This window comes from Pseudomonas sp. TCU-HL1, from assembly GCF_001708505.1.
In the GTDB taxonomy this organism is placed as follows: Bacteria; Pseudomonadota; Gammaproteobacteria; order Pseudomonadales; family Pseudomonadaceae; genus Metapseudomonas.
Map to the genome: position 1 here is coordinate 5,720,386 of NZ_CP015992.1, position 57,671 is coordinate 5,778,056.

The 57,671-nt window shown below is 63.6% G+C and carries 45 protein-coding genes and 1 pseudogene (2 of these 46 only partly in view); 25 read left to right on the plus strand and 21 right to left on the minus strand.

The genetic code is table 11. The features are described from left to right. The 3 genes in view from THL1_RS26200 to THL1_RS26210 are tightly spaced (at most 50 nt apart) and all read left to right on the plus strand, a layout consistent with a single transcriptional unit that may run on beyond the window. A protein-coding gene (locus tag THL1_RS26200) for a sensor domain-containing protein (protein WP_069086639.1) crosses the window boundary here: on the plus strand, positions 1 to 1,760 show its 3' portion. Its footprint begins 937 nt before the window's first position; only the last 1,760 of its 2,697 coding nucleotides appear in the window; its start codon lies off the left edge, out of view; its stop codon occupies positions 1,758 to 1,760. Between the two features lie 50 nt (positions 1,761 to 1,810). Next, entirely contained in the window at positions 1,811 to 2,497 is a 687-nt protein-coding gene (msrA, locus tag THL1_RS26205) for a peptide-methionine (S)-S-oxide reductase MsrA (protein ID WP_069085974.1), read from the plus strand. Between the two features lie 29 nt (positions 2,498 to 2,526). Beyond that, a complete protein-coding gene (locus THL1_RS26210; RefSeq protein WP_069085975.1) occupies positions 2,527 to 3,780 on the plus strand; it encodes an HD-GYP domain-containing protein in 1,254 nt (417 codons plus the stop codon). A gap of 21 nt (positions 3,781 to 3,801) precedes the next feature. Here THL1_RS26210 and THL1_RS26215 read toward each other — a convergent pair whose 3' ends face one another. After that, positions 3,802 to 4,641 carry a 23S rRNA (adenine(2030)-N(6))-methyltransferase RlmJ gene (locus THL1_RS26215; RefSeq protein ID WP_069085976.1) on the minus strand — a complete coding sequence of 280 codons (840 nt, stop codon included), beginning with the start codon at positions 4,639 to 4,641 and terminating at the stop codon, positions 3,802 to 3,804. A 136-nt stretch (positions 4,642 to 4,777) separates the two neighbouring features. Here THL1_RS26215 and THL1_RS26220 point away from each other — a divergent pair, with 136 nt between their 5' ends. The 4 genes from THL1_RS26220 to selO all read left to right on the plus strand — a co-directional run bounded on the left by THL1_RS26220 (position 4,778) and on the right by selO (position 13,562). Then, positions 4,778 to 6,580 carry an acyl-CoA dehydrogenase gene (locus tag THL1_RS26220; protein WP_069085977.1) on the plus strand — a complete coding sequence of 601 codons (1,803 nt, stop codon included), beginning with the start codon at positions 4,778 to 4,780 and terminating at the stop codon, positions 6,578 to 6,580. Between the two features lie 240 nt (positions 6,581 to 6,820). After that, positions 6,821 to 8,563 (plus strand): potassium/proton antiporter, encoded by a 1,743-nt coding sequence (locus THL1_RS26225; RefSeq protein ID WP_069085978.1) that lies wholly within the window; start codon positions 6,821 to 6,823, stop codon positions 8,561 to 8,563. A gap of 155 nt (positions 8,564 to 8,718) precedes the next feature. Continuing rightward, a complete protein-coding gene (gene mscK, locus THL1_RS26230; protein WP_083246013.1) occupies positions 8,719 to 12,048 on the plus strand; it encodes a mechanosensitive channel MscK in 3,330 nt (1,109 codons plus the stop codon). A gap of 53 nt (positions 12,049 to 12,101) precedes the next feature. Then, the gene (gene selO, locus THL1_RS26235; protein WP_069085979.1) at positions 12,102 to 13,562 is read left to right on the plus strand and encodes a protein adenylyltransferase SelO; all 1,461 of its coding nucleotides are present in this window, start codon (positions 12,102 to 12,104) and stop codon (positions 13,560 to 13,562) included. Between the two features lie 93 nt (positions 13,563 to 13,655). Here the strand turns inward: selO and THL1_RS26240 are convergent, their stop codons facing one another. Then, positions 13,656 to 14,354: an aspartate/glutamate racemase family protein gene (locus tag THL1_RS26240; protein WP_069085980.1), complete on the minus strand. Its 699-nt coding sequence runs from the start codon at positions 14,352 to 14,354 to the stop codon at positions 13,656 to 13,658. Between the two features lie 247 nt (positions 14,355 to 14,601). Here THL1_RS26240 and THL1_RS26245 point away from each other — a divergent pair, with 247 nt between their 5' ends. The 4 genes from THL1_RS26245 to THL1_RS26260 all read left to right on the plus strand — a co-directional run bounded on the left by THL1_RS26245 (position 14,602) and on the right by THL1_RS26260 (position 17,509). After that, positions 14,602 to 15,576: a sulfite exporter TauE/SafE family protein gene (locus tag THL1_RS26245; protein WP_069085981.1), complete on the plus strand. Its 975-nt coding sequence runs from the start codon at positions 14,602 to 14,604 to the stop codon at positions 15,574 to 15,576. A 67-nt stretch (positions 15,577 to 15,643) separates the two neighbouring features. Then, positions 15,644 to 16,078, plus strand: coding sequence for a thioredoxin TrxC (gene trxC, locus THL1_RS26250; RefSeq protein ID WP_069085982.1), 435 nt, complete (start codon positions 15,644 to 15,646; stop codon positions 16,076 to 16,078). Between the two features lie 89 nt (positions 16,079 to 16,167). After that, entirely contained in the window at positions 16,168 to 16,611 is a 444-nt protein-coding gene (locus THL1_RS26255; RefSeq protein WP_069085983.1) for a PaaI family thioesterase, read from the plus strand. Positions 16,612 to 16,684: 73 nt separating this feature from the next. Next, complete coding sequence (locus tag THL1_RS26260; protein ID WP_069085984.1) at positions 16,685 to 17,509, plus strand: universal stress protein; 825 nt, start codon at positions 16,685 to 16,687, stop codon at positions 17,507 to 17,509. Positions 17,510 to 17,563: 54 nt separating this feature from the next. Here THL1_RS26260 and THL1_RS26265 read toward each other — a convergent pair whose 3' ends face one another. The 12 genes from THL1_RS26265 to THL1_RS26320 all read right to left on the minus strand — a co-directional run bounded on the left by THL1_RS26265 (position 17,564) and on the right by THL1_RS26320 (position 34,113). After that, positions 17,564 to 18,328: a ParA family protein gene (locus tag THL1_RS26265; protein WP_069085985.1), complete on the minus strand. Its 765-nt coding sequence runs from the start codon at positions 18,326 to 18,328 to the stop codon at positions 17,564 to 17,566. A gap of 104 nt (positions 18,329 to 18,432) precedes the next feature. Continuing rightward, complete coding sequence (gene hemE / locus THL1_RS26270; RefSeq protein WP_069085986.1) at positions 18,433 to 19,500, minus strand: uroporphyrinogen decarboxylase; 1,068 nt, start codon at positions 19,498 to 19,500, stop codon at positions 18,433 to 18,435. Between the two features lie 125 nt (positions 19,501 to 19,625). Continuing rightward, the gene (locus tag THL1_RS26275; protein WP_069085987.1) at positions 19,626 to 21,044 is read right to left on the minus strand and encodes an FAD-dependent oxidoreductase; all 1,419 of its coding nucleotides are present in this window, start codon (positions 21,042 to 21,044) and stop codon (positions 19,626 to 19,628) included. A 36-nt stretch (positions 21,045 to 21,080) separates the two neighbouring features. Next, positions 21,081 to 25,526: a glutamate synthase large subunit gene (gene gltB / locus THL1_RS26280; protein WP_069085988.1), complete on the minus strand. Its 4,446-nt coding sequence runs from the start codon at positions 25,524 to 25,526 to the stop codon at positions 21,081 to 21,083. A gap of 253 nt (positions 25,527 to 25,779) precedes the next feature. Beyond that, positions 25,780 to 27,438, minus strand: a complete 1,659-nt coding sequence (locus tag THL1_RS26285) for an AAA family ATPase (protein ID WP_069085989.1) — start codon at positions 27,436 to 27,438, stop codon at positions 25,780 to 25,782. A gap of 9 nt (positions 27,439 to 27,447) precedes the next feature. Further along, positions 27,448 to 28,551, minus strand: a complete 1,104-nt coding sequence (aroB, locus tag THL1_RS26290; protein ID WP_069085990.1) for a 3-dehydroquinate synthase — start codon at positions 28,549 to 28,551, stop codon at positions 27,448 to 27,450. A 52-nt stretch (positions 28,552 to 28,603) separates the two neighbouring features. Then, positions 28,604 to 29,122 carry a shikimate kinase AroK gene (gene aroK, locus THL1_RS26295; protein WP_083246014.1) on the minus strand — a complete coding sequence of 173 codons (519 nt, stop codon included), beginning with the start codon at positions 29,120 to 29,122 and terminating at the stop codon, positions 28,604 to 28,606. A gap of 5 nt (positions 29,123 to 29,127) precedes the next feature. Then, entirely contained in the window at positions 29,128 to 31,230 is a 2,103-nt protein-coding gene (gene pilQ, locus THL1_RS26300) for a type IV pilus secretin PilQ (RefSeq protein WP_069085991.1), read from the minus strand. 54 nt (positions 31,231 to 31,284) lie between these two features. Next, positions 31,285 to 31,818, minus strand: coding sequence for a type 4a pilus biogenesis lipoprotein PilP (pilP, locus tag THL1_RS26305; protein WP_069085992.1), 534 nt, complete (start codon positions 31,816 to 31,818; stop codon positions 31,285 to 31,287). After that, a complete protein-coding gene (pilO, locus tag THL1_RS26310; RefSeq protein ID WP_069085993.1) occupies positions 31,815 to 32,438 on the minus strand; it encodes a type 4a pilus biogenesis protein PilO in 624 nt (207 codons plus the stop codon). Before pilO ends, pilP begins: the two co-directional genes overlap by 4 nt. After that, positions 32,435 to 33,049 carry a type 4a pilus biogenesis protein PilN gene (pilN, locus tag THL1_RS26315; protein ID WP_069085994.1) on the minus strand — a complete coding sequence of 205 codons (615 nt, stop codon included), beginning with the start codon at positions 33,047 to 33,049 and terminating at the stop codon, positions 32,435 to 32,437. Before pilN ends, pilO begins: the two co-directional genes overlap by 4 nt. Continuing rightward, positions 33,049 to 34,113, minus strand: a complete 1,065-nt coding sequence (locus tag THL1_RS26320; protein ID WP_069085995.1) for a pilus assembly protein PilM — start codon at positions 34,111 to 34,113, stop codon at positions 33,049 to 33,051. Before THL1_RS26320 ends, pilN begins: the two co-directional genes overlap by 1 nt. 184 nt (positions 34,114 to 34,297) lie before the next feature. Between THL1_RS26320 and THL1_RS26325 the strand changes: the two genes are divergently transcribed. Together THL1_RS26325 and THL1_RS26330 are read left to right on the plus strand one after the other, a co-directional pair. After that, on the plus strand, positions 34,298 to 36,733 hold the full coding sequence (locus THL1_RS26325) for a penicillin-binding protein 1A (RefSeq protein ID WP_162493739.1): 2,436 nt from the start codon (positions 34,298 to 34,300) through the stop codon (positions 36,731 to 36,733). Between the two features lie 110 nt (positions 36,734 to 36,843). After that, positions 36,844 to 37,655, plus strand: a pseudogene (locus THL1_RS26330) (transposase). Positions 37,656 to 37,781: 126 nt separating this feature from the next. Here THL1_RS26330 and THL1_RS26335 read toward each other — a convergent pair. The 4 genes from THL1_RS26335 to rpmE form a co-directional block, all read right to left on the minus strand. After that, the gene (locus THL1_RS26335) at positions 37,782 to 39,050 is read right to left on the minus strand and encodes a malic enzyme-like NAD(P)-binding protein (protein ID WP_069085997.1); all 1,269 of its coding nucleotides are present in this window, start codon (positions 39,048 to 39,050) and stop codon (positions 37,782 to 37,784) included. Positions 39,051 to 39,149: 99 nt separating this feature from the next. Next, positions 39,150 to 40,604 carry a M48 family metalloprotease gene (locus THL1_RS26340; RefSeq protein ID WP_069085998.1) on the minus strand — a complete coding sequence of 485 codons (1,455 nt, stop codon included), beginning with the start codon at positions 40,602 to 40,604 and terminating at the stop codon, positions 39,150 to 39,152. Beyond that, positions 40,601 to 41,401: a thermonuclease family protein gene (locus THL1_RS26345; RefSeq protein ID WP_069085999.1), complete on the minus strand. Its 801-nt coding sequence runs from the start codon at positions 41,399 to 41,401 to the stop codon at positions 40,601 to 40,603. Before THL1_RS26345 ends, THL1_RS26340 begins: the two co-directional genes overlap by 4 nt. A 26-nt stretch (positions 41,402 to 41,427) precedes the next feature. Then, a complete protein-coding gene (rpmE, locus tag THL1_RS26350; RefSeq protein ID WP_003453200.1) occupies positions 41,428 to 41,640 on the minus strand; it encodes a 50S ribosomal protein L31 in 213 nt (70 codons plus the stop codon). A gap of 130 nt (positions 41,641 to 41,770) precedes the next feature. On the opposite strand from rpmE, the gene THL1_RS26355 reads away from it, so the two are divergent. From THL1_RS26355 to THL1_RS26400, 10 genes are all read left to right on the plus strand, one after another. Further along, entirely contained in the window at positions 41,771 to 44,029 is a 2,259-nt protein-coding gene (locus THL1_RS26355) for a primosomal protein N' (RefSeq protein WP_162493740.1), read from the plus strand. A gap of 138 nt (positions 44,030 to 44,167) precedes the next feature. Next, positions 44,168 to 45,907 (plus strand): arginine--tRNA ligase, encoded by a 1,740-nt coding sequence (gene argS / locus THL1_RS26360; protein ID WP_069086001.1) that lies wholly within the window; start codon positions 44,168 to 44,170, stop codon positions 45,905 to 45,907. 6 nt (positions 45,908 to 45,913) lie between these two features. Continuing rightward, positions 45,914 to 46,630: an SPOR domain-containing protein gene (locus THL1_RS26365; protein WP_069086002.1), complete on the plus strand. Its 717-nt coding sequence runs from the start codon at positions 45,914 to 45,916 to the stop codon at positions 46,628 to 46,630. 240 nt (positions 46,631 to 46,870) lie between these two features. After that, positions 46,871 to 47,401, plus strand: a complete 531-nt coding sequence (hslV, locus tag THL1_RS26370; protein ID WP_069086003.1) for an ATP-dependent protease subunit HslV — start codon at positions 46,871 to 46,873, stop codon at positions 47,399 to 47,401. Between the two features lie 29 nt (positions 47,402 to 47,430). Next, positions 47,431 to 48,768 (plus strand): ATP-dependent protease ATPase subunit HslU, encoded by a 1,338-nt coding sequence (gene hslU / locus THL1_RS26375; RefSeq protein WP_069086004.1) that lies wholly within the window; start codon positions 47,431 to 47,433, stop codon positions 48,766 to 48,768. Positions 48,769 to 48,826: 58 nt separating this feature from the next. Next, the gene (locus THL1_RS26380) at positions 48,827 to 49,201 is read left to right on the plus strand and encodes a gamma-butyrobetaine hydroxylase-like domain-containing protein (RefSeq protein WP_069086005.1); all 375 of its coding nucleotides are present in this window, start codon (positions 48,827 to 48,829) and stop codon (positions 49,199 to 49,201) included. Positions 49,202 to 49,476: 275 nt separating this feature from the next. Next, complete coding sequence (phaC, locus tag THL1_RS26385) at positions 49,477 to 51,156, plus strand: class II poly(R)-hydroxyalkanoic acid synthase (RefSeq protein ID WP_069086006.1); 1,680 nt, start codon at positions 49,477 to 49,479, stop codon at positions 51,154 to 51,156. Between the two features lie 153 nt (positions 51,157 to 51,309). Then, positions 51,310 to 52,167, plus strand: a complete 858-nt coding sequence (gene phaZ, locus THL1_RS26390; RefSeq protein WP_069086007.1) for a poly(3-hydroxyalkanoate) depolymerase — start codon at positions 51,310 to 51,312, stop codon at positions 52,165 to 52,167. A 172-nt stretch (positions 52,168 to 52,339) separates the two neighbouring features. Further along, positions 52,340 to 54,022 carry a class II poly(R)-hydroxyalkanoic acid synthase gene (gene phaC, locus THL1_RS26395; protein WP_069086008.1) on the plus strand — a complete coding sequence of 561 codons (1,683 nt, stop codon included), beginning with the start codon at positions 52,340 to 52,342 and terminating at the stop codon, positions 54,020 to 54,022. A gap of 72 nt (positions 54,023 to 54,094) precedes the next feature. After that, positions 54,095 to 54,709 (plus strand): TetR/AcrR family transcriptional regulator, encoded by a 615-nt coding sequence (locus tag THL1_RS26400; protein ID WP_069086009.1) that lies wholly within the window; start codon positions 54,095 to 54,097, stop codon positions 54,707 to 54,709. A gap of 48 nt (positions 54,710 to 54,757) precedes the next feature. On the opposite strand, the gene THL1_RS26405 is transcribed toward THL1_RS26400, so the two are convergent. The 3 genes from THL1_RS26405 to THL1_RS26415 all read right to left on the minus strand — a co-directional run bounded on the left by THL1_RS26405 (position 54,758) and on the right by THL1_RS26415 (position 56,688). After that, a complete protein-coding gene (locus THL1_RS26405) occupies positions 54,758 to 55,612 on the minus strand; it encodes a phasin family protein (protein WP_069086010.1) in 855 nt (284 codons plus the stop codon). 10 nt (positions 55,613 to 55,622) lie between these two features. Continuing rightward, a complete protein-coding gene (locus THL1_RS26410) occupies positions 55,623 to 56,054 on the minus strand; it encodes a phasin family protein (RefSeq protein ID WP_069086011.1) in 432 nt (143 codons plus the stop codon). Positions 56,055 to 56,412: 358 nt separating this feature from the next. Continuing rightward, complete coding sequence (locus tag THL1_RS26415; protein ID WP_069086012.1) at positions 56,413 to 56,688, minus strand: polyhydroxyalkanoic acid system family protein; 276 nt, start codon at positions 56,686 to 56,688, stop codon at positions 56,413 to 56,415. A gap of 141 nt (positions 56,689 to 56,829) precedes the next feature. Between THL1_RS26415 and ubiE the strand changes: the two genes are divergently transcribed. Then, positions 56,830 to 57,600: a bifunctional demethylmenaquinone methyltransferase/2-methoxy-6-polyprenyl-1,4-benzoquinol methylase UbiE gene (ubiE, locus tag THL1_RS26420; RefSeq protein WP_069086013.1), complete on the plus strand. Its 771-nt coding sequence runs from the start codon at positions 56,830 to 56,832 to the stop codon at positions 57,598 to 57,600. Beyond that, positions 57,600 to 57,671 carry the start of a ubiquinone biosynthesis accessory factor UbiJ gene (locus THL1_RS26425; RefSeq protein WP_069086014.1) on the plus strand. 546 nt of this gene lie beyond the right edge of the window, so the window shows 72 of its 618 coding nt (coding positions 1–72); the start codon lies at positions 57,600 to 57,602; its stop codon lies beyond the right edge, outside the window. The genes ubiE and THL1_RS26425 overlap by 1 nt, the downstream gene beginning before the upstream one ends.

Sequence of the window (57,671 nt, forward strand, 5' to 3'; positions counted from 1 at the left end):
GGCAGAGCGATGAAATCGCCTTCGCCGGCGAACTGGCCGACCAGTTCGCCCAAGTCATGGTCAACCAGCAGCGGCGCCACGCCACCAGCGCCTTGCACCTGTTCCAGCGCGCCGTGGAACAGAGCGCCAGCGCCTTCCTGCTGGTGGACCGCGACGGCCTGGTGGAGTACGTCAACCCCAGCTTCACCGCCATCACCCAGTACAGCGCCGACGAAGTACACGGCCGCCGGCTGTCGGACCTGCCGGCGCTGGAGAATCTCAGCGAGCTCTTGTTCGACACCCGTTCGGGGCTGGCCGCCTGCAACAGCTGGCAGGGCGAGTTCCGCAGCCGGCGCAAGAACCTCGAGCCCTATTGGGGGCAGCTGTCGATCTCCAAGGTGTTCGGCGAGGACGGCGAGCTCACCCACTACATCGGCATCTACGAGGACGTCACCCAGAGCAAGCTGGCCCAGCAGCGCATCGAGAAGCTGGCCTACACCGACAATCTCACCGGCCTCGGCAATCGCCCCTACTTCATCCGCACCCTCGAAGAGCGATTCCGCAGCGACCACGACACCCCGCTCTGCCTGCTGCTGGTGGACATCGACAACTTCAAGCGAATCAACGACAGCCTGGGCCACCAGACCGGCGACAAGCTGCTGGTGAGCCTGGCCCGGCGCCTGCGCAACAGCCTGAGCCCAAACGGCATCCTGGCGCGCTTCGCCAGCAACGAGTTTGCGGTCCTGCTCGACGGCTCCGACCTGGAAAGTGGTCGCCGCATTGCCGCCCAGGTCCTGCAGACCCTGGACAAACCGCTGTTCGTCGACAACCAGTTGATCAGCGTCACCGGATCCCTGGGCCTGGCGTGCGCCCCCGTGCATGGGCGTGACCCGCAAACACTGATGAAACATGCCGGTCTTGCGCTGCACAAGGCCAAGGCCAACGGTAAACACCAGTTGCAGCTGTTCACCGAAGCGCTGAACGCCGAGGCCAGTTACAAGCTGTTCGTCGAGAACAACCTGCGCCGCGCCCTGGCGCAGAACGAGCTGGAAGTCTTCTACCAGCCCAAGCTGTGCCTCAAGAGTGGCCAGTTGCTGGGCATGGAAGCACTGCTGCGCTGGCACCATCCGGAAAAGGGCATGATCAGCCCGGACCAGTTCATCAGCGTGGCGGAAGAGACCGGCATGATCATCCCCATCGGCAAATGGGTGATCCGCGAAGCCTGCCGCATGAGCAAGCGCATCGCCACCGCCGGGCTGGGCGAGCTGCAGGTGGCAATCAACCTGTCGCCCAAGCAGTTCAGCGACCCCGACCTGGTAGGCTCCATCGCCGCCATCCTCCATGAGGAACAACTGCCGCCCAGGCAATTGGAACTGGAGCTCACCGAAGGCCTGCTGCTGGAAGCCACCGACGATACCCGCCAACAGCTCAACCACTTGAAGAGCCTGGGCCTGACCCTGGCCATGGACGACTTTGGCACCGGCTACTCGTCGCTCAGCTACCTGAAGAAATTCCCCATCGACGTGATCAAGATCGATCGCAGCTTCATCAAGGACATTCCCGAAAACCAGGACGACAAGGAGATCACCTCCGCCGTGATCGCCATGGCCCACAAGCTCAAGCTCAAAGTGGTCGCCGAGGGGATCGAGACCGCGGCCCAGTTGGGCTTCCTGCGTCGCCAGCATTGCGACGTCGGCCAGGGTTACCTGTTCGACAAGCCGATTTCCGGCGAGCACCTGTTCGAGAACCTGGGCCGTTATCCCCGCCGCAAAGGTACGTGAGACGCGGTAACATCGACCAACGCCGTATTCAGGAAACGAGGAGAAGGCCGATGGTCCTGCGTTCACAAATACTCGCCCACAGACTCGAGCTGCCCAGCGCCGCCCAGGCCCTTCCCGGCCGCGAAGCGCCGATGCCGGTGCCCGCCAGCCATTACGTCAACGGCTGTCCGCTGCAGGGGCCCTTCCCCGCCGGCCTGCAAGTAGCACAGTTCGGCCTGGGTTGTTTCTGGGGCGCGGAGCGACGCTTCTGGCAACAGCCTGGGGTCTGGACCACCGCCGTGGGCTACGCCGGCGGCTTCACACCGAACCCGACCTACGACGAAGTCTGCTCCGGCCTGACCGGCCACACTGAAGTGGTGCTGGTGGTGTTCGATCCGCGAGAAACCAGTTTCGACGATCTGCTGAAAGTGTTCTGGGAAGCGCACAACCCGACCCAGGGCATGCGTCAGGGCAATGACGTCGGCACCCAGTACCGTTCGGCCATCTACATCTACGACGCAGACCAACTCGCCGCCGCCCGTGCCAGCCTGGAAATCTTCCAGGCCGAACTGGAAAAAGCCGGTTTTGGCGCCATCACCACCGAAATCGGTGAGGCTCCCACCTTCTATTACGCCGAGGCCTATCACCAGCAATACCTGGCGAAGAATCCCGGCGGTTACTGCGGCCTGGGCGGCACCGGGGTGTGCCTGCCCGCCGGAAGAAGGGCAGGCGGGGTGGGTGCCGAAGGATTAGACTGACGTGGCCAATCGCCACCTGATCGCCCGATATGCCGCCCCAAGCCCACTACATCCAACCCGAACAGCTCTGCATCGGCCTCTACATCCAACTGGAACTGGGCTGGTGGGAGCACGACTTCGCCTTCAGCAATTTCAAGGTCAAGGACGAGGCCCAGATCAGGTCGCTGCAAGCCCTCGGCCTGCAGCGACTGCGCTACGACCCGTCCCGCAGCGACTGCGAGCCGCTGCCATTGCCCTCCACAGCCGACGAGCAACCCGAAGCGCCAGCAGTAGAAGATCCCCAGGTCCGGGCGCGACAAGTACGCGTCGAGAAGCTCCGCCATCTTCGCCAGCGCGTGGCCGAAGTGGATCGCCGCTTCATCCAGGCCAGCCAGCAGGTCAAGACACTGAACCAGACCTTGCGCAGCCGCCCGGAAGAAGCGGTCAAGCAGGCCGGGGCCATCGTCGTCGAACTGGTCGAAACCCTGCTCGGTGGAACAGGCGCAGTGCTTCACAGCATCACCGGCAAGGCAGCTGAAGACAGCTATTTCCACGCCCTTAACGTGACCGTTCTGGCCCTGCTGCTGGGCCGCCAGTTGGGCCTGGATACCGAGGCCTGCCACAGCCTTGGCCTGGGCGCCCTCTTGCATGACATAGGCAAGCTGGAGGTCCCCAGCAAGGTGCTGCTGAAAAGTGAGCCCCTGACCAAGCCCGAGCAGCAGTTCCTGCAGCTGCATACCGATTTCGGCCTGAAGATGGGACAACGCCTGATGCTCGACGACGAGGTGCTGCGCATCATTCACGAGCACCACGAACACTGTGATGGAAGCGGTTACCCGCGTGGCCTGCGGGAAGCAGGAATTGATCGCCTGAGCAAACTGGTGACGATCACCAACCAGTTCGACAACCTCTGCAACCCCCTGGACCCACGCAGCGCGCTCAGCCCCCACGAGGCCCTGGCGCTGATGTTCAAGCAGCAGCGCTCGCGCTTCGACGAGGTGGCCCTGAAGGCCTTCATACGCGCCATGGGGATCTACCCGCCCGGCAGCCTGGTGCAGCTGGAGGACGAACGCTACGCCCTGGTGCTGGGAGGAAACCCGACCCAGCCACTGAAGCCGACGCTGATCCTCCACGACCCGGCCGTGCCCAAGCAGGAAGCACTGATCCTGGACCTGGAGCAGGAACCGGGCCTGGCCATCACCCGCAGCTTGCGCCCGGCACAGCTACCGCTGGAGGTGCTGGAATATCTCAGCCCCCGTCGGCAACTGAGCTACTTCATCGAGCCGCAACCGGGACGCGGCTGATCCCGGCGCAGCACGGCCGGATCACTCCTCGATCAGCCAGTCCAGCTGCCAGCCACCCTTGCTCTGGGCGAGGCGCTCAGCGAGCCAGGGCAGGACCTGGCGCAGTTCATCCTCGATGCCCCACGGCGGGTTGACGATCGCCAGCCCGGAGCCGTTCAGCCCGGAGTCTGCCGAGTCAGTCGCGTGCACCCGCAGCTCTGCACGCAGCAGCTTGGGCGCACCACTGGCTTGCAGGCCTTGGTAGAAACGCTTGAGCTGGCGCTGATCCTTGATCGGGTACCAGATGACGACTACCACCTGACGCATGCGTCCAATGGCTTCCTTCAACGCCGTGACGCAACGCTCAAGCTCGTCGGCTTGCTCGAAGGGCGGGTCGATCAGCATCAGCGCGCGCTTTTCCGGCGCCGGCAGCATTGCTCGGGGCAGGTGCCAACCCTCGCCCAGATGAACGGCAACACGGCGATCACCGGCCATGTTGTCTTTCAGCAGCAGTCCGTCTTGCGGGTGCTTCTCGTTGAGCTGGACGCGGTCCTGGGGACGCGTGAGGCGCCGCGCCAGCTCCGGCGAACCGGGGTAGTAGCGCAGACTGCCGTCCGGGTTCAGGTCATGGATTACCCGCAGGTAATCGTCCATCGGTGCCGGCAGGTCAGGCAGGTCCCAGAGGCGGCCGATGCCTTCGCGCCATTCGTCGGTGCGACTGGCCTGATCGCCCAGGAGGTCATACAGGCCGACGCCAGCGTGGCTATCGAGGTAGGCGAAAGGTGCGTCCTTGCGCGACAACAGGGCGATCAGGCGGGCCAGGGTGAAATGTTTGAGCACGTCGGCGTGGTTGCCGGCGTGAAAGGCGTGGCGGTAGTTCATGGGGAATCCTCGCAAGGCGCGCATTCTACCAGTCAGCGCCCCATCACGGCTTCACCCCCTTTATCACGGTCATGGATGTTACTAGGCGCTCTTCATTCACCGATCTAGACTCCGCTGATCCCACCGGAGAGCGACCATGTCCGAGACCCTGCTCAGTTCCCGCAACCTGGCCTTCGAACTCTACGAAGTCCTGGACGCCGAAGCCCTGACCCAGCGCGAGCCCTTCGCCGAACACAATCGCGAAACCTTCGATGCCGCCCTCGGCACCGCCCGCAGCATCGCCGAGAAGTTCTTCTCCCCCCACAACCGCAAGGGCGACGAGCATGAGCCGGAGTACGTGGACGGCGCCGCCACCCTGATCCCGGAAGTGAAACCAGCTGTCGACGCCTTCCTCGAAGCCGGCTTCCTCAACGCCACTCGCAGTTTCGAACAAGGCGGCATGCAACTGCCGACCCTGCTCTCCCAGGCCTGCTTCGCCCACTTCCAGGCTGCCAACGTCGGCAGTTCGGCGTACCCCTTCCTGACCATGGGCGCTGCCAACCTGATCGAAAGCTTCGGCAACGACGAACAGAAGCAGCGCTTCCTCCAGCCCATGATCGAAGGCCGCTTCTTCGGCACCATGGCGCTGACTGAGCCGCATGCCGGCTCCTCCCTGTCGGACATCCGCACCCGCGCCGAGCCGGCCGCCGACGGCACCTACCGCATCAAGGGCAACAAGATCTTCATCTCCGGCGGCGACCACCCGCTTTCGGACAACATCGTGCACATGGTCCTGGCCAAGCTGCCGGACGCGCCGCCCGGCGTGAAGGGCATTTCGCTGTTCATCGTGCCCAAGTTCCTGGTCAACGACGACGGCTCCCTCGGCAAACGCAACGACGTGATCCTGGCGGGCCTGTTCCACAAGATGGGCTACCGCGGCACCACCTCCACCGCACTGAATTTCGGCGATAAGGGCGACTGCGTCGGCTATCTGGTAGGCAAGCCCCACGCTGGCCTGTCGTACATGTTCCAGATGATGAACGAAGCCCGCATCGGCGTCGGCATGGGCGCGGTGATGCTTGGCTACGCCGGCTACCTCTATTCCCTGGAGTACGCCCGCGAGCGTCCCCAGGGCCGCCTGCCGGACGGCAAGGACCCGACCTCGCCCCAGGTCTCGATCATCCAGCACGCCGACGTACGTCGCATGCTGCTGACCCAGAAGGCTTACGTGGAAGGCGCCTTCGACCTCGGCCTGTACTCGGCACGCCTGTTCGACGACACCCAGACCCTGGCTACCGAACAAGAGCGCCAGCAGGCCCATGAGCTGCTCGACCTGCTCACCCCGATCGTCAAGTCCTGGCCTTCCGAGTTCTGCCTCAAGGCCAACGAGTTGGCCATCCAGATCCTCGGCGGCCACGGCTATACCCGCGAATACCCGGTGGAACAGTACTACCGCGACAATCGCCTGAACCCCATCCATGAAGGCACCCACGGCATCCAGTCCCTCGACCTGCTCGGACGCAAGCTGGCGCAGAACAAGGGCGCCGGCCTCAAGCAACTGACCCGGCTGATCCAGGACTGCTGCGAACGCGCCGCCGCCTACGAGTCGCTAAACACCCTGCGCCAGCCGCTGGAGCAGCTGCTGGCGCGCCTGTCCAACGTCACCCTGGCACTGCTCGGCGACCTGATGCAGGGCAAGGTCAACCAGGCCCTGGCCAACTCGGCGCTGTACCTGAAGGCCTTCGGCCACACGGTGATCGGCTGGCGCTGGCTGGAACAGGCTATCCGCGCCGAACAGGGCCTGGCCCGTGGCAACGCCGCAGACGTCGACTTCTATAAGGGCAAGCTGCAGGCGGCGCGTTACTTCCTGACCTGGGAAGTGCCCGGATGCCACCACGACCTGGCCCTGCTCGAAACCCGCGACGACACCTGCCTGGCGATGCAGGACAACTGGTTCTGACCCTTTTCCAGGGTTCTTCACGCCCCGCGCACATGCGGGGCTTTTTTATGCCTGCCACCCGGCGCTGCCGATCCGGCCCTACCCGTCCGGACAGCCTAACCACCCGACGCGGAGTTTCCTCGGAATTTGTGCCGATCAGTGCTTGCGGCCCTTTGCGGGTCGCAGGTTAGAATCCGGCTGGCATGCACGCTGCATGCACCCTCCCCGTTTCATCGAATATCACGCCAGGAGCTTCATTACGTGGACGCAGCAGCCATCAATAGCCTGTTCCTGATCGGCGCATTGCTGGTCGGCGCAAGCATTCTGGTGAGCTCGTTCTCCTCGCGTCTTGGCATCCCGATCCTGGTTATCATCCTCGCTGTCGGCATGATCGCCGGCGTCGACGGGCCAGGCGGCATCGGTTTCAGCAACTACCCACTGGCCTATCTGGTGGGCAACCTGGCACTGGCGATCATCCTGCTCGACGGTGGTCTGCGAACGCGGGTTTCCAGCTTCCGTGTGGCCCTCTGGCCGGCCCTGTCGCTGGCCACGGTCGGCGTGCTGATCACCACCGGCCTGACCGGCGTGGCCGCCGCCTGGCTGTTCAACCTCGACCTCATGCAGGGCCTTCTGATCGGCGCCATCGTCGGCTCCACGGACGCCGCTGCGGTGTTCTCGCTGCTCGGCGGCAAGGGCCTCAACGAGCGGGTCACCGCCACCCTGGAGATCGAATCCGGCAGCAACGACCCGATGGCGGTGTTCCTCACCGTCACCCTGATCGACATGCTGGCCAAGGGGCAGACCGATATCAGCCTCAGCTTCCTCGCCCACCTGCTCAGGGAATTCGGCATCGGCTCCCTGCTCGGCCTCACCGGTGGCTGGCTGCTGCTGCAGATGATCAATCGCATCAACCTGCCGAACGGGCTCTACCCGCTGCTGGTGGTCAGTGGGGGCCTGCTGACCTTCGCCCTGACCAACACCCTGCACGGCAGCGGCATCCTCGCCGCCTACCTCTGCGGCCTGGTGCTGGGCAACCGTCCGATCCGCAGCCGCCACAGCATCCTGCACATGCTCGATGGCATGACCTGGCTGGCACAGATCGGCATGTTCCTCGTCCTCGGCCTGCTGGTAACGCCCCACGACATGCTGCCCATCGCCATCCCGGCCCTGGGCTTGGCACTGTGGATGATCCTCTTCGCACGCCCGCTCTCGGTACTGGTCGGCCTGGCGCCCTTCCGCGCCTTCCATACCCGCGAAAAGGCGTTCATCGCCTGGGTGGGCCTGCGCGGTGCGGTTCCCATCATCCTCGCGGTGTTCCCGTTGATGGCCGGACTGCCCAACGCCCAGCTGTTCTTCAACCTGGCTTTCTTCATCGTGCTGGTCTCCCTGGTGCTGCAAGGCACCAGTCTGCCCTGGGCCGCGAAGCTGCTGCGGGTGACCGTACCGCCGGAGCCGGCCCCCATTTCCCGCACCGGCCTGGAAGTCCACCCCACCAGCGAGTGGGAGCTGTTCGTCTATCGCCTGGGTGCCGAAAAATGGTGCATCGGCGCGGCCCTTCGCGAACTGAAGATGCCCGAAGGCACCCGTATCGCGGCACTGTTCCGTGGCAAGGAACTGTTGCACCCCTCGGGCAGTACCACCCTGGACGCCGGCGACATCCTTTGCGTGGTCGGCCATGAACACGACCTGCCCGCCCTCGGCAAATTGTTCAGCCAGGCGCCGCAACGCGGCCTGGACCTGCGCTTCTTCGGTGACTTCGTGCTGGAGGGCGATGCCCAGCTCTCGGCCGTGGCCTCGCTCTACGGTCTCAAGCTTGGCGAACAGGACGGCCAGATGCCGCTGGGCCGCTTCATCTCCCACGAGATCGGCGGCGAGCCGGTCGTGGGCGACCAGGTGGAGTGGAACGGCCTGACCTGGACGGTCGCGCTGATGGAAGGGAACAAGGTGCGCAAAGTAGGCGTCAAATTTCCCGAAGGGCAGTCCCGCCCCGGCCTGTTCCTCTGAAGGAGCCCATCCGGGACGGCCCTTTTCGTAACCTTCAGGAATCCGTGGGTTCGCCGCGATGCGAACCCGGATAACAACCGCTCGTGCCAGCCGGCCCCGTCATGCCCGCCCTGGCATATCATTAGCCGCATTCGAACCCGAGCTGCCCCATCGCGATGATTGCTTCCTTGCGCACCCTTTTCGCTGCCGCCCTGCTGGGCCTCTACCTTTCCCCGGCCTACCTGCATGCTGCCCCCACGGCGGGCGCCATCATGCCCAAACCGGCCGCCGCACCGGCCGACAGCAGGGCCGCGGGCGAGGCACCGGCCAAACCCACTGCCGAAGAACAGACCCAGGCGTTCGTGGCCAGCGCGGAGGAAAGCCAGAAGAACCTGGCGACCCTCAAGCGCCAACTGAGCGACGCCCCCCGGTTGATCGCCGAATCTCAACGCGAACTCACCCGACTCATGGGCGCCGCGCCGGTGCCCATGAAAGAGCGCCACGGCAAGTCCGAACTCACGCAGCTGGAGAAGCTGCTGGACCAGCGCAGCAATGAGCAGGCCGAGCTGCAGAAATCGCTCGCCGAAGCCAACAGCCTGATCATCACCTCCCAGACCCGTCCGGAGCGCGCCCAGGCCGAGATCAGTACCAACCAGACGCGCACCCAGCAGATCAACAACATCCTCAAGACAGGCAAGGACGGCGGTAAGACCATCGGCGACAACCAACGCCAACTGCTCGGCGCCGAACTAGCCGCCCTCGCCGCGCAGACCGAACTGCGCCGCGAAGAGCTGGCCGGCAACAGCCTGCTGCAGGACCTGGGCAACGCCCGCCGCGACCTGCTCATGGAGCGCATCCGCCGCCTGGAACAGGAAACCCTGGACCTGCAATCGCTGATCAACGAAATGCGCCGGGAAAGCTCGGAGCAGACGGTGGCCGAGCTCTCCCGCGATGCCGACAAGGCGACTCCGGACAGCCTCGTGGCAAAGGAAAGTGGCATCAACCTGAAGATGTCCGACTACCTGCTGCGCGCGACCGACCGCCTCAACGAACTAACCCGGCAGAACCTGCAGACCCGCCAGCAACTGGACAACCTCAGCCAGGCCGACCAGGCCCTGGAAGAGCAGATCAGCGTGCTCAAGGGCAGCCTCCTGCTGGCCAAGATCCTCTATCAGCAGAAGCAGGCCCTGCCGCAACTGGACCTGGACAACAACCTGGCTGACGAAATCGCCGACATCCGCCTCTACCAGTTCGAACTGAACCAGCAGCGCGACCACCTGACCAACCCGCAGGCCTACGTCGACACCCTGCTGGCCGAGCAGCCTCCGGAACAGGTCACTCCGGAGCTGAAGACCACCCTGATGGATCTCATCTCCACCCGTAGCGAGCTCCTGGATCGCCTGAGCCGCGAACTCAATACCCTGCTCAACGAGTCCATCACCCTGCAGCTCAACCAGAAGCAGCTGCAGGAGACCTCGCTGACCCTGCGCAACACCCTCGACGAGCAGATGTTCTGGATTCCCAGCAACAAGCCGCTGGATCTCAACTGGCTGAAATCCACCCCGCACCTGCTCGAGCGCCAGCTGGTGGAGATGCCCTGGGGCTCGGGCGTGCGCGAACTGGGTGAAGGCCTGGTGGACCGTCCCTGGCTGTTCCTGCCGCTGCTGCTGGTGATCGGCGGCCTGCTGTGGAAGCGCCGCTACCTGTACGGCAAGCTCAACGAGATCAACCAGGACGTCGGCCACTTCAAGCGTGACAGCCAGTTGCACACGCCTATGGCCCTGTTCCTCACCGTACTGCTGGCCCTGCCGGTCAGCCTGTTCCTCGCCCTCTGCGGTTTCGCCCTGCAGATCGACGCCCGAGGCCAGAACGCCACCCTGGGCGCCGCCCTGATGGAGATGGCACAAGCCTGGATGGTGTTCTACACGCTCTATCGGATTCTCGCCCCGGGCGGCGTCGCCGAGCTGCACTTCCACTGGGATCGCCCGCAAGTGGCCTTCCTGCGCAGCCAGATTCGCCGCCTCGGCGGCGTGGTCATGGCACTGGTGGCGATCGTCACGGTGGCTGAACACCAGCCGGCAGCGCTGGCCGACGACATCATCGGCGTGCTCGTGGTGCTGAGCTGCTATGCCCTGATGACCCTGGTGCTGAGCAACCTGCTGCTGGCCGAACCCATGCGCGAGCAGACCTCGCCCTTCCGCCTGCTGATCGGCGTCGCCTTCACGCTGCTGCCACTGGCGCTCATAGTCGCCGTGGGCTTCGGCTACTACTACACCTCACTCAAGCTCACCGACCGGCTGATCAACACCCTTTACCTGCTGATCCTCCTGCTCCTGGTCGAGGCCACCTTCGTCCGCGGCCTGTCCGTGGCGGCGCGGCGACTGGCCTACCAGCGCGTACTCGCCAAGCGCCAGACGCAGACCAAGGAAAACGCCGAGGGCGAGGAAGTGGTGGTGGAAGAGCCGACCCTCGACATCGAGAAGGTCAACCTGCAATCGCTGCGCCTGATCCGCCTGGCCCTGCTGGGCGTATTCATCACCTGCCTGTACCTGGTCTGGGCCGATCTGATCAGCGTGTTCGCCTACCTTGACCAGGTCACCCTCTACCAGTACTCCAGCGGGACCGGCGACGCCGCCACCCAGGTCCCCATCAGCCTGCTGGACGTGGTCGGCGCGCTGATCATCGCCGGCATCACCACGGCGCTCGCGCGCAACCTGCCAGGCCTTCTCGAAGTGCTGGTGCTGTCGCGACTGAAGCTGGCCCAGGGCAGCTCCTATGCCACCACCACCTTGCTGTCCTATGCGATCGCTGGCATCGGTTTCGTCAGCGCGCTGTCCACCCTCGGGGTCAGCTGGGACAAGCTGCAGTGGCTGGTGGCGGCCCTCTCGGTGGGCATCGGCTTCGGCATGCAGGCGATCTTCGCCAACTTCATCTCCGGCCTGATCCTGCTGTTCGAGCGCCCCGTGCGAATCGGCGACCTGGTCACCATCGGCACCGTCACCGGCACGGTGAACCGCATCCGCATCCGCGCCACGCACATCACCGACAGCGACCGCAAGGAAGTGATCGTGCCAAACCAGACCTTCCTCACCAGCCAGTTGATCAACTGGACCTTGACCGACACCGTCACCCGCATCGTGCTGGTGTACAACGTCAATCGCGGCGCCGACCTGGAACTGGTGCGCAAGTTGCTGCTGCAGGCCACCCAGGAGAACTCGCGCGTCCTGCGCGACCCGGCCCCCACCGTGCAGCTGAAGACCTACGGCGCCAGCACCCTGGAGCACGAGCTGAAAATCTACGTGCGCGAACTGGGCGACCGCGGCCTGGCCACCGACGAGCTGAACCGGCGCGTCGACCAGCTGTTCCAGGAGCACGACATCAACATTTCCAGCGTGCCAAAGATGGACGTCACCCTCAGCCGTCGGGTCGAGAAGCACGCCGAGGACGAAGTCGACGCCGTATCGATACCGATCAAGGACAAGGCACCGGTTCCGGAGACGCGCTGAACCGCGCATCTCCCGCGCTTCCGAACACACTGGCGGCATGACAAGCTGAGCCCATGAAGACACTCGACGAACTGCAGTTCGACAACCGCTTCGCCCGCCTGGGCGACGCCTTTTCCACCGAGGTGCTGCCCGAGCCCATCGCCGAGCCCCGCCTGGTGGTGGTGAGCCCAGCGGCCATGGCGCTGCTCGACCTGGACCCGGCCGAGGCTGAAACCCAGCTCTTCGCCGAGATTTTCTCCGGACATAAGCTGTGGTCCGAGGCCGAACCCCGGGCGATGGTCTATTCCGGCCACCAATTCGGCGCCTACAACCCGCGCCTGGGTGACGGCCGTGGCCTGCTGCTGGGCGAGGTCCTGAACGATGCCGGCGAGCACTGGGACCTGCACCTCAAGGGCGCCGGACAAACGCCCTACTCACGCATGGGCGATGGCCGCGCGGTGCTGCGCAGTTCGATCCGCGAATTCCTCGCCAGTGAATACCTGCACGCCCTGGGCATCGCCACCAGCCGCGCGCTGTGCGTGACCGGTTCCTCGACCCCCGTCTATCGGGAGTCCCGCGAAACCGGCGCCATGCTGCTGCGCCTGTCGCCCAGCCATGTGCGCTTCGGCCACTTCGAGTACTTCTATTACACGCGCCAGCACGAACAGCTCGAAGTCCTGGGCCGGTACGTTCTCGAGTGTCACTTCCCGCAGTGCCTGGAACAGGAGCAGCCCTGGTCGGCCTTCTTCCGCGAAGTGCTGGAACGCAATGCCGATCTGATCGCACGGTGGCAGGCCTACGGCTTCTGTCACGGCGTAATGAACACGGACAACATGTCCATCCTCGGCATCACCTTCGACTATGGGCCCTACGCCTTCCTCGACGACTTCGATGCCAATCACATCTGCAACCACTCCGACGACAGCGGCCGCTACAGCTTCAGCAACCAGGTGCCCATCGCCCACTGGAACCTGGCGGCGCTGGCCCAGGCGCTGACGCCCTTCGTCGAGGTGGAGCAGCTGAGGGAAACCCTGAACCTCTTCCTGCCGCTTTATCAGACCCACTACCTGGACCTGATGCGCCGTCGCCTGGGTTTCACCTCCGCCGCTGATTCGGACGAGGCGCTGGTGCAGCGCCTGCTGCAACTGATGCAAGGCAGCGCGGTGGACTACAACCAGTTCTTCCGCCGCCTGGGCAGTGAGGCGCCGGAACAGGCGATGCGCAAACTGCGGGAAGACTTCATCGACCTGGCCGGCTTCGATGCCTGGGCCACCGACTACCAGGCCCGCGCGGCGGTGGATGGCGACGACCAAGAGGCGCGCCAGGCGCGGATGCACGCGGTGAACCCCAAGTACGTGTTGCGCAACTACCTGGCTCAGCACGCCATCGAGGCCGCCCAGCAGGGCGACTACACCGAGGTTCGCCAGCTGCATGCCGTGCTCTCACGCCCGTTCGACGAGCAGCCGGGCATGGAGCGCTACGCCGAACGCCCGCCCGAATGGGGCAAGCATCTGGAAATCAGCTGCTCGTCGTAAGGCAAGTCGTCCGTAGGTTGGGCTGAGGCCACGAAGCCCAACACGCTGGCCCGCACCGCGCGTTCGTTGGGCCTCGCGGAGCGCGGCGTCAAACTAGAAGTCAGCCAGCATCCACTCCAGCCCCATCGCCACATGCCGCTCGGCGCTGTCCACCAGGGGCAGCGGCGATTCACACCCCTCCAGCAGCAGGCCGATTTCGGTACAGCTGAGAATGGCCGCCTGGGCACCCCCAGCCTTCAATTGCGCCAGCTGGTCGAGATAGAACGCCCGCGCCTCCGACTGGAAGCGTCCGACGCAGAGCTCCTGAAAGATCACCCGGTCAATCTCCACCATGGCCTCGGCGTCAGGCACCCGCACCTGGATGCCGAATCGTCGATCCAGACGTTCGCGGTAGAAGTCTTCCTGCATGATGAAACGCGTGCCGAGCAGGGCGGCGTGCTTGATGCCGCGCGCCTGCAGCGCCTGGCCAACGGCATCGCCTATATGGAGAAGCGGGATGTCCACAGCCTGCTCGATGGCCGCGGCGACTTTGTGCATGGTGTTGGTGGCCAGCAGCAACGCTGTCGCACCGGCGCCCTCCAGGCCACGCGCGGCTTCGGCCAGCACACGGCCGGCAGCGTCCCATTCCCCCGCCTTCTGCTGCGCCGCGATCTGCGCGAAATCCACCGAGTGCAACAGCAGGGGCGCCGAATGCAGCCCACCCAGGCGGTCACGCACACCCCGATTGAGCAACTGGTAATAAGTGACGGTGGATTCCCAGCTCATCCCTCCCAACACGCCCAGCGTCCTCATCACCCTGACCTCCCGAATGGAAAGTCTCCAGCCTAGTCGAGGCCGGGCACAGGTCGGGAATACAGTTGAGGAGCAAGCAGGGCGTACAGCCAAGCCATCCGCCCCCTGGACCCTCGACCGATACGACGAACGAAATGGAATATAAACCTTCGTAAATCTTCTTAGACTCTCTAAGCAAACCCGATTATCTTCGCCCCCCTGCTTATTCCAGCCTGTTCTACCACCCACTGTCAGGCGCTGTGCCCGCATGAAGATTCGCGACCTCGACCTCAGCCAGAGTTCGATCAACACCGAACACGAAGCGCTGGGGATCCCGCCAGTCGAAGATTTCGTTTCCCACCCCGACGACCACCCGGTCCTGCGGGCTGCCATGTGGGCGGCGATCCTCATTCTGGTCAGCCTCCTCGGCTTCCTTGCCTGGCGCCTGTTCTTCGATAACGGCGGCAGCAGTGGCCTCGAAATCATCGAGAACGCCCTGACCAGCAAAGGCTTCTGGAGCGCGGTGGCGGTGGGCTTCTTCGCCCAGGTCATCGACGGCGCCCTGGGCATGGCCTATGGCATCACCGCCACGACCTTCCTGCTCACCACTGGCGCCTCTCCAGCAGCGGCCAGCGCTAGCGTCCACATTGCCGAAGTCTTCACCACCGGCCTGTCGGGCATTTCCCATGTGAAGCTGGGCAACGTCAACAAATCCCTGTTCCTGCGCCTGCTGTTGCCGGGCATCATCGGCGCCGTGCTTGGCGCGGTACTGATCACCCAGTTCGACGGCGACGTGCTCAAGCCCTTCATCTCCGCCTACCTGCTGCTGATGGGCCTGTACATCCTGAGCAAGGCCTATCACCATGTCGCCAAACGCAGGGCGCCCAAGCACGTCGCCAAGCTGGCCCTGTTCGGCGGTTTCGTCGACGCCGCCGGCGGCGGCGGTTGGGGCCCGGTGGTCACCAGCAGCCTGATCGGCTCCGGCACAGACCCGCGCACCACCATCGGTTCGGTGAACTTCGCGGAGTTCTTCCTGACCATTTCCAGCGCCACCTCCTTCATCCTCCTGGCCGGCGAGCCGGACACCTGGAAGATGGTGGCCGGCCTGGTCTTCGGCGGTCTGTTCGCCGCGCCCCTGGCCGCACTGCTGTGCAAGAAACTATCGCCACGCACCCTGCTGATCATCGTCGGCACCCTGATCACACTGATCAGCGCCTTCAACATCTACAAAGCCCTGTCCTGATCGCCCGGACTTGATTTCTGCCCGTTCAGGCTCCAGATCAGGGACGTTCCCCGATCTGGAGCCAACCATGGCTGACCCGCTGTTGATCCCCTGCGCCCAATGCGCCGGACTGAACCGTATCCCTGCCGACCGCCTGGGCGATTCGCCCCGCTGCGGTCACTGCAAGTCCGCCGTACTGCCTGCCGCGCCCTTCGACCTGAGCGAAACCAGTTTCACCCAGCAACTGCGCGGCGACCTGCCACTGCTGGTGGACGTCTGGGCCGACTGGTGCGGCCCCTGCAAGGCCTTCGCGCCGATCTACCAACAAGCTGCCAGCCAACTCCAGGGCCGCTGCCGCCTGGGCAAGCTGGATAGCGAAGCCAACCGCAACCTGGCCGGCCAACTGGGCATCCGCTCGATTCCCACGCTGATCCTGTTCAAGGATGGCCGCGAGGTGGCCCGCCAGAGCGGCGCGCTGCCGCTCCCACAGCTGCTCGGCTGGCTCAGCGCCCAGGGCATCTGATCGCTTCGGTCAATCACGCTGGCCATCCCGGTCATTGCCGGGTTGGCGATGGCCGCTAGTCTCTGGACATCGCCAAGCCGGAGCTCGCCATGTCCATGCCCATCGAACTGGTTCGCCAACTGACCGAGGAACAGATCGGTTTCGTCAAACGCAGTGGCCTCAAGGCCGAGGTGCTGGAGCCCGGCCACGTGCGCCTGCGCATGCCGCTGGAGGGCAATCAGAACCACATCGGCACCCTCTATGCCGGCGCTCTCTTCACCCTGGCGGAAATCCCCGGCGGCGCGCTCTTTCTCACCAGCTTCGACAGCCGTCGCTTCTACCCGGTGATCAAGGAAATGAACCTGCGTTTCAGGCGCCCGGCCAAAGGCGACATCACGGTGGATGCGCACCTCTGCGCCGAGGAAGTCGTCCGCATCCAGCAGGAGGCCGAAACCAACGGCAAGGCCGATTACCTGCTGGAACTACAGCTGATGGACGCGAACGGTGAAGTGGTGGCCGAAAGCCGGGGCCTCTACCAGATGAGGGCACACTGAGCGGCCTTGCCCTGGATCAAACCGCCAGGTCACCAGAAGCCGCAGAGTGTGGACTCCCTAGGAGGCCCACATCATGTTCACGCACATCCTGGTCGCCCATGACCTGAGCCGCGAGGCAGATACCGCCCTGCGCCGCGCCATCCAGCTCGCTCATCAGCACGGCGCTCGCCTTTCCCTGCTGCATGTGCTCGAAGACCACCTGCACAATGCCGTGCAGGACAACCTGCGCGATGCGGCCCAGCAGCACTTTGGTGAACGCCTGGCGCAATTGGGCGCCAAGGATCGCCCGGTGCTCCTGCGCAAGGGCCGCCCGGCCCAGCAGATCCTCGAAGAGATGAACGACAGCCAGGCCGACCTGCTGGTGATCGGCCGGCACCACCACAATGCGCCGGAGCTGTTCATCGGCACCACCCTGGAGCGTGTCGCACGCCACCTGGCGGCGCCGTTGCTGCTGGTGGCGGGCGAGCAGCCGGACCAACCCTATCAACACGCCGCCGTGGCGCTGGATTTCTCCCTGTGCGCCTGTGACGCCCTGCGCAAGTGCTGCGCGCTGCTACCGTCCGAGGCGCGGCTGACGGCACTCAACGTCATGGAACTGGGCAGCCGCCTCCTGTCGAAAAGCGGCAACTCGACCGACTTCCTCGCAACGCAGAAAGAACTGCTGGGGAAACTGCTGGAAGATGAACTGATGGGCCAGAACGCCCCGCTGCCCAGCGTCGCGCTGGACGTCGTGCGTGGCGCCCTGCCCAAGGCGCTGGACGACGCCATCGCTGAACACCAGCCACAACTTCTGGCCCTCGGCAGCCATGGCCGCAGCCTGATCTCCCAAGCCCTGCTGGGCAGCCTGCCCCTGCGCTACCTGCAAAACCCGCCCGGCGACCTGTTACTGGTCAAATAACGCATTCGCCCCGGCAAGCCGGGGCGAAAAAGGGCATCACAACACCCACCGGAATCAGCTTTCCAGCAGATCGTGCAGCTCGACGAACTGCTGGGTGAGCTTGTGCCGAGGCTCCAGGTAGATCAGCGGTTTGCAGGCCTGATGCGACTCGCGCATCTTCACCGACATCATCAGGTTCACCGGTAGCACCGGCAGCCCTTCCTCCACCAACTCATCCAGCAGCTGCTGCGGCAACGATGCGCGCGGCTGGAACTGGTTGACCACGATGCCTTCCACCTCCAGGCCCTCGTTGTGGTCCTCCTTCAACTCTTCGATTTCCGCCAGCAGGCCGTAGAGCGCATTGCGGGAGAAACTGTCGCAGTCAAAGGGAATCAGGCAGCGATCGGCAGCGATAAGCGCTGAAACCGTATAGAAATTCAACGCCGGCGGTGTGTCCAGATAGATCCGATCGTAGTCCTCGCTCAACTCCTCCAGCAACTTACGCAGCTTGTTGATCTTGTGCTTGGCCTCCAGCTTGGGCTGCAGGTCGGCCAGTTCCGCCGTGGCGGTGACCACATGGAGGTTGTCGTAGGGCGTCTCGTAGATATCCACCTTGCCCTTGCGGAAGGCGGTAGCCGACAGCGTCTGCTTGAAGAAATCGGCGATCCCCATGGGAATATCGTCGCCGGTAAGGCCCGTCAGGTAGTGCGTGGAGTTGGCCTGGGCATCCAGGTCGATCAGCAGGGTGCGATACCCCTGCGAAGCGCTCACCGCCGCCAGGTTGCAGGCAATGCTGGATTTGCCCACTCCGCCCTTCTGATTGAAAACCACGCGCCGCATCCCACACCTCCCTGAGCCTGATTAGTAGCCGATTCTATGCAATGCCCGTGACAAGGGCGAGGTCGGCCCCAAACAACAAGGGTCGCTTTCGCGACCCTTATTAGTTACTGATGGTACTGTGCCGACAGCTCATGCACGGCCTCGAAGAAGGCGCCGGCGTGGGCCGGGTCGACTTCCGGGGTGATGCCGTGGCCGAGGTTGAAGACATGGCCGGAGCCCTTGCCGTAGGCGGCGAGGATGCGGCCCACCTCGGCGCGGATGGCGGCCGGGTTGGCGTAGAGCACGGACGGGTCCATGTTGCCCTGCAGGGCGACCTTGTCGCCGACGCGGGTGCGCGCGCTGCCGATGTCGCTGGTCCAGTCCAGGCCCAGGGCTTCGGCGCCGGTATCAGCCATGGACTCCAGCCAGAGGCCGCCGCCCTTGGTGAAGAGGATCACCGGCACGCGACGGCCGTCGTGTTCGCGGATCAGGCCGTCGACGATCTTCTTCATGTAGGCCAGGGAGAATTCCTGATAGGCCGCCGCCGAGAGACTACCGCCCCAGGAGTCGAAGATTTGCACCGCCTGGGCGCCAGCGCGGATCTGGCCATTGAGGTAGGCGGTCACCGCCTGGGCCAGCTTGTCCAGCAGGGCATGCATGGCCTGGGGGTTGTCGTAGAGCATCGCCTTGGACTTGCGGAAGTCACGGCTGGAACCGCCTTCGACCATGTAGGTGGCAAGCGTCCAGGGGCTGCCGGAGAAGCCGATCAGCGGCACGCGGCCATTCAGCTCGCGGCGAATGTTGCGGACGGCGTCCATCACGTAGCCCAGGTCCCGCTCCGGGTCGGGGATCGGCAGGGCTTCGATGTCGGCCAGGTTGCTCAGCACTTTCTTGAAGCGCGGACCTTCGCCTGTCTCGAAGAACAACCCCTGGCCCATGGCGTCGGGGATGGTGAGGATGTCGGAGAAGAGGATCGCCGCGTCCAGTTGGGGGTAACGATCCAACGGCTGGACGGTGACTTCGCAGGCCAGCTCGGGGTTCTTCATCAGGCTGACGAAATCGCCGGCCTTGGCGCGGGTGGCACGGTATTCCGGCAGGTAACGACCGGCCTGGCGCATCATCCAGACGGGAGTGACATCAACGGGCTGCTTGAGCAGGGCGCGGAGGAAACGGTCGTTCTTCAAGACGGTCATGGCAGTGTCCAACGAAAAAGTGCGGGCATTTTCGCAAAGCCCGATGCAAAAGGCACGGCGAGTGCCGTGCCTTTTGTCCATCGCGACGAAATGCCGCGAACTTCAAGCCATCCAGGCAGCGCAGCTTAGACGCCGAGGTAGTCGAGGATGCCTTCGGCGGCGGTCCTCCCCTCGAAGATCGCCGTCACCACCAGGTCGGAACCACGGACCATATCGCCGCCGGCAAAGACCTTCGGGTTGCTGGTCTGGTGCTTGAACTGCGACTGCGCGGGGGCGACCACGCGGCCCTGGTTGTCAATGCTGATTTCGAACTGCTCGAACCAAGGCGCCGGACTCGGGCGAAAACCGAAGGCGATCAGCACGGCCTCGGCCGGGATGATCTCCTCGGAGCCTGGGATCGGCTCGGGGCTGCGACGGCCACGGGCATCCGGCTCGCCGAGACGGGTCTCGACCACCTTCACGCCTTCCACCTTGTCTTCGCCGACGATGGCGATGGGCTGGCGGTTGAAGAGGAATTTCACGCCCTCTTCCTTGGCGTTCTTCACCTCTTTGCGCGAGCCCGGCATGTTCTCTTCGTCACGGCGATAGGCACAGGTCACGGCCTTGGCGCCCTGGCGAATGGAGGTGCGGTTGCAGTCCATCGCGGTGTCACCACCGCCGAGAACCACGACGCGCTTGCCCTTCATATCGACGAAGTCCTCGGGGGACTTCTCGAAGCCGAGGTTGCGGTTGACGTTGGCGATCAGGAAGTCCAGTGCGTCGTGCACACCCGGCAGGTCCTCGCCCGGGAAACCGCCCTTCATGTAGGTGTAGGTGCCCATGCCCATGAAGACTGCATCGAACTCCTCGAGCAGCTGCTCCATGGTCACGTCCGTGCCCACGTCAGTGTTCAGGCGGAACTCGATGCCCATGCCGGTGAAGACTTCGCGGCGACGGCTCAGTACCTGCTTCTCGAGCTTGAACTCGGGGATACCGAAGGTCAGCAGACCGCCGATTTCCGGGTTCTTGTCGAAGACCACCGGGGTCACGCCGTTGCGCACCAAGACATCGGCGCAGCCCAGGCCCGCCGGGCCGGCACCGATCACGGCGACGCGCTTGCCGGTGGGCTTGACCCTGGACATGTCAGGACGCCAGCCCATGGCGAACGCGGTGTCGGTGATGTACTTCTCCACCGAGCCGATGGTCACGGCACCGAAGCCATCGTTCAGGGTGCAGGCGCCTTCGCAAAGGCGATCCTGCGGGCATACGCGACCGCAGACCTCCGGCAGGGTGTTGGTCTGGTGCGACAGTTCGGCGGCAGCCAGGATGTTGCCTTCCGAGACCAGCTTCAGCCAGTTCGGAATGAAGTTGTGCACCGGGCACTTCCACTCGCAATACGGGTTACCGCAGCCGAGGCAGCGGTGAGCCTGGTCAGCCGCTTGCTGCGGCTTGAACAGGTCATAGATCTCGACGAATTCCTTCTTGCGCTGGCGCAGCAGTTTCTTCTTCGGATCCTTGCGCCCGACCTCGATGAACTGGAAGTCGTTGTTCAGACGTTCAGTCATTAAAAAAACCTCATCAAACCACTTCAGGCGCTGTTGTTATTGCGGATTGGCACGGGTGCTGGAGAGCAGCGAAGCGAGGCTCGCGGCCTTCGGCTTGACCAGCCAGAACTTGCGCAGGTAATCGTCCAGGTTTTCCAGCAGGTGGGCACCCCAGTCGCTGGAAGTCTCCTTCACGTATTCAACCAGCACGCTGTGCAGGTGGCTACGGTAGGCCTCCATGGACTCGTTGCTGATGCGCTGAATCTCTACCAGTTCGTGGTTGACCCGGTCGACGAAGCTGTTGTCCCGGTCGAGCACATAGGCGAAGCCGCCGGTCATGCCGGAACCGAAGTTGTAGCCGGTCTTGCCGAGAACGCAGACGAAACCGCCGGTCATGTACTCGCAGCAGTGGTCGCCAGTGCCTTCCACCACGGTATGGGCGCCGGAGTTACGCACTGCGAAACGCTCGCCTGCGGTACCCGCAGCGAACAGCTTGCCGCCGGTGGCACCGTAGAGGCAGGTGTTGCCGACGATGGCCGACTCCTGGCTCTTGAACGGGCTGCCCTTGGGCGGGGTGATGACCACTTTGCCGCCGGTCATGCCCTTGCCCACGTAGTCGTTGGCATCACCTTCAAGGTACAGGTTCAGGCCACCGGCGTTCCACACGCCGAAACTCTGGCCGGCAGTGCCGCGGAAGCGGAAGGTCACCGGGGTGTCTTTCATGCCCTGGTTACCGTGGCGACGAGCGATTTCACCGGAGATCCGCGCACCAATGGAACGGTCGCAGTTGCAGATCTCCAGGTCGTAGACGCCGCCGGTCTTGCCTTCGACAGCCGCCTTGGAGATGTCCCACATCTTCTCGGCCAGCAGGCCCGGATCGAAGGGCGGGTTCTTCTCCACCTCGCAGAACTGCGGCTTTTCGGCCGGAATGTGGTCGCTGCCCAGCAGCGGGCTGAGGTCCAGGTAACCCTGTTTCTCGGTGTCGCCCGGCAGCATTTCCAGCAGGTCGGTACGGCCGATCAGCTCGCTCAGGCTGCGCACGCCCAGCCTGGCCAGCCACTCACGGGTTTCTTCGGCGATGTAGGTGAAGAAGTTCATCACCATTTCGACGGTGCCGATGAAGTGATCCTTGCGCAGCTTGTCGTTCTGGGTAGCGACGCCGGTGGCACAGTTGTTCAGGTGGCAGATGCGCAGGTACTTGCAACCCAGGGCGATCATCGGTGCAGTGCCGAAGCCGAAGCTTTCGGCGCCGAGGATGGCCGCCTTGATCACGTCAAGGCCGGTCTTCAGGCCGCCGTCGGTCTGCACCCGTACCTTGCCGCGCAGGTCGTTGCCGCGCAGGGTCTGGTGAGTTTCAGCCAGGCCCAGCTCCCACGGGCTGCCGGCGTACTTGATGGAGGTCAGCGGGGATGCGCCGGTACCGCCGTCGTAGCCGGAGATGGTGATCAGGTCAGCATAGGCCTTGGCCACGCCAGCGGCGATGGTGCCGACGCCGGCTTCAGCCACCAGCTTCACCGAGACCAGCGCCTGCGGGTTGACCTGCTTGAGGTCATAGATCAGTTGGGCAAGGTCTTCGATGGAGTAGATGTCGTGGTGCGGCGGCGGCGAAATCAGGGTCACACCGGGCACTGCGTAGCGCAGACGGGCGATCAGGCCGTTGACCTTGCCACCGGGCAGCTGGCCGCCTTCACCGGGCTTGGCGCCCTGGGCAACCTTGATCTGCAGCACTTCGGCGTTGACCAGATACTCCGGGGTAACGCCGAAGCGGCCGGTCGCCACCTGCTTGATCTTGGAGCTCTTCACCGTGCCATAGCGCGCCGGGTCTTCGCCACCCTCACCGGAGTTAGAGCGGCCGCCCAGGCGGTTCATGGCCTCGGCCAGGGCTTCGTGGGCCTCGGGAGACAGTGCACCCAGGGAGATACCCGCAGCGTCGAAGCGCTTGAAGATGGACTCCAGCGGCTCGATCTCATCCAGCGGCAGCGGCTGGTCGAGGGTCTTGACCTTGAGCAGGTCGCGCAGCATCGACACCGGACGGTTGTCCACCAGTGCGGTGTATTCCTTGAACTTCTCGTAGTTGCCCTGCTGCACGGCGGCTTGCAAGGTGTTCACCACGTCCGGGTTGTAGGCGTGGTACTCGCCGCCGTAGACGAACTTCAGCAGGCCGCCTTGCTGGATGGCCTTGCGATTGTTCCAGGCCTCGAAGGCCAGCAGCTTCTGCTCGGACTCGATGTCGACGAAGCGCGCGCCCTTGATGCGGCTGGCAACGCCACGGAAGCTGAGGTCCACCACTTCCTCGGAGAGGCCCACGGCTTCGAACAGCTGGGCGCCACGGTAGGAGGCGATGGTGGAGATGCCCATCTTCGACAGGATCTTCAGCAGGCCCTTGGAGATGCCTTTGCGGTAGTGCTTGAAGACCTCGTACAGGTCGCCCAGCACTTCGCCGGTGCGGATCAGGTCAGCCAGCACTTCATAGGCGAGGAACGGGTAGACGGCGGACGCGCCGAAGCCCACCAGCACGGCGAAATGGTGCGGGTCGCGGGCGGTGGCGGTCTCGACCAGGATGTTGCAGTCGCAACGCAGGCCTTTCTCCACCAGGCGATGGTGCACGGCACCAACAGCCAGGGAGGCGTGGGCCGGCAGCTTGCCGGGGGCGATGTGGCGGTCGGTCAGCACCAGCAGGGACTTGCCGGAACGCACGGCTTCTTCGGCCTGGTCGGCGAAGTTGCGCACGGCCGCTTCGAGACCGAGGCTCTCGTCGTAGTTCAGGTCGATGATCTGCCGCTCGAAGCCCGGACGATCCAGGCTCATCAGCGCGCTCCACTTGGCCGGGGAGATCACCGGGCTGCTGAGGATCACACGGGTGGCGTGGTCAGGCGACTCGCTGAAGATGTTGCGCTCGGCACCGAGGCAGATCTCCAGGGACATGACGATGGCTTCACGCAGCGGGTCGATCGGCGGGTTGGTGACCTGCGCGAACTGCTGGCGGAAATAGTCGAACGGCGAACGCACACGTCGGGACAGCACGGCCATGGGCGTGTCGTCACCCATCGAGCCGACCGCTTCCTGGCCTTGTTCGGCCAGCGGGCGCAGCACTTGGTCACGTTCTTCGAAAGTGACCTGGAACATCTTCATGTACTGCTTGAGCTGGTCGCTGTCGTAGCTGGCCACACCGTGGTCGTCATCGAGCTTGGCCTGGATGCGCACGGCGCTCTGGCGCAGCCACTGCTTGTAGGGGTGGCGCGACTTCAGGCGGTTGTCGATGTCTGCGGTGTTGAGGACCTGGCCGGTTTCGGTGTCCACCGCGAGGATCTGGCCCGGGCCGACACGGCCCTTGGCGAGCACGTCTTCCGGCTTGTAGTCCCACACACCGATTTCCGAGGCGAGGGTGATGTAGCCGTTCTTGGTGGTGACCCAGCGGGCCGGACGCAGGCCGTTACGGTCGAGCAGGCAGACGGCGTAGCGGCCATCGGTGAGCACGACGCCGGCAGGGCCGTCCCAGGGCTCCATGTGCATGGAGTTGTATTCGTAGAAGGCACGCAGGTCGGCATCCATGGTTTCCATGTTCTGCCAGGCCGGCGGGATGATCATGCGCACGCCACGGAACAGGTCAATGCCGCCGGTGACCATCAGCTCGAGCATGTTGTCCATGCTGGAGGAGTCGGAGCCCACGCGGTTGACCAGCGGGCCCAGTTCGTCGATATCGGGCAACTGTTCGTTGGCGAACTTGGTGCGACGGGCCACCGCCCAGTTGCGGTTGCCGGTGATGGTGTTGATTTCGCCGTTGTGGGCGAGGAAGCGGAAGGGCTGCGCCAGCGGCCACTTCGGCAGGGTGTTGGTGGAGAAACGCTGGTGGAAGACGCAGATGGCGGTCTGCAGGCGTTCGTCACCCAGGTCCGGGTAGAACTGCTGCAGGTCGGCCGGCATCATCAGGCCTTTGTAGATGATGGTCTTGTTGGAGAAGCTGCAGATGTAGTGGTCGGCGTCCGCGGCATTGGCCACGGAGGAGCGGCGACGGGCACTGAACAGCTTGACTGCCATTTCCTGGTCGTTCAGGCCTTCACCGCCGATGAACACCTGCTCGATCTGCGGCAGGCGCTCCAGCGCCAGGCGGCCGAGGACACTGGTGTCCACCGGGACTTTGCGCCAGCCAACCAGTTGCAGGCCGGCGGCCAGGATCTCGCGATTCATGTTCTCGCGAGCCGCTTCGGCGCGGACCGGGTCCTGGTTGAAGAAGACCATGCCGACTGCGTACTGGGCAGGCAGCTCGACCGCGAAGGTTTCCTTGGCAATGGCACGCAGGAAAAGGTCGGGCTTCTGGATCAACAGACCACAACCGTCGCCGGTCTTGCCGTCGGCGTTGATGCCGCCGCGGTGCGTCATGCAGGTCAGGGCTTCGATGGCGGTTTTCAGAAGATGGTGGCTCGCCTCGCCCTGCATATGGGCGATCAAGCCAAAACCGCAGTTATCCTTGAATTCATCAGGATGGTACAGACCTGCTTTCATAGAGGAACTCTCACCAGGGTTGCCTTCAGAAAAAGGCAGAATTGCTTTGTAATTCAACTCCTTACCATACGCGCCGGACTTGATGCCAGCTTTTGCGTAGGGCAAAGGGAGGTCATTGTACATAGCCCCTTGGTCGACCACAAATCTTAGCGGCCAACTAGTGAAAGTCGATGTCGCAAAAATGAATGAATGAACCAGGAGGTCGTGCTAGCGACCGCCTGGTCAGAAGGCGGGGGATCAGGCTCGCGAAGAACTAGCGAGCCATCTCCTGCTGAATGCTGGCGAAGGTCTTGGGCCAGGGTTTGCCAGCCTGGACCTTGGCCGGCAAGGCCTTGATCGCGGCCTGTGCGGCGGCACGATTGGCAAAGCTGCCGTAGGTCACCACATAGAGTGCCTTGCCCTGGTGCTGCTTCTTGAAGTAGCGGTACTGGCCGCCGTTCTGCTGCACGAAGGACTTGGCGCTGCTCTCCGAGCTCGTACCAAGCACCTGCAGGGCAAAGTGGCTGCTTGCCTGGCTTCGGTACCAGCCGTTACCCGCCGCACCGCCGGTAGCGGCGGCAGGCGCTGGTGCAGGCTTCTCGGCCGGTTTGGCTACAGCCTGAGCCGGGACTGGGGCTGGGGCTGGGGCTGGGGCAGGCTTGGTAACCGGCGCTGCAGTCGGAGCCGGAACAGCCGGCTTAGGTGCAGCTACCGGCGTAGCTGGCGCAGCAGCAATGGGCTGCACAGGTGCAGGCAGCGGCTTCGCCGAAGCAATGGGCTCGACGGGCGCGGTAGGCGCCGGGCCGGCCTGTACACCTTGCGGCGGTGCGGTACTGGTTACGGTAGGCGGCACTGCTGCGCCACCTTCAGGTGCAGGGCCATCTTCCGGCTCACCCTGACCCGCCGCTTGAGCCAGGGGCTCACGGATCACTGGCTGAGCCTCACCGACCAGGGGCAACGGCAGCGGCTGGGAAGACCCCGCAAACTCGACAGCAGGCGAGCCCGAGTCACCCTGACCGGGCGCCTGGGCCTGGTCCAGCGGCAACTGCGCCGCCGTGGGGGCAGCCTCACCGGCGCTGTCGTTGCGCCCCTGCATCATCCAGGCCGCGACAACACCGACCCCGACCACAGCCAGCGCCAGCAAGTGTTTCCTGGGCAGACTGAAGCCCGCAGTCGCCTTCCGGATGGAGCCGCGCTGGGCAAGCATGGTTTCGATCAGAAGGTCGCGAGTCACCTGGTTGATCGACCCCGGCCAACCACCGGACTGTAGGTAGATATCTTCCACCTGCTCGTCGCTCAGCAGCTCAACGCCACGCCCTGCCCCTTCGAGGCGCTGGGCGAGATACTCGCGCGTCTCTTCCTGGCTATAGGGCTGCAGTTCGATGACATGGAAGCGTTCCTCACCTTCCACCAACGCGTCCAAGCGCGCCAGCAGGGAGTCCTCACCAAACAGGAACACATGGGCGCGCGCCTCGACATTGCCTTCGGCCAGGGCCAGCAGGCTGCCGAGCGATGCATCATCCAGTTCCTCGGCATCGTCCACCAGGAGGTAAACCTCCTGGCCAGTCAGCGCCAACTGGGCAACCTGAGCGAGGATGGAGCGCACATCCGCCTGGGTAATATTCAACCCCTGGGCGATCTGACGCAGCAAACCGCCCGCCTCGACCGAGGCACGCGCGGAAACCACCAGACTCTGCACGGACTGCTTGTTGGTACTGGCCACCAGCGCCTGGCGCAGCAGGGTCTTGCCACTGCCGTGCGGGCCACTCACCACCAGCATCAGCTGGCTGTAACGTGCCAGGTGATGCAGCTGGCCGAGCACGGGCTTGCGCTGGGCCGGGAAGAACTTGAAGCCAGGAACCCGCGCCGCGAAGGGATCGTGGGTGAACTGGTAGTGACCGAGATAGGCCTCGTCGGCGTGCAGGCTGCTCATGGGAATCCTTTAGTCTCCAAGCTGGTCGGCCAGGGCGCGATAGTCAGTGGCCAGCGTAGCCTCCAGCACTTCACGCGAATATTCGGCAGTCACGGCGGCCTCCCCGATCCGGCGCAACAGCACCAGACGCAATTGGCCATCGAGCACCTTCTTGTCTACGGCCATGTGCTGGAGGAATTGCTCCGGCGTCATGTCCGTTGGCGGCACGACCGGCAAGCCGGCGTTGCGCAGCAGGCGGATTGCCGCATCGCGCTCATCCAGGGAAATCCAGCCCAGGCGAGTGGACATCTCCAGCGCCATGACGGTCCCCGCCGAGACCGCCTCGCCATGCAGCCAGACACCGTAGCCCATCTGGGTCTCGATGGCATGGCCGAAGGTGTGCCCCAGATTGAGGATGGCGCGCAGGCCGGACTCGCGCTCATCCACACCGACCACTCGCGCTTTGGCAGCGCAAGAGCGCTCGATGGCTTCGGTCAGGGCGCCAGCGTCGAGGCCGCGCAGAGCCGGCATCTTCTCGGCCAGCCAGGGCAGGAAGTGCTCATCACAGATCAGCCCGTACTTGATCACTTCAGCCAGACCTGCAGACAGCTCGCGCGCCGGCAGAGTAATCAGGCTGTCGGTATCGATGATCACCGCCTTGGGCTGGTAAAAGGCACCCACCATGTTCTTGCCCAGCGGGTGGTTGATCCCGGTCTTGCCCCCGACCGAAGAGTCCACCTGGGATAACAGGGTCGTAGGCACCTGGATGAAGTCCACGCCACGCTGGTAGCACGCAGCGGCAAAGCCGGCCATGTCGCCGATGACCCCGCCGCCCAGGGCGATGACTGTCGTGCGGCGATCATGACGCGCACCCAGCAAGGCGTCGAAGATCAGTTGCAGCGTTTCCCAGTTCTTGCGGGCCTCGCCATCGGGCAGGACGACGGGCAGGACGGAATAGCCCTGCAACGTCTCGGTCAGCCTTTGCAGATAAAGGGGAGCCACGGTCTCGTTGGTGACGATAGCTACCTGACGGCCGGCGATGTGCGGCGTGAAGAGTTCCGGCCGCGACAGCAACCCGGAACCGATATGAATGGGATAGCTACGCTCGCCAAGATCGACTTGAAGTGTCCGCATGGGGCCCCCGGTATAAAAAAGGGCTAAAGGATAGCGCAGTTCCGCCTGCGCTTTAACGGGGCGGCAATTCCTGCAGGCGCGCCAGTATTTCTTGCACCACCAGGCGCGGCGGCCGTTCGTCGGTTTCGATGATGATGTCGGCGATCTCCCGGTAGAGAGGATCGCGAATCGCCATCAGGTCGCGCAGGACCTTTCCCGGGTCAGCCGAACGCAACAGCGGCCGATTGCGATCCCGAGCGGTTCGCTCGATCTGCTGCTCGACTGAGGTATGCAAATAGACGACTCGCCCACCGGAACGCAGGGCCTGGCGATTGGCCGGACGCAGGACTGCGCCCCCGCCGGTCGCCAGGACGACGCCGTCTTGCTCACAGAGTTCTTCGATCATCGCCTGTTCGCGATCACGAAAACCCTGCTCACCCTCGACGTCGAAGATCCATGGGATATCCGCTCCGGTACGCTGTTCGATTTCCTTATCGGAGTCCTTGAAGGGAAGTCGCAGTTCTTTAGCAAGCAAACGCCCGATGGTGCTTTTTCCTGCTCCCATCGGGCCGATCAGAATCAAATTTCGCACCGATATCAGCGACTCACCGCAATGGCCTGGTTGTTCATGATGCGGGGAGTGAGGAATACCAGGAGCTCGGATTTCTTGTCCTGAACCACGTCGCGACGGAACATGCGGCCGAGGAAGGGCAGGTCGCCGAGGAAGGGCACCTTGTCCACCGCCTTGGTTTGGGTGTTGGAGAATACCCCACCTATGACAATGGTTTCACCATCGCTGACCAGTACCTTGGCATTGACCTCGTTTTTCTTGATCGGCGGTACACCGTTCAGCGCGTTGGCGAAGTCCGGCTCATCCTTGGTGACCTTGACCTCCATGATGATGCGGTTGTCCGGCGTGATCTGCGGAGTCACTTCCAGGGACAGGGCCGCTTCCTTGAAGGAGGTGCTGGTGGCGCCGCTGGAGCTGGCTTCCTGGTAAGGCACTTCGGCACCCTTCAGGATCTTGGCGGTTTCCTTGTCCGAGGTAACCACCTTCGGCTGCGACACGATCTCGCCATTGCCAGTCTTCTCCATCGCCGACAGTTCGAGGTCGAGAATGGTGTTATCGGTGATGAAACCGATACCGATGCTGGAGGTGGCCCCCGTGGCACCCAGATCGACGAAGGGCGCGCTGGCGAGGTTCACGTTGCCGGCCTGGTTAGCAGCCGGACGACCAGTACCACCGCCGCCGATGACGAAGTTGTTGTCGCCGATGCTCGCGCCGCGCCAGTTGACGCCCAGGGCCTTGTCATAATCGACGTTGGCTTCGACGATGCGTGCTTCGATCATCACCTGGCGAACCGGAATATCCAGTTGGGTGACGATACGACGCAGCTCGTCCAGCTTGTCCTGGGTCTGATAGGCAATGATGCTGTTGGTACGGTCATCCACCGTGATGGAGCCGCGCTCGTCAGTGCCGGCAGCACTCGGATCACCGCTGGTGACGGACTGGAACAGCTTGGCAATATCCGCAGCCTTGGCGTAGTTCACCTGGATCAGCTCGCGACGCAGGGGCGCCAGCTCGGCGATCTGCTTCTGCGATTCCAGCTCCTGCCGCTCGCGCGCGGCGATCTCGTCAGCCGGCGCAACCAGCAGCACGTTACCGACCTTGCGCTTGTCCAGACCCTTGGTCTTCAGCACCAGATCCAGCGCCTGATCCCAGGGCACATTCTGCAGGCGCAGGGTGATGTTGCCCTGCACAGTGTCCGAAGCCACCAGGTTCAGGTCCGTGAAGTCGGCAATCAGCTGCAACACCGAACGCACGTCGATGTCCTGGAAGTTCAGCGACAGCTTCTCGCCGGAGTAGGCGAAACGCTCAGCCTTGCGCTTTTCAACATCATCCTGGGTCAGCGGCTTGATGCTGACGGTCAGTTTGTTGTCGGTCTGGTACGCCAGGTAATCATAGAAACCGGTTGGCTCGATGCTAATGCTGGCATTGTTGCCAGAGCCGGACGCGCTGACGAACTGCACCGGTGTGGCGAAGTCCTTGACGTCCAGACGCACGCGCAGGGGCTCAGGGAGCTGGGTCTTGGAGAAGTCCAGGCGAATCTTGCCACCTTGTTCCTGAATGTCCGGGCTGACGCTAGGGTCGGACAGCGTAATGACCACATTGCCTTCACCCTGGTCGCCACGCTGGAAATCGATGTTCTCGATTGCGCGGCCGGCACGAGCGTAGCTCTTGACCGGCTGCGATGCGGCCAGCGGAGCAGCCGTGGGCGCCGGGGCTGCGTTGGCGGCGCGGGACGCGGCCGGTGCGGAACCGGCATCACCCACCAGCACGTAGAGATTTCGACCATCCACACGGGTGCTGTAAGGCGCCAGGGTAGACAGGTTGATGATCAGGCGGGTGCGATCCTTGGCTTCGACCACGGTCACGCTGCGGGCATTGCCCACGCCCAGCTCGCGGTTCTTCGTACCCAGCTTGTTGGATACACCCGGCAGGTCCAGGGCAATACGAGCGGGCTGCTCGATGGTGTAGCCGCGCGGAGCGGCCACCGGCTCGTCGAATGCCAGCTTGAGTTCAACCCTGTCGCCCGGCAGGGCCGCAACATCCAGTGCCTGCAGGTTCGCAGCCAGCAGCGCTGGCGACAGCAGGGCGGCCAATAGCGTGATACCTAGGCGCGATAGCGAGCTTTTCATCATCTGGTTCCGTTGTGCAGACCGGTAGTTATTCTTCATCGGTTCACCTCGCCCTCAAGAGCGCTCCCTTAGCGCGAGACTCCGCGGACGCTCCAGCCATCCGCCCTCCCCGTCCGGGACGATTTCGACCACATCGACCTTGGCTTCGTCGATGGAGACGATGCGGCCGTGGTTGCGCCCCAGGTAATCCCCAACCTTGACCCGGTGCACCCCTCCTGCACCACTGACCAGGGCGAAAGTTCCCGACGTATTGGCCAAGGTGCCCACCATCTCGAAGGACTCGATATTGAAGCCCTCGAGGAACTGCTTGACCCGGGTTTCATCCGGATGAATGTCCTTGGAGCCTTTCTGCTGCTTGGCCAGATCGATCTTGATCGGCGGCTGGAAGGGGCTACGCAAGGCCGCAGCACTGTAGGTGAACGCCTCATAGGGCTGGAATTTCGGCAAAGGCTCGATATTGCCCTTGGGACGAGCGCGTACCTCGTCCATGTAGCTTTGCAGATCGCTGAAGTCGTTGCCGACGCCGCAACCGGAAAGGCTGGACAGCATCAGGGCGCAGAGCGCCAGGCGGGCGCGGGCACTACTCATTTCTGCAGCCCCTTGTCGTTGTAACGATAGGTCTTGGCCAGGATCGACATGCGCAGCTTGGAGTTGCTGTCTTCAGCAACCGGCTTGATCTCGAAATCATGCAGCGTAACGATTCGCGGCAGGCTGGCGACACCACTGACGAAGGTAGCCAGATCGTGGTAACCACCCACCACAGATATCTGGATCGGCAACTCGATGTAGAACTGCTGGGTGGCTTCGGGCAGGAGCTTGATCTCTTCGAACTCCAGACCGCTGCCCAGGCCGGTGCGGGTAATGTCTTCCAGCAGGCCGGGCACTTCGGTATCACTGGGAAGCTGGCGCAACAGCGCGCCGAAGGAGGTTTCCATCTCCTTCATCTGCTCTTTGTAGGCTTCCAGGTTTGCCGCCTGGAAGGCCTTGGTCGCGAACTGCTGCTTCAGGGATTCCTGCTCGGCACGCTTGGAGTCCAGCTGAGTCTCAAGATCCTTGAGATGGAAGTTGTAACCCAGCACCAGAACCAGGATCAGCAACAGAATGCAGGTAATGACCTTTACGGCGATGGGCCAGGAGCCCAGGTTGTTGACGTCCAGGTCGGCCAGATCGATCTTGCGCAGGCTATCGAGGGAGTCGGAGAAACTCATTTCGCGGCTCCTGTGGTAGCAGCGCTTTGCTTGGCAGCGCCGTTCTTGTCCTGCTCGTCTTCGGCGCCCGGCTGGGTCTGCTGCACGGTGAGCTGGAAGACGTTGGCCTGATCGACCGCACCTGCGGTGACTGCCTTGACCTCGGTGAGGTTCGGCGACGTCAGCCACTCGGACGCGTCCAGGTTGCGCATCAGGTTGGAAACCCGATTGTTGGATTCTGCGGCACCGACAATGGCGATGCTCTTTCCGGACATTTTCAGACCGGTAAAGAAAACGCCGTCCGGCAAGGTGCGAACCAGTTGGTCGAACACGCGACCGATGATCGGCCGGTTGCCCTGGAGGTCCTGAATGATTTTCATACGCTCGAGGAGTTGCTGGCGGCGCGTCTTCAGCTCGCTGATCTCCTTGATCCTGGCGTCTAGGACAGCGATTTCCTTGCGAACGAAGTCGTTGCGCGCCTGCTGATTCTCGATTGCATTGTTCAGATACTGGTCACCCAGGAACACCGCGCCAGCGCCCAGCGCCAGAACAGCTCCCAATGCCACCAGGAAACGCTGCTTGCGCTCCTCGCGTAGCTGCTCGCGCCAGGGGAGTAGGTTGATGCGCGCCATCAGTCGAAACTCCTCATCGCCAAGCCGCAAGCAATCATCAGCGCCGGTGCATCGCTGGCCAGTGCGCCAGCATTGACCTTGCTACTCAGTGCCATGTCGGCGAAGGGGTTGGCAACCAGGGTCGGGGTGCCGATCTTCTGCTGGATCAGGCGATCCAGATCAGGGATGGACGCAGTACCACCCGCCAGGAGAATGTAGTCCACATCGTTGAACTGCCCTGCAGCGAAGAAGAACTGCAGCGAACGGGAAACCTGCTGAACAACGGCATCCTTGAACGGTTGCAGAACCTCGCTGTCGTAGTCGTCCGGAAGACCGCCCTGCTTCTTGGCAAGACCGGCCTCTTCGACCGAGAGGCCGTAGCGGCGCTGAATCTCCTCGGTCAACTGGCGACCGCCGAAGAGCTGTTCGCGGGTATAAATGGTGCGGCCATTGTGCAGCACGCTGAGGGTTGTCATGGTGGCACCGACATCGACGACCGCGACCGTCAGCTCATCATGGCCCTCGCCAAGCTGGGCGGAGAGCAGCGAGTAGGCCCGTTCAAGCGCGTAAGCCTCGACATCGACCACCTTCGCAGTGAGTCCGGCCAGGGCCAGTGCGGCCTCGCGAACTTCCACGTTTTCCTTTCGGCAAGCGGCCAGCAGCACGTCGACGCGTTCCGAGTTGCGCGCAGAGGCGCCTTGCACCTCGAAGTCGATGGCCACTTCTTCCAGCGGATAGGGGATGTACTGGTCAGCCTCGATCTTCAGCTGGTTCTCCAGGTCATCATCGGAGAGCCCGGCTTCCATCTCGATGGTCTTGGTGATCACAGCCGAACCCGCCACGGCCACTGCAGCGGCCTTGACCCCGGTACGCGCCTTGGTGACCACGCGAGCAAGCGCCTGGCCGACGCCCTCCAGCTCCGCGATGTTCTTTTCGACCACCGCGTTTGGCGGGAGCGGCTCGACGGCGTAGGACTCCACTTTGAAGCGGCTTCCCGAGCGACTCAATTCAAGGAGCTTGACTGAGGTCGAGCTGATGTCGATCCCCAACAGCGAATTCGCTTTCTTATTGAAGAGCCCTAGCACGACCGATTTCCTATCAGCGTCCGAGACTTACGGACGATTTATGTTTTTCCACATTAAATAGCAGTCTTGACAGAAGCGCAAATGGCTCCCCCGGAAAAAAAACGCTTATAATGTGATCGGCTTTTGCCTTTTATCATCGTCTACCGCTTAACCCATTCTTTTACCTGGAAATCCACACGCCTTGATGCGCCTGCTGAAGTTTTTCTGGTGGTCTTTCGTTGCCGTTTTCTGTGGCTTGTTGCTCAGTTTCAGCGGCGCCTACCTCTATCTTAGCCCCAGCCTTCCGTCCGTCGATGCGCTGCGCCGAATCCAGCTGCAGATTCCCCTGCGCGTGTACAGCAGCGACGGCAAGCTGATCGCCGAATTCGGCGAAATGCGCCGCTCCCCGGTGCGTTTCGCCGACATCCCGCCGGACTTCATCCAGGCCTTGCTTGCCGCGGAGGATGACAATTTCGCGAACCATTATGGCGTCGACCTCACGAGTCTGATGCGCGCTGCCACGCAATTATTGAAGACCGGACACATCCAGACGGGCGGCAGTACCATCACCATGCAGGTGGCGAAGAACTACTTCCTCACCAGCGAAAGAAGTTTCTCCCGAAAGATCAATGAAATATTGCTGGCCCTTCAAATTGAACGGGAACTCAGCAAAGACGAAATTCTTGAACTTTATGTGAACAAGATCTACCTCGGTAACCGCGCGTACGGTATCGAAGCGGCGGCCCAGGTGTATTACGGCAAGTCCATTCGTGAAATCAGCCTGGCGCAGATGGCCATGATCGCCGGCCTGCCCAAGGCGCCCTCGCGCTTCAACCCGCTGGTCAACCCGACACGCAGCAAGGAGCGCCGCGACTGGATTCTCGGTCGCATGTACAAGCTCGGACGCATTGACGAAGCCCGCTACCAGCAGGCGATCAACGAGCCGATCGACGCCAGCTACCACGTCCCCACGCCGGAATTGGCGGCACCGTACATCGCCGAGATGGCCCGCGCCGAAATGGTCGGCCGTTATGGCAGCGACGCCTACACCGAAGGCTTCCGCGTTACCACGACCGTGCCCAGCGATCTGCAACAAGCCGCCAGTACCTCCCTGCGCGAAGGCCTGATCGACTACGACCAGCGCCACGGCTACCGCGGCCCGGAAACCCGCCTGCCCGGAATGACCAAGGAAACCTGGCTCCAGGAACTGACCAAGCAGAAGTCCCTGGGCGGTCTGGAACCGGCCATCGTTACCCAGGTAGAGAAGAGCGGCATCCTCGTCCTGACCCGCAGCGGCCAGGAAGAAGCCGTGAGCTGGGACAGCATGAAATGGGCGCGCCCGTTCCTCAACACCAACAGCCTTGGCGCCCGCCCGCAGCAGCCGGCCGATGTCGCGCAGGTCGGCGACCTGATCCGCGTGCAACGCCAGGCCGATGGCAGCCTCCGCTTCGTCCAGTTGCCTGCCGCCCAAAGCGCCCTGGTTTCCCTGGACCCGAATGACGGCGCCATCCGCGCGCTGGTCGGTGGTTTCTCCTTCGAGCAGAGCAACTACAACCGTGCAGCCCAGGCCAAGCGTCAGCCCGGCTCGAGCTTCAAGCCCTTCCTTTATTCCGCAGCCCTGGACAACGGCTTCACCGCCGCCAGCCTGGTGAATGACGCACCGATCGTCTTCCAGGAAGCCGGCATGGAAGAAGCCTGGCGACCAAAGAACGACAACAACACCTTTCTCGGGCCGATCCGCCTGCGTGAAGCCCTGTACAAGTCGCGCAACCTGGTGTCGATCCGGGTCCTGCAAGCCATTGGCATCGACTACGCGCTCAACTATGTCAGCCGCTTTGGCTTCAATAAGGACGACCTGCCTCGCAACCTGTCGCTGGCCCTTGGCACCGCCAACCTCACCCCGCTGGAAATCGCCGGTGGCTGGAGCACCTTCGCCAACGGCGGCTACAAGGTGCAGCCGTACCTGATCGAACGCATCGAGAGCCGCGACGGCAAGACACTGTTCGTCGCCAACCCTCCGCGCGTCCCTCAGGGCGAAGCCCAATCCAACGAGACCGCAGAGAGCAGCGCGGCGCCGGACACCCTGCTGGCCTCGACCGACGCCTCGGCACCGCAGACACAGCCCCCTGCCGTTGCCGAACGCATCATCGACCCGCGCACCACCTACATCCTCAACAGCATGCTGCAGGATGTGATCAAGCGCGGTACTGGCCGGCGCGCCCTGTCCATGGGCCGCGGCGACATCGCGGGCAAGACCGGCACCACCAACGAGTCGAAAGACAGCTGGTTCTCAGGCTACAACGCCGACTACGTGACGACGGTCTGGGTTGGATTCGACCAACCCGAGAGCCTCGGTCGCCACGAGTACGGCGGTACCGTTGCCCTGCCGATCTGGATGAACTACATGAGCGCTGCCCTGAAGGACAAGCCCGCCCATGTCCAGCCAGAACCCGCAGGCCTGCTGACTCTGCGCATCGACCCCCTCAGCGGTCGCGCCGCCAGCCCCGGTACGCCAGACGCGTTCTTCGAACTGTTCAAGAGCGAAGACACGCCGCCCCCCATGAGCGAACTGGAGCCCGGCCTGGCCATACCCGGCAGCCCGCTGCCCGCAGACGAAGCCGCACCCATCGACCTGTTCTGACGAACAGGTGCCCAATAAAAAGCCCCGCAAGTCAGACTGTGTGAAAACCTAGCAGTCCGCTGTCGAGATGAAGACAATGCCCGTATCGATCGATACGGGCATTGTCGTTTATGGGCTACATCCAGGGCGAGGGGCGCCAGCAGAGCAGCCTGTTTCCACCGACGCTGGACGAACTGGTTCCCGAGGACCATCTGGTGCGGGTGATCGAGGCCTATGTGGCCCGATTGGATTTGCAGACCTTGGGCTTCAGCAAGGCGCAACCGCAGAAGACCGGTCGTCCGCCCTACGACCCGGCGGACCTGCTCAAGCTCTACCGACTGGAGGCCGAGTGCCAGCGCAATGTCGAGGTCATGTGGCTGTTGGGCCGGTTGGCGCCGGACTTCAAGACCATCGCCGATTTTCACAAGGACAATGGCGCGGCCTTCCAGGCGTGTGACGACGCGGGCATCACTGCGTTTGTGCCGCCGAATCGGGGCGTCAACAACCAGGGCGGCGACACGCCGCTGTTTGACCGCGAGGCCTTTACCTGCGACGCGGCAAGCGACCGGTACCAGTGCCCGGCGGGCCAGTGGCTGCCGCTCAAGCAGGTGAGCGGTACGCAGCGCATCTACGCGGCCCGAACCGATTGCAGCGCCTGCCCGTTGCAGCCGCAGTGCACGAAAGCCAAGCGCCGGTACCTGAAACGGCTTTTGCGCGCATGCAGCAGCGGATGCAGGTGCGGCCGGAGATGATGGTCAGGCGCCGAGCCATCGTCGAACACCCCTTCGGCAACCTGAAGCAGTGGATCCTGGGCAATGGCCGCTTCCTGCTGCGCCAGTTGCACGGTGCCAGCACGGAAATGGCCTTGGCGGTGCAAGCCTATAACCTGAAACGAGCCATTCAGGTACTCGGTGCTGGTCGGTTGATCGAGTTGATGGACTGAGCCCGCGTTGCGCTTTCCTTTACCCCTGAAACGGCAACGCCCCGAACCAGTCGGGGCGTTGCGCTGGCCTCACATCAGGGCGTTTTCACACGACCTGATGTGCGCGGCTTTTTATTGGGACTCGGCTTAGCCGTTGAACACGTCATCCACCGACTTCAGCGGATAGTGCTTCGGATAGGGCAGGGTCGCCACGCCGGACTCGATGGCAGCCTTGGCCACAGCATCGGACACGACGGTGATCAGGCGCTTGTCCATGGGCTTCGGAATGATGTACTCGCGGCCGAATTCCAGGGAAGCTACGCCGTAGGCATCGCAGACGTCCTTCGGCACCGGCTCTTTGGCCAGGTCACGCAGGGCGTTGGCTGCGGCGATTTTCATTTCTTCGTTGATGCGGGTGGCGCGTACGTCCAGGGCACCGCGGAAGATGAAGGGGAAGCCCAGCACGTTGTTGACCTGGTTCGGGTAGTCCGAGCGACCGGTGGCCATGATCACGTCGCTGCGGGTCTCGTGGGCCAGTTCCGGCTTGATTTCCGGGTCCGGGTTGGAGCAGGCGAAGACGATCGGGTTGGCCGCCATGCGCTTGAGATCTTCCGGGCTCAGCAGGTTGGCACCGGACAGGCCAACGAACACGTCTGCGCCATCCAGAGCCTCGGACAGGGTGCGCTTGTCGGTCTCGTGGGCGAACACGGCCTTGTACTGGTTCAGGTCGTCACGACCGGCGTGGATCACGCCCTTGCGGTCGATCATGAAGATGTTCTCGACCTTCGCACCCATGCTCACCAGCAGCTTCATGCAGGAGATGGCAGCGGCGCCTGCACCCAGGCAGACGATCTTGGCTTCGCCCAGGCTCTTGCCAGCGATTTCCAAGGCGTTGAGCATGCCGGCGGCGGTCACGATGGCGGTGCCGTGCTGGTCATCGTGGAATACCGGAATGTCGCACTGCTCGATCAGGGTGCGCTCGATTTCGAAGCACTCGGGCGCCTTGATGTCTTCGAGGTTGATACCGCCGAAGGTGATGGAAATTCGCTTGACGGTGTCGATGAAGGCCTGCGGGCTTTCAGCGTCGACCTCGATGTCGAAGACGTCGATGCCCGCGAAACGCTTGAACAGAACGCCTTTGCCTTCCATCACCGGCTTGGAGGCCAGCGGGCCAAGGTTGCCCAGACCGAGAATTGCGGTGCCGTCGGAAATTACCGCTACCAGGTTACCCTTGCCGGTGTACTTGAAGGCCAGTTCAGGATCACGCGCGATTTCGCGTACCGGCTCGGCGACGCCCGGGCTGTAGGCCAGCGACAGGTCGCGGGCGGTGGCGGTCGGCTTGGTCAGCTCGACACTCAGTTTCCCGGGGCGGGGTTGGGCATGGTATTCGAGAGCGGCCGTTTTCAGATCAGACATTTTGGCATTTCCGCTTTTGCTTGTGACAGACGTAACGGGCGAGGATACGCAAGATGCAGGGGGCTAACAAGACCGTCCAGTCACCCGACGTCAACCCCTCTAACGTACGACTTTAAGCCAATCTCCTGGTTTCGGCTCGCCGATTGGATACAAATTATTAAGTAATCGAATACGATTTTCCAGATCCGTCTGCGTCCCTGGCAGCTTGCTGTCACGGGCCAGGCTGGCAATGGTCTGCCCGGACTTCACCTGGATCATATGCAGACGCAATGGTTGGGCCAGGGCCATCTCTTCCTTCTTCAGCGGACGGAAGCTCCTGATGACCGAGAGGAAGTGGTCGTCCTGGCTCTCCAGCGATGCCCGATTGCGAATGGCGCCGACGAACAGATACGCCTTGGCGTCCTTGTAGATTACCGCCACCCGGCGCGCCGGATTACCTGGCAACACAGCGGTAGCACCCGGCAGCCCGGCCTGCTGCAGCGGCTCCTCCATGGCCAGGCGCTGTCTGCCTGCCTTCTGTCGCAGGTAATCGGTCGGTGTCAGGCCGGGCTGTTTTCCATCCAGCGTCATAGCAATGAACGCCTGCTGGTCGGCGCTGTGGGTGATCACGGCGTCAGGACGGTTCACCAACCCCCAGCCCTCGGGAAATTGAAAGGTGAAGTTCAATTCGGTGTGGTAGAAGCCCTGACCCCGGCGCACACCGGTTTCCGCCGAGTCGCCGAACGGCAGCCCCTCCAGGTGCTTGAGAAAGACCTCTCGATTCACCACCTGATTCCCACCCGCCAGGGCACCGGCCGGCCCCACCACCTGTTTCAGCCGGGTGTCGTTGTCCGGGTGGGTATCGAACAGGCCGTGATATCCCGACGGCGGCGCGTCCTGCCCCTTGCGCCGGGCCTGGTCACGGGCGAAGTCCTCCTGGTTCTTCAGCACCTTCACCACTTCGATCATGGCCTGCGGGTCGTAGCCACTGCGCGCGAGGTACTGGGCGCCAAGGCCATCGGCCTCCAGCTCCATGTCACGGCCGTAGCCACGCACGAACGCGGAACCCAGCGCATTGGTCAGGTCGCCCGCCGCGCCAACGCCAGTACCAATAGCGACCGCCTGCCCAAGTACGTTCCAGGCGGTGGACTGGCTTTGCTGCTGCACGCTGTGCCGCGCAGTAACGTGCCCCACCTCATGCCCCAGGACGGCCGCGAGCTCGGCTTCCGAATTCAGATAGGCCAACAGACCACGGTGGATATAGATGTAGCCACCAGGAAGGGCGAACGCGTTGATGTCCGGTGAATCCACCACCGTGAACTGATAAGGGATATTGCTGCGGTGGCTATGGGTGGAAACTCGTTGCCCCACCTGCTGCACATAGGCCTGGAGCTTTTCATCGGCATAACGCGGATTCTGCCTGGCGATTTCCTGGTTATAGCGACGACCGAGGTCCAGCTCCTGCTGCTCGCTCATCATCACGAAGTTGGTTCGTCCGGTCGCCGGGTTGACCGCGCAGCCTGCCAGGAGGAAGGAAGCCAGGAGCAGCGCCAGTCCGAGCGCAGGCCATTTCATCGAAGCACCTCAAGCATGGAGTGATGGGTAAGCGGGAGCATCCAGCGGGAGTCCTTCGTATTTACGCCGCCCCTTCGCGCACGGTCAATGACCCACCCCCGCGCTTCGATTCGCCGTCCCGCCAAACGCTGCAATGCACTGGCATCGAACTGGCGCAGTTGCTTCAGCTCGACTCGCAGCACGACCGGCCCATCCAGCTGCAACCAGACTCCGCCGCGATTCCGGTCGACCCTCGTCACCCATCCCCGCACCAGGGCAAATCCACCCTGGCGTAGCTGCCAAGGCGTCTGCTGTGGCGGGCGCTGCCAGATGCCGCGCCCAGCCTGGCGCGCCGTCCGCTCAGCTGCGGCGTGGCACTCGCTGAGCGCCGCATTGGGCGCAATGGCCACGTGGAACGCCAGGCCCTCCACGAGCAGGCGCTCTTCCAGGTTTCGCCCTCGACTGTCATAGAGATGTGCGAGAGTCCGGCCATATCGGTCCTTCGGCTCACGCCCGACGCGCATTTGCACCCGCCCGCCACTGACCCTTACCAGTTCATCCAGACGCTTGCGAGCCGCTTCTGCGTAGGGCTCGGCCTTCCGCCCCTTGCGAGCCAATTCAGGCGCATTCAGACCAATCAGACGGACGCTTCGGCCATCAATCAGGCGCAGGGTGTCGCCATCGACGACTTTTCTGACTTTATAGGTAGGGAGATTGCCCGGAACCGGGCAGACGGCCTGAAGGGGGAAACTCAGGACCGCAAAAAAGAAAAAGGCGCCTGCTAGAGGCGCCTTTCTTGTCAGCGGGGACTTGGCCACTTGGCCTTCCCGGGCTGTTTCGGCCCTTACTTGGCGCCGAACACGCCGAAACGCTGCTTGAAGCGATCGATACGGCCGCCGGTGTCCAGAACCTTCTGCTTACCGGTGTAGAACGGGTGGCACTCGGAGCATACGTCGAGGCTGATGTTCTTACCCAGGGTGGAGCGGGTCTTGATGACGTTACCGCAGCTGCAGGTAGCTTCGATCGCTACGTACTCGGGATGGATTTCCGGTTTCATTGCTTGATCCTCAGGTCTGGCGTGCCGCCACCCGACCCTATGTCGAGCACCGCACGGAAACAGGCGGGGGATGATACCAGAGTGATGGGGTGTTGCAACCTGCCGGCCGCACCGGCTGTCGTGCGGCACCATGCTAAGATCGCGCCTTTTCGAAGGGACCGCCCGCTTGCCCGACGCCCCCATTCTGCGCCTCGCCCTGCCCTCGCCCCTGCGCCGGCTGTTCGATTACCGGGCACCGGCCGGGGTACCTCGCGCCGCCTTGCAACCGGGCGTGCGCCTGCGCGTGCCCTTCGGACGCCGCGAGATCATCGGCGTACTGATTGAACTGGCAGAGAACAGCGACGTTCCGGCGGACAAGCTCAAGCCGGCCCTGGAGTTGCTGGACAGCAATCCGCCCCTGCCACCATCACTGTTCAAGCTCTGCCTGTGGACAGCCCAGTACTACCAGCACAGCCTCGGCGACACCCTGAGTTGGGCCTTGCCGGTATTGCTGCGCCAGGGCGAACCCGCCGAAGCCCGGCAAGAGCGCTTCTGGCACGCGGCTCCCGGCGCCAGCCTCGATGACCCTCGCCTGGCCCGTGCACCGCGCCAGCGCCAGGCCCTGAGCACCCTCGCACAACATCCCCACGGCGTCGCCCATCAGTTACTCAGCCAGTTGCAGCTGAACAAGGACAGCCTGGACATCCTGCTGGAGAAAGGGCTGGCCCGGGTCGAAGTGCGCCGCCATGCACCCAGCGAACGCCACGGCCCACTGCTGGCCCAGCCGGAGTTGCCGCTCAACCCCGAACAACGCGCCGCATTCGATGCGGTGCATGCGTCCTTCGGTGGTTTCAACGCCCTGCTCCTGGCTGGCGTCACCGGCAGCGGCAAGACCGAGGTCTACCTGCAACTCATTCGCCAGACCCTCGAAGCCGGCAAGCAAGCCCTGGTACTGATCCCGGAGATCAACCTCGGCCCCCAGACACTCGAGCGTTTCTCGCGTCGCTTCAACGCACGGATCGCGCTGCTCCATTCTGCAGTGAACGACCGAGAACGTCTGGATGCCTGGTTGGCGGCTCGCGACGGCGAAGCCGACATCGTCATCGGCACACGCTCGGCACTGTTCACGCCACTGAAAAACCCCGGCCTGATCATCATCGACGAGGAGCACGACGCGTCCTATAAGCAACAGGAAGGCCTGCGCTACCACGCCCGCGACCTGGCACTGGTACGCGCCCGCCAGGAGAACATTCCGATCCTGCTGGGCTCGGCCACCCCCTCACTGGAGAGCCTGCAGAACGCCCACGCCGGTCGCTACGGCCTGCTGCGCCTGACCCAGCGCGCCGGCGGTGCCAAGCAGCCGCGCTTCCTGCGCCTGGATGTGAAAAGCCTGCCGCTGGATTCCGGCATCTCCATGCCACTGCAGCAAGCCATCACCCAGACCCTGGCCGCCGGGCAGCAGGTGCTGGTATTCCTCAACCGTCGCGGTTTCGCCCCCACCCTGCTGTGCCACGACTGCGGCTGGATCAGCCAATGCCCGCGCTGCGACGCCCGCATGACGCTGCACCAGCGCTTCAACGAGATGCGCTGTCACCATTGCGGCCACACGCAGCGCCAGCCCGCCAGTTGCCCCGACTGCGGCCGGGTCGACCTGCGCCCGGTGGGCGCCGGCACCGAGCGTGCCGAAGAACGCCTGTCGATCCTCTTCCCGAAGACGCCCGTGCTGCGCATCGACCGCGACAGCACGTCTCGCAAGGACGCCATGGACAAGCTGTTCGCCACCATCCAGCGCGGCGAACCCTGCATCCTCGTTGGCACCCAGATGCTCGCCAAGGGGCACCACTTCCCACGAGTGACCCTGGTCGCCATTCTCGATGCCGATGGCGGCCTGTTCTCCGCCGATTTCCGTGCCAGCGAGCGCATGGCCCAGCTCATCGTCCAGGTTGCCGGCCGTGCTGGGCGCGCCGAGGAGCCGGGGCGCGTGATCATCCAGACTCACCTGGCCGAGCATCCCTTGCTCGTGCAACTCACCGAGCAGGGCTATTTCGCCTTCGCCGAGCAAGCCCTGAGCGAACGGCGTGGCGCCGGCCTGCCACCTTTCGCCCACCTCACCCTGCTCCGTGCCGAAGCCCACAAACCCGGCCAGGCGGAGGAGTTTCTCGACAACGCCTGCGCCGAGGCCGAGCACATGCTGACGGAGCTGGGCCTGAGCGGCGTCGAACTGCTGGGGCCGGTTCCCGCGCCCATGGAGCGCCGTGCCGGCCGCTACCGGGCGCAGCTGCTACTGCAGGCCAACGCCCGCGCCCCGCTGCACCGCCTGCTGACGCCCTGGAGCCAGGCACTGGAACAACTACCTGGTGGCCGCGCGGTACGTTGGTCGCTGGACGTCGACCCCATCGACCTGTTCTAGCGCGGACCACCCGGCCGATATCACCGATTGGCCCTTGCAGCTCGCCGCTTAAAACTTGAAGCTGCGGCCGCAGGCCGCCGATAATGCACAGTTTTCAACCAGCGCCAGCCCTCCCCAGGGCGGCCGGAAGAGCAGAAGATGAAAGACACCATTCGCCAGCTGATCCAGCAAGCCCTGACCCGTCTCACCAACGAGGGCGTGCTGCCCGAGGGCCTCAGCCCGGTCATCCAGGTGGAAAACACCAAGGACAAGACCCACGGCGACTTCGCCAGCAACATCGCCATGATGCTGGCCAAACCCGCCAGCATGAAGCCGCGCGACCTGGCGGAGAAGCTCATCGCCGCCCTGCCCCAGGACGACCAGGTGTCCAAGGTGGAGATCGCCGGCCCCGGCTTCCTGAACTTCTTCCAGAACTCCCAGGCCCTGGCCCAGCGCCTCGAAGCGGCCCTGGCCGACGACCGCCTCGGCGTACGCAAGAACGGCCCGCAACAGCGCGTCGTCGTCGACTTGTCGGCGCCGAACCTGGCCAAGGAGATGCACGTCGGCCACCTGCGCTCCACCATCATCGGTGACGGCGTGGCCCGCGTCCTGGAGTTCCTCGGTGACACCGTGATCCGCCAGAACCACGTGGGCGACTGGGGCACCCAGTTCGGCATGCTGCTGGCCTACATGCAGGAACAGCCGGTAGGCAGCGATGCCGAACTCTCCGACCTGGAATCCTTCTACCGCGCCGCCAAGAAGCGCTTCGACGAATCCCCCGAATTCGCCGACCGCGCCCGCGAGCTGGTGGTCAAGCTGCAAGCCGGCGACCCCGACTGCCTGAGCCTGTGGACCCGCTTCAACGATATCTCCCTGAGCCACTGCCAGGCTGTTTACGACCGCCTCGGCGTGAAGCTCACCATGGCCGACGTGAAGGGCGAAAGCGCCTACAACGACGACCTGCCCAATGTGGTTGCCGACCTGCGCACCAAGGGGCTGCTCACCGAGAGCGACGGTGCCCTGTGCGTATTCATGGACGAGTTCAAGAACGCCGAAGGCAACCCGCTGCCGCTGATCGTGCAGAAAGCCGGCGGCGGCTATCTCTATGCCACCACCGACCTGGCTGCCACCCGCTACCGCAGCGGCGTGCTCAAGGCCGACCGCGCGCTGTACTTCGTCGACCAGCGCCAGGCCCTGCACTTCCAGATGGTCTTCGCCGCTGCTCGCCTGGCGGGCTTCGTGCCGACGAGCTTCGAGATGGAACACATGGGTTTCGGCACCATGAACGGCGCCGATGGCCGCCCCTTCAAGACCCGCGACGGCGGCACCGTGAAGCTGATCGACCTGCTGGACGAAGCCGAACAGCGCGCCTACGACCTCGTGAAGGCCAAGAACCCCGAGCTGGACGAAGCCGAGTTGCGTCAGATCGCCCGCGCAGTGGGCATCGGTGCCGTGAAGTACGCCGACCTGTCAAAACACCGCACCAGCGACTACAGCTTCAACTTCGAAATGATGCTGAGCTTCGAGGGCAACACCGCGCCCTACCTGCTCTACGCCTACACCCGTGTGGCCAGTGTGTTCCGCAAGCGGGGCTTGGACTTCAACGAAGTGGACGGCCAGATCGTCCTCGCTGCCGAACAGGAGCAAGCCCTGGCCGCCAAGCTGGCGCAGTTTACCGACACCCTGAACAACGTCGCTGCGAAAGGCGTGCCGCACATCCTCTGTGCCTACCTCTACGACCTGGCCGGCCTGTTCTCCAGTTTCTACGAGAACTGCCCGATCCTCACCGCGGAAGACCAGGCGACCCAGCAGAGCCGCCTGCGCCTTGCCGCACTGACCGGCCGCACCCTCAAGCAAGGTCTCGAACTGCTGGGCCTGCAAACCCTGGAACGCATGTAACGGACTATGGCGAAGAAAAAACCTGCACCCAAGCGCGGAGCCAGCCGCTACCAGGCGCCGGCCAAGAAACCGGTGCCCGGCTGGGTCTGGCTGGTCATGGGCCTGGTCATCGGCGCCTTCGTGGTGTTCCTGAGCCAGCTCGAGCCGGGCCGCGACGAAGTGCGCCGGGCCAAGCCCGAGCAAGCAGCCTCTGGCAGCGCCAGTGGTGGCAGCAATGGCAACGGCAAGGCCAAGCCAACGCCAGCGCCAGCGCCAGCGCCCCAGGAACCGGTGAAGCCCAAGTACGACTTCTACACGCTGCTGCCGGAGTCGGAAGTCATAGTTCCGCCGGAGGCGGTGCAGAAGGAGACGCCGCCCGCGCAGCCGGAGCAGAAGCCGGTCACCCCGGAAGAAGCCGCCAAGATCGACGCCGCGCGCGCCCAGGCCGCCCTCAATGGCGAGACCCCGCCTCCGCCGCCGGTGGTGGCCAAGGCACCGGTCACCAACCAGTTCTTCCTCCAGGCCGGTTCGTTCCGCAAGCGCGATGACGCCGACCGGGTACGTGCGCAGATCATCCTGCTCGGGCAGAACGTGCAGGTGGAATCCGGTACCGTCCGCGAGGAAACCTGGTACCGCGTACTGGTCGGTCCCTACGCCAACCGCGAGCAACTCGCCTCGGCGCAGAAGCAACTGGCGGGAAGCGGCTTCAGCAACCTGCTGTTACAGCAGCGCCAGAGCCGTTGAGCTGCTGGCGGCTCGTTGAAAAACGTCGGCGAGGCAGCCGATGCGAGGCAGAAACAGGCGAAAAAGCGGAGTTTACGAGTTGTAAATGAGCATTTTGAGCCTGTTTCTAACGAAGCACCGGCAACGCAGGTAGTTTTTCAACAGTCTGCCAATCGTCCGTGCCCGGTTGAAAAGCCGGGCAAGGCCCCCCATCTGAGTTTCCATTCGGGCATTTCGCCCCGCTGCGTGGAGACTCTCCCCTTGACCACCATCGTTTCAGTCCGCCGCAATGGCAAAGTCGTCATGGGCGGCGACGGCCAGGTTTCCCTCGGCAACACCGTCATGAAGAGCAATGCCCGCAAGGTCCGCCGTCTCTACCACGGCCAGGTCCTGGCCGGCTTCGCCGGTGCCACCGCCGACGCCTTCACCCTGTTCGAACGCTTCGAAGGGCAGCTGGAAAAACACCAGGGCCATCTGGTCCGCGCGGCCGTCGAACTGGCCAAGGACTGGCGTACCGACCGTTCCCTGAGCCGCCTGGAAGCCATGCTCGCTGTGGCGAACAAGGACGCCTCGCTGATCATCACCGGCAACGGTGACGTGGTCGAACCCGAGCAGGGCCTTATCGCCATGGGCTCCGGCGGCGGTTTCGCCCAGGCCGCTGCTCTGGCCCTGTTGCAACACACCGAATTGTCCGCCCGTGAAGTCACCGAGACCGCGTTGAACATCGCCGGCTCCATTTGCGTCTTCACTAACCAGAACCTGACCATCGAGGAGCTGGACAGCGCCGAATAAGGCTGCCGTCCCGCATTGGAGCCATTTTCATGTCCATGACGCCCCGCGAAATCGTCCACGAACTCAATCGCCACATCGTTGGCCAGGACGACGCCAAGCGCGCCGTCGCCATTGCCCTGCGCAACCGCTGGCGGCGCATGCAGCTGCCGGCCGAGCTGCGCGCCGAGGTCACGCCGAAGAACATCCTGATGATCGGCCCGACCGGCGTCGGCAAGACCGAGATCGCCCGCCGCTTGGCCAAGCTGGCCAACGCCCCCTTCCTCAAGGTCGAGGCGACCAAGTTCACCGAAGTGGGCTACGTCGGCCGGGACGTCGAATCGATCATCCGCGACCTCGCCGACGCGGCGATCAAGATGATGCGCGAGCAGGAGATGCACAAGGTCCGTTACCGTGCCGAAGACGCCGCCGAAGAGCGCGTCCTCGACGCCCTGCTGCCCCCGGCCCGCACCGGCTTCGGCGATGAGCAGCCGCGCGAAGACTCGAACACGCGTCAGCTGTTCCGCAAGCGCCTGCGCGAAGGCCAGCTGGACGACAAGGAAATCGATATCGACGTGGCCGAGTCCCCGGCCGGCGTGGAAATCATGGCCCCGCCCGGCATGGAGGAAATGACCAACCAGCTGCAGAACCTCTTCTCCAACCTTGGCAAGGGCAAGCACAAGACCCGCAAGCTGAAGGTCAAGGAAGCCATGAAGCTGGTACGCGACGAAGAAGCCGCGCGCCTGGTCAACGAGGAAGAGCTGAAAGCCGCTGCCCTGGAAGCCGTGGAGCAGAACGGCATCGTCTTCATCGACGAGATCGACAAGGTCGCCAAGCGCGGCAATGTCGGCGGCGCTGATGTCTCCCGCGAAGGCGTGCAACGCGACCTGCTGCCGCTGATCGAAGGCTGCACCGTGAACACCAAGCTGGGCATGGTCAAGACTGACCACATCCTGTTCATCGCGTCCGGCGCCTTCCACCTGTCCAAGCCCAGCGATCTGGTGCCGGAGCTTCAGGGCCGCCTGCCGATCCGCGTCGAGCTCAAAGCCCTCTCGCCGGAAGATTTCGAGCGCATTCTCACCGAGCCCCACGCGTCGCTGACCGAGCAGTACAGCGCGCTGCTGAAGACCGAAGGCCTGAACGTCGAGTTCCTGCAGGACGGCATCAAGCGCCTGGCCGAGATCGCCTGGCAGGTCAACGAGAAGACCGAGAACATCGGTGCTCGCCGCCTGCACACCCTGCTCGAACGCCTGCTGGAAGAAGTCTCCTTCAGCGCTGGCGACCTCGCCGCGCAGCATGACGAGACGCCGATTCGCATCGACGCGGCCTACGTCAACGGCCACCTCGGCGAACTGGCCCAGGACGAAGACCTTTCGCGCTACATTCTCTGACAGACGCGGATCACGGACAGCCGGCACTCGCCGGCTTTCTGTTATTGGAGACCCCGAAATGCGAATCCCCAGCGGTATCGAACTGCACAAGGCGTCCAGAACCCTGACCCTCAAGTACGGGCCAGGGGAAAGCTACACGCTCAGCGCCGAGTTCCTGCGCGTGCATTCTCCTTCTGCCGAGGTACAGGGCCACGGCAAACCGATCCTCCAGTACGGCAAGATCAATGTCGGCCTGAGCAAGCTGGAACCGGCCGGCAACTATGCCCTGAAATTGACCTTCGACGATGGCCACGACAGCGGCCTGTTCACCTGGGACTACCTCTACCAGCTCGCCACCCGCCAGGAAGCGCTGTGGAACGACTATCTGCAGGAGCTTGCAGCGGCCGGCCGCTCCCGCGACCCCGACGAATCGGTGGTCAAGCTCATGCTCTGATGCAGTGCATTCCGCGCCCCATTCCAGCCCTTGCCGCCCAAGGTTAGGGCGTATTTTCTAATCGCTCGCGACATACTCCCGCTGCAGCGAACTCTCTGCGGTCAGCTTGCGCAAACTGACAAACTCGGGTAACCAAGATCTGGCAGGGTCCATGCATTTGGCATCGCCAGATACAGAGAAATACGCGAAGTTCGCTTCGCCTTCCCGGTAACCCGAGCGACTCAGCGCGCTGTACCGCCAGGCGCTGTTCGACTCAGGACAATGGAGCGTCGTAGATGAGCAACAAGAACAATGAAGACCTGCAACGCCAAGCCTCGGACAACACCCTGAACCTCAATCCGGTGATAGGGATCCGCGGCAAGGACTTGCTGTCTTCAGCTCGGATGGTGCTGTTGCAAGCCATCAAGCAACCTTTCCACAGTGCAAAACATGTCGCTCATTTCGGCCTGGAACTGAAGAACGTGCTGCTCGGCCAATCCGGCCTGCAACCGGAAGCCGACGACCGCCGTTTCAACGATCCGGCCTGGAGCCAGAATCCGCTCTACAAGCGCTACCTGCAGACCTACCTCGCCTGGCGCAAGGAGCTGCACAGCTGGATCGACGAAAGCAACCTCTCTGCCCAGGACACCAGCCGCGGCCACTTCGTCATCAACCTGATGACCGAAGCCATGGCCCCCACCAACACCATGGCCAACCCGGCAGCGGTCAAGCGCTTCTTCGAAACCGGCGGCAAGAGCCTGCTGGATGGCCTCTCCCACCTGGCCAAGGACATGGTGAACAACGGCGGCATGCCCAGCCAGGTGAACATGGACGCCTTCGAGGTCGGCCAGAACGTCGCCACCACCGAAGGCGCCGTGGTCTATCGCAACGACGTCCTCGAGCTGATCCAGTACAAGCCCATTACCGAAAGCGTGCATGAGCGCCCCCTGCTGGTGGTGCCGCCGCAGATCAACAAGTTCTACGTCTTCGACCTGTCGCCGGAGAAAAGCCTCGCGCGCTTCTGCCTGCGCAACGGCCTGCAAACCTTCATCATCAGTTGGCGCAACCCGACCAAGGCCCAGCGCGAATGGGGCCTGTCCACCTACATCGAGGCCCTCAAGGAAACCATCGATGTGGTGCTGAAGATCACCGGGAGCAAGGACCTCAACATGCTTGGGGCCTGTTCCGGCGGCATCACCACGGTCGCCCTGCTCGGTCACTACCAGGCCATCGGCGAGAACAAGGTCAATGCCTTCACCCAGATGGTCAGCGTGCTCGACTTCAATCTCGACACCCAGGTCGCCCTGTTCGCCGACGAAATGACCCTCGAAGCCGCCAAACGCCGCTCTTACCAAGCCGGCGTGCTGGAGGGCAAGGACATGGCCAAGGTCTTCGCCTGGATGCGCCCCAACGACCTGATCTGGAATTACTGGGTCAACAACTACCTGCTCGGCAACGAGCCACCGGCCTTCGACATCCTCTACTGGAACAACGACACCACGCGCCTGCCCGCGGCCTTCCACGGCGAGCTGGTGGAGATGTTCAAGACCAACCCGCTGACCCGCGCCAACGCGCTGGAGGTCTGCGGCACCCCCATCGACCTCAAGCAGGTCACCTGCGACTTCTACTGCCTCGCCGGCACCTCGGACCATATCACCCCGTGGGAGGCCTGCTATCGCTCAGCGCGACTGCTGGGTGGCAAGTGCGAGTTCGTGCTGTCCAACAGCGGCCACATCCAGAGCATTCTCAACCCGCCGGGCAACCCCAAGGCGCGCTTCTCCACCAGCAGCGACATGCCGGCCGATCCCAAGGTCTGGCTGGAGAACGCCACCAAACACGCCGACTCCTGGTGGCTGCACTGGCAACAGTGGATCAGCGAGCGCTCCGGCAAGACCAAGAAAGCCAACTTCACCCTGGGCAACAAGGCCTTCCCGGCCGGTGAAGCGGCGCCCGGCACCTACGTGCACGAGCGATGACAGACTGCGCCCTGCGCACCACTGCCCCTGGCACCGGGATGTGCCTTGCGCGCCGTCGGCACTTGCCGACGGCGCTGCCCAGGCACCGCCTGGCAGATTCGGGAAAGGCGCCTGGCGGCCTTGCCCGACTTTCCAATCAATAGGGCTCCGCGCATGCCGCTACCTTTCGTATTCCGCACCATCGAGCTGGACGGACAGACCATCCGAACCGCCGTCCGCCCCGGCAAGTCGCACATGACACCGCTGCTGATCTTCAACGGCATCGGCGCCAACCTCGAACTGGTGTTCCCCTTCGTCCAGGCCCTGGACCCGGACCTGGAGGTGATTGCCTTCGATGTGCCAGGCGTCGGTGGCTCGTCCACGCCGAGCCGACCCTACCGCTTCTGCGGCTTGGCCAAGCTGGCCGCGCGCATGCTGGATTACCTGGACTACGGGCAGGTCAGCGCCATCGGCGTGTCATGGGGAGGCGCCCTGGCCCAGCAGTTCGCCCACGACTATCCCGAGCGCTGCAAGAAACTGATCCTCGCCGCCACCTCGGCCGGCGCCGTGATGGTGCCAGGCAAGCCCAAGGTCCTCTGGCGCATGGCCAGCCCTCGGCGCTACATCCAGCCGTCCTACGGCGTGCACATTGCCCCGGATATCTACGGCGGTGCATTCCGCCGCGACCCGGGCCTGGCCATGGCCCACGCCAGCAAGGTGCGCTCCTCCGGCAAGATGGGCTACTACTGGCAACTGTTCGCCGGGCTTGGCTGGACCAGCATCCATTGGCTGCACCGCATTCGCCAGCCAACCCTGGTGCTGGCCGGCGACGATGATCCGATCATCCCGCTGGTGAACATGCGCTTGCTGGCCTGGCGCATCCCCAACGCGGAACTTCACGTGATCGACGACGGTCACCTGTTCCTCGTGACCCGTGCCGAAACCGTGGCACCGATCATCATGAAATTCCTCGCCGAGGAACGTCAGCGGGCGGTGATCCACCCCCAGGCAGTGCCGCTGCGAAGCGGTTGAAACCGCTACCGCTCCCTTGTGGGGCGGTGGTTTGGCGCCCGAACCAGAGCGGTGCGCATTGTCATCAACTTGAATTCTGCCCGCGATAGTCTGGAATGCACTTCGGGCTCCTGATGGTACAACCCTTGCTGTAGACCTCCTGAACCACGGACCGAATACGGAGCGTTGCCCCATGCGAGAAAAACAAATCCCGGGCACCTTGCCGGTACCTGCCGCCTTCATGAACGCCCAGAACGCCATAGTCGGTCTGCGCGGCAAGGATCTGTTTTCCACAGTGCGCAATCTGGCGCTGCAAGGACTGCGGCATCCGGTGCACAGCGCGCGGCACGCGCTCGCCTTCGGCGGCCAGGTCGGCCGTGCGCTGCTCGGCGATACGCTGCATCAGCCCAATCCGCAGGACAGCCGCTTCGCCGACCCGTCCTGGCAGCATAATCCCTTCTATCGGCGCGGCCTGCAGGTCTACTTGGCCTGGCAGAAACAACTGAGCGCATGGATCGACGAGAGCGACCTCAAGGACGACGACCGAGCGCGTGCCCGGTTCGTCCTCGCCCAACTGAGCGACGCCTTTTCGCCCACCAACAGCTTGCTTAACCCGCTGGCGGTGAAGGAGCTCTTCAACACCGGCGGCCTCAGCCTGGTCAAGGGACTCGGCCATCTGGTGGACGACCTGCTGCACAACGACGGCATGCCCAGCCAGGTCAGCAAGCACGCCTTCGAAATCGGTCGCAACCTTGCCACCACCACCGGCGCCGTGGTCTTCCGCAACGAGTTGCTGGAACTGATCCAGTACAAACCCATGAGCGAGAAGCAGTACCTGCGCCCGCTGCTGGTGGTGCCGCCGCAGATCAACAAGTACTACATCTTCGACCTCAGCCCGGAGAAGAGCTTTGTCCAATACGCGCTGAAGAATGGCCTGCAAGTGTTCATGGTCAGCTGGCGCAACCCCGACGCGCGACACCGCGAATGGGGCCTGTCGACCTATGTACAAGCCCTGGAAGAAGCCTTTGAAGCCTGCCGCGCCATTACTGGCAGCAAGGAAGTGAACCTGGTGGGAGCATGTGCCGGCGGTCTCACCATCGCCGCACTGCAAGGGCACCTGCAGGCGCGCCGACAACTGCGCAAGGTCACCAGCTCCACCTACCTGGTCAGCCTGCTGGACAGCCAGGTGGAAAGCCCCGCGATGCTCTTCGCCGATGAACAGACCCTGGAAGCGGCCAAGCGCCGCTCCTACCAGGCTGGCGTACTGGACGGGAAGGACATGGCCAAGGTCTTCGCCTGGATGCGCCCCAACGACCTGGTGTGGAACTACTTCGTCAACAACTACCTGCTGGGTCGCCAGCCGCCGGCCTTCGACATCCTTTACTGGAACAACGACAACACCCGCCTTCCCGCCGCGTTGCACGGCGACATGCTGGACTTCTTCAAGCACAACCCACTGGCCCGCAGCGGCGGCCTGGAAATCTGCGGCACCCCCATCGACCTGCAGAAGGTCACGGTGGACAGTTTCAATGTCGCCGGCATCAACGACCACATCACGCCGTGGGACGCGGTCTACCGCTCGGCACTGCTGCTGGGAGGCGACAGCCGCTTCGTGCTGTCCAGCAGCGGCCATATCCAGAGCATCCTCAACCCGCCGGGCAATCCCAAGGCCAACTTCTACGAGAATGGCAAGCTCAGCTCCGATCCGCGCGCCTGGTATTACGACGCCAAGCACGTGCAGGGCAGTTGGTGGCCGCAGTGGCTGGGCTGGATCCAGGAGCGCTCAGGCGAACAGCGGGAAACCATCATGGCCCTGGGCAACCAGGACTATCCGCCCATGGAAGCCGCGCCTGGAACCTACGTGCACGTACGCTGACACCCTTGCGGGCCGGCCGGGCACGCCCCGGCCAGCCCATCACCCTCTACGAAAGCCTGGCAAGAACCCTGGATGAAGACCCGCGACCGCATCCTCGAATGCGCCCTCGAACTGTTCAACCGTAACGGCGAGCCCAACGTCACCACCCTGGAAATCGCCACCGAACTGGGCATCAGTCCCGGCAACCTCTACTACCACTTCCACGGCAAGGAGCCGCTGGTGATGGCGCTGTTCGAGCGCTTCCGGGAGGAGCTGGCGCCGTTGCTCGACCCCCCGGACGACGCTCAACTGGATGAAGAGGATTACTGGCTGTTCCTGCACCTGATCGTCGAGCGCCTGGCACAGTACCGCTTCCTCTTCCAGGACCTCTCCAACCTCGCCGGGCGCCTGCCAAAGCTGGCCCGTGGCATGCGCAACTGGCTGAATCACCTCAAGCGCACCCTGGCCGCCCTGCTCGCCCGACTCAAGGCCGAACGGCAGTTGGTCAGCGATACGGAGGCCCTGGGACAACTGGTGGAGCAGATCACCCTCACACTGCTGTTTTCGCTCGATTACCAGCGCGTGCTGGGCAGCGGCGGCGAAATACGCCTGGTCGTCTACCAGGTGATGATGCTGGTCGCCCCGCACCTGCGCCCCGGTCCCCGGCACGCCGCCGAAAGCCTGGCCCGGCGTTACCTGGAGGCCTGAAACGCAAACGCCCGGACAAGCCGGGCGTTTGCGTCATACCGATAAAGCTCAGGACTGGCTGGACGGCGGAGTCGCTGCCGGGGCCGGTGCGGCCGGAACTACGCTGGGAGCCGGAGCAGCAGCGGCGGCCGGAGCTGCCGGTGCCGGGCTCGCGGCCGGTGCAGCAGGCTTGGCGGCTTTGGGCGCGGAGGGCTTTTTCACTGCAGGTTTCTTCGCGGCAGCGGGTTTCGCTGCCGCGGGCTTGGCAGCGACGGCCGGTTTGGCAGCGGGCTTCGCGGCCGCAGGCTTCGCCGCAGCAGCTTTCGGTGCAGCCGGTTTCGCGGCTGGCTTGGCAGCAGCAGCCTTAGCCTTGGGCGCAGGCTTGGCAGCAGCGACCTTGGCAGCCGGTTTCGCGACGGACTTGGCAGCGGGCTTCACAGCAGCCTTGGTGGCCGGCTTGGCGGCTACTTTGGCTGCAGGCTTGGCCACCGATTTGGCCGACACACCAGTGAGTTTTTCGAGCTGCTTGGTCAGGGCGTCCACCTTGCCTTGCAGGTCCTTCACTTCAGTGCGGCTGGGCACGCCGAGGCGGGAAATGGCGCTGTTCAGTCGCTTGTCGAAAGCTTCTTCCAGCTCACTCCACTTGCCGATCGCCTTGCCCTTGACCTCTTCGACCTTGGACTTGGCCGAACCCACACGGGTACCGACCTTGGACTTGACCGCGTCTACCTGCTTGTCCACCTCGGTCTTGGCCTGCTTTTCAGCCTTCTCACCATCCTTGACCAGCGTATCGAACAGCTTGGAGCCGTCGTTGCTGACCTTCGAGTAGGCCCCCAAGCCAGCCAGCCAGATCTGGCGCGAGTATTTCTCGATCTCGCCGATCCAGGAGTTGGTGTCTTTATCGGTTTTCTTCTTGCCAGCCATCCTGCTCTCCTTATTTGGTTCGCGCGACGTGCTCGAGCAACGCGCTCAGCTCATCAAGCTTAGCAGAGAGTGCCTCAACGTCCTGCCGGGAGGGAATACCTATGCGGTTCAGGGCACTGGCCACCCGGTTGTCGAATGCCTTCTCGATCTTGTCGAGCTGCACTTCGACCTTTTCCTTCACGCCCGTGACGCTGTGCTTCACGCTGTCGAACTGGCTGTTGGCCGCCTCGACCTGCTCATCGACGAGTTTCTTGCCCTGCTTCTCGACGCCTTCGCCGGCCTTCACCAGTTCCTTGAAGTAGTCGACGCCTTCGGCGCCGGCCTTGGCGTAGGCACCCAGGCCAGCCAGCCAGATCTTGCGGGCGTAGAGCTTCACGTCGGTCAGGACGGTGGATTTGCTTTCTACTTTCTCGACTTTCTTTTTGACGGCTACTTTGGCCATGGTGCACCTCACGCTGAAAGGTAGATGACTCGCCCTTTTTCAGGACTTGAGCGCAAGGTAGCGAGGAAAATTAGAAACCGCATACTAGCCACGGGTTGGGCAGTTTCGGTGGGAGCGGATTCATTTGAACTGATGCCGGTCCCGTAGGGTGCGCCGCGCGCACCGGGAGACGGACTCGGAGTCGCCACCATCGCCGCGGTGCGCATGGCGCACCCTACTGCTGGGCACGGTGGCGGAGATCAGCCGAGTGCTGCGTGTGAGGATTGCCCCCTTACAGGGGGCAAACACACGTCCACGTTCTACGAACGTGGATCTTTACTCGCGAAGGGCCGCAAAGCGGCCCCGGAAAGGTCCCGGATCAGACCAGATACTCGTCAAGCGCCTTCTCGATCTCGCGTTTGATGCTGCCGCTCATGGCCGACAGCAACAGGCCCAGCTTGACCTCCACGCGTACCCTGGCGTCGCTCACCTCGATCTGTCCGTCAGCACCGCTGCGCTTGAACTCCAGGGTGTCGCCGCGCCACTGGTAACGCACGTCGTACTCGCGCGCCAGGCGCTCGGCCAACTTTTCGGCTTTCTCCCGGACAGCCTCGCGACCGAGGGCATGGGAACGTTCGACATGAATGCGGGCCACGGGGGACTCCTGACTGCGACCTTAAGTCGCGCGACTATACCAGCCGCCAGAGACCCTGGCCGCCCCTGCAACGCCCGGTTGCCAAGACAAAGACCGGCGTCGGCATTAGAATGGCCGCCATTCAATTCCGGTGGCATTGACATGAACGACCCGCGCAAAGGCAACGACGCCGAACCCACGACCCATTTCGGCTACCAGCAGGTCCCCGAAAGCCAGAAGGCCGACAAGGTCGCCGAGGTGTTCCACTCGGTGGCAGCCAAGTACGACCTGATGAACGACCTGATGTCCGGCGGCGTCCACCGCCTGTGGAAGCGTTTCACCATCGAACTGTCCGGCGTACGCCCGGGCAACCGGGTACTGGACATCGCGGGCGGCACCGGCGACCTCACCCGCCAGTTCTCGCGCCTGGTGGGTGTTAACGGCGAAGTGGTGCTGGCCGACATCAACGCCTCGATGCTCAAGGTGGGCCGCGACAAGCTGCTGGACAGCGGCGTCGCCGGCAATGTCAGCTTCGTCCAGGCCGACGCCGAGAAGCTGCCCTTCCCCGACAACCACTTCGATGTGGTCACCATCGCCTTCGGCCTGCGCAACGTCACCCACAAGGACGAAGCCATTCGTTCCATGCTGCGCGTGCTCAAGCCGGGTGGTCGCCTGCTGGTCCTGGAGTTCTCCAAGCCCACCAGCGGCCTGCTGTCCAAGGCCTATGACGCCTACTCCTTCAGCCTCCTGCCGCTGATGGGCAAGCTGATCACCAATGACTCCGAGAGCTATCGCTACCTCGCCGAGTCGATCCGCATGCACCCGGACCAGGAAACCCTCAAGGCAATGATGTCCGAGGCCGGCTTCGAACGCGTCACCTACCACAACATGACTGGCGGCATCGTCGCCCTGCACCGCGGCATCAAGCCCTGATGTTGACCCAGGCGCTGCTGGCCGGTATCGAGCTCGGCCTCAACCGGATGCTGGCCCTGGACAGCACCGCG

Bases quoted from the DNA above. Each gene is read 5' to 3' on its own strand.
- pilP (WP_069085992.1), bottom strand. From the start codon at position 31,818: ATGAGTAGTGCCCGCGCCCGCCTGGCGCTCTGCGCCCTGATGCTGTCC.
- THL1_RS26285 (WP_069085989.1), bottom strand. From the start codon at position 27,438: ATGAGCAGCCTGCACGCCGACGAGGCCTATCTCGGTCACTACCAGTTC.
- THL1_RS26215 (WP_069085976.1), bottom strand. From the start codon at position 4,641: ATGAACTACCGCCACGCCTTTCACGCCGGCAACCACGCCGACGTGCTC.
- THL1_RS26405 (WP_069086010.1), bottom strand. From the start codon at position 55,612: ATGGCTGGCAAGAAGAAAACCGATAAAGACACCAACTCCTGGATCGGC.
- THL1_RS26365 (WP_069086002.1), top strand. From the start codon at position 45,914: ATGGCGAAGAAAAAACCTGCACCCAAGCGCGGAGCCAGCCGCTACCAG.
- phaC (WP_069086006.1), top strand. From the start codon at position 49,477: ATGAGCAACAAGAACAATGAAGACCTGCAACGCCAAGCCTCGGACAAC.
- mscK (WP_083246013.1), top strand. From the start codon at position 8,719: ATGATTGCTTCCTTGCGCACCCTTTTCGCTGCCGCCCTGCTGGGCCTC.
- THL1_RS26210 (WP_069085975.1), top strand. From the start codon at position 2,527: ATGCCGCCCCAAGCCCACTACATCCAACCCGAACAGCTCTGCATCGGC.
- THL1_RS26380 (WP_069086005.1), top strand. From the start codon at position 48,827: ATGCGAATCCCCAGCGGTATCGAACTGCACAAGGCGTCCAGAACCCTG.
- gltB (WP_069085988.1), bottom strand. From the start codon at position 25,526: ATGAAAGCAGGTCTGTACCATCCTGATGAATTCAAGGATAACTGCGGT.
- pilN (WP_069085994.1), bottom strand. From the start codon at position 33,049: ATGGCGCGCATCAACCTACTCCCCTGGCGCGAGCAGCTACGCGAGGAG.
- THL1_RS26275 (WP_069085987.1), bottom strand. From the start codon at position 21,044: ATGACTGAACGTCTGAACAACGACTTCCAGTTCATCGAGGTCGGGCGC.
- argS (WP_069086001.1), top strand. From the start codon at position 44,168: ATGAAAGACACCATTCGCCAGCTGATCCAGCAAGCCCTGACCCGTCTC.
- msrA (WP_069085974.1), top strand. From the start codon at position 1,811: ATGGTCCTGCGTTCACAAATACTCGCCCACAGACTCGAGCTGCCCAGC.
- phaC (WP_069086008.1), top strand. From the start codon at position 52,340: ATGCGAGAAAAACAAATCCCGGGCACCTTGCCGGTACCTGCCGCCTTC.
- THL1_RS26265 (WP_069085985.1), bottom strand. From the start codon at position 18,328: ATGCGGCGCGTGGTTTTCAATCAGAAGGGCGGAGTGGGCAAATCCAGC.
- THL1_RS26245 (WP_069085981.1), top strand. From the start codon at position 14,602: ATGAAGATTCGCGACCTCGACCTCAGCCAGAGTTCGATCAACACCGAA.
- hslU (WP_069086004.1), top strand. From the start codon at position 47,431: ATGTCCATGACGCCCCGCGAAATCGTCCACGAACTCAATCGCCACATC.
- THL1_RS26240 (WP_069085980.1), bottom strand. From the start codon at position 14,354: ATGAGGACGCTGGGCGTGTTGGGAGGGATGAGCTGGGAATCCACCGTC.
- pilQ (WP_069085991.1), bottom strand. From the start codon at position 31,230: ATGAAAAGCTCGCTATCGCGCCTAGGTATCACGCTATTGGCCGCCCTG.
- trxC (WP_069085982.1), top strand. From the start codon at position 15,644: ATGGCTGACCCGCTGTTGATCCCCTGCGCCCAATGCGCCGGACTGAAC.
- pilO (WP_069085993.1), bottom strand. From the start codon at position 32,438: ATGAGTTTCTCCGACTCCCTCGATAGCCTGCGCAAGATCGATCTGGCC.
- THL1_RS26260 (WP_069085984.1), top strand. From the start codon at position 16,685: ATGTTCACGCACATCCTGGTCGCCCATGACCTGAGCCGCGAGGCAGAT.
- THL1_RS26410 (WP_069086011.1), bottom strand. From the start codon at position 56,054: ATGGCCAAAGTAGCCGTCAAAAAGAAAGTCGAGAAAGTAGAAAGCAAA.
- ubiE (WP_069086013.1), top strand. From the start codon at position 56,830: ATGAACGACCCGCGCAAAGGCAACGACGCCGAACCCACGACCCATTTC.
- THL1_RS26340 (WP_069085998.1), bottom strand. From the start codon at position 40,604: ATGAAATGGCCTGCGCTCGGACTGGCGCTGCTCCTGGCTTCCTTCCTC.
- rpmE (WP_003453200.1), bottom strand. From the start codon at position 41,640: ATGAAACCGGAAATCCATCCCGAGTACGTAGCGATCGAAGCTACCTGC.
- aroB (WP_069085990.1), bottom strand. From the start codon at position 28,551: ATGCGGACACTTCAAGTCGATCTTGGCGAGCGTAGCTATCCCATTCAT.
- hemE (WP_069085986.1), bottom strand. From the start codon at position 19,500: ATGACCGTCTTGAAGAACGACCGTTTCCTCCGCGCCCTGCTCAAGCAG.
- THL1_RS26220 (WP_069085977.1), top strand. From the start codon at position 4,778: ATGTCCGAGACCCTGCTCAGTTCCCGCAACCTGGCCTTCGAACTCTAC.
- selO (WP_069085979.1), top strand. From the start codon at position 12,102: ATGAAGACACTCGACGAACTGCAGTTCGACAACCGCTTCGCCCGCCTG.
- THL1_RS26335 (WP_069085997.1), bottom strand. From the start codon at position 39,050: ATGTCTGATCTGAAAACGGCCGCTCTCGAATACCATGCCCAACCCCGC.
- THL1_RS26400 (WP_069086009.1), top strand. From the start codon at position 54,095: ATGAAGACCCGCGACCGCATCCTCGAATGCGCCCTCGAACTGTTCAAC.
- phaZ (WP_069086007.1), top strand. From the start codon at position 51,310: ATGCCGCTACCTTTCGTATTCCGCACCATCGAGCTGGACGGACAGACC.
- THL1_RS26255 (WP_069085983.1), top strand. From the start codon at position 16,168: ATGTCCATGCCCATCGAACTGGTTCGCCAACTGACCGAGGAACAGATC.
- THL1_RS26325 (WP_162493739.1), top strand. From the start codon at position 34,298: ATGCGCCTGCTGAAGTTTTTCTGGTGGTCTTTCGTTGCCGTTTTCTGT.
- THL1_RS26355 (WP_162493740.1), top strand. From the start codon at position 41,771: ATGCTAAGATCGCGCCTTTTCGAAGGGACCGCCCGCTTGCCCGACGCC.